The organism is Streptomyces sp. PSU-S4-23, from assembly GCF_055632315.1.
In genome coordinates this window covers 1-57,671 of record NZ_JBVMUU010000003.1, presented here as the reverse complement: position 1 = coordinate 57,671, position 57,671 = coordinate 1, and the positions used below count along the sequence as shown (strand labels likewise).

General features: G+C 71.4%; 45 protein-coding genes (1 of these 45 running past the window's edge). 15 read left to right on the top strand and 30 right to left on the bottom strand.

Translation table 11 applies throughout. The features are described from left to right. On the bottom strand, positions 1-1,318 hold the 5' portion of the coding sequence (locus ACZ79I_RS39525; RefSeq protein ID WP_471498703.1) for an ISL3 family transposase. Its footprint begins 197 nt before the window's first position; the window shows 1,318 of its 1,515 coding nt (coding positions 1-1,318); the start codon lies at positions 1,316-1,318; its stop codon lies beyond the left edge, outside the window. A gap of 116 nt (positions 1,319-1,434) precedes the next feature. On the opposite strand from ACZ79I_RS39525, the gene ACZ79I_RS39520 reads away from it, so the two are divergent. Beyond that, a complete protein-coding gene (locus tag ACZ79I_RS39520) occupies positions 1,435-2,616 on the top strand; it encodes an IS256 family transposase (protein ID WP_471505691.1) in 1,182 nt (393 codons plus the stop codon). A gap of 325 nt (positions 2,617-2,941) precedes the next feature. On the opposite strand, the gene ACZ79I_RS39515 is transcribed toward ACZ79I_RS39520, so the two are convergent. From ACZ79I_RS39515 to tap, 22 genes are all read right to left on the bottom strand, one after another. Beyond that, a complete protein-coding gene (locus ACZ79I_RS39515; protein WP_471505681.1) occupies positions 2,942-3,352 on the bottom strand; it encodes a hypothetical protein in 411 nt (136 codons plus the stop codon). After that, on the bottom strand, positions 3,349-4,035 hold the full coding sequence (locus ACZ79I_RS39510) for a hypothetical protein (protein WP_471505679.1): 687 nt from the start codon (positions 4,033-4,035) through the stop codon (positions 3,349-3,351). The genes ACZ79I_RS39515 and ACZ79I_RS39510 overlap by 4 nt, the downstream gene beginning before the upstream one ends. 74 nt (positions 4,036-4,109) lie before the next feature. Further along, entirely contained in the window at positions 4,110-6,140 is a 2,031-nt protein-coding gene (locus ACZ79I_RS39505) for a hypothetical protein (RefSeq protein WP_471505677.1), read from the bottom strand. Next, entirely contained in the window at positions 6,137-7,009 is an 873-nt protein-coding gene (locus ACZ79I_RS39500) for a hypothetical protein (protein WP_471505675.1), read from the bottom strand. The genes ACZ79I_RS39505 and ACZ79I_RS39500 overlap by 4 nt, the downstream gene beginning before the upstream one ends. Positions 7,010-7,074: 65 nt before the next feature. Further along, the gene (locus ACZ79I_RS39495) at positions 7,075-7,728 is read right to left on the bottom strand and encodes a Crp/Fnr family transcriptional regulator (protein WP_471505673.1); all 654 of its coding nucleotides are present in this window, start codon (positions 7,726-7,728) and stop codon (positions 7,075-7,077) included. A 39-nt stretch (positions 7,729-7,767) separates the two neighbouring features. Further along, a complete protein-coding gene (locus ACZ79I_RS39490; RefSeq protein WP_471505671.1) occupies positions 7,768-8,211 on the bottom strand; it encodes a Pycsar system effector family protein in 444 nt (147 codons plus the stop codon). A gap of 67 nt (positions 8,212-8,278) precedes the next feature. After that, positions 8,279-8,677 (bottom strand): hypothetical protein, encoded by a 399-nt coding sequence (locus tag ACZ79I_RS39485; protein WP_471505669.1) that lies wholly within the window; start codon positions 8,675-8,677, stop codon positions 8,279-8,281. A gap of 104 nt (positions 8,678-8,781) precedes the next feature. Further along, positions 8,782-9,825, bottom strand: coding sequence for a hypothetical protein (locus ACZ79I_RS39480; RefSeq protein ID WP_471505667.1), 1,044 nt, complete (start codon positions 9,823-9,825; stop codon positions 8,782-8,784). Positions 9,826-9,952: 127 nt separating this feature from the next. Continuing rightward, entirely contained in the window at positions 9,953-10,726 is a 774-nt protein-coding gene (locus ACZ79I_RS39475; RefSeq protein ID WP_471505665.1) for an AAA family ATPase, read from the bottom strand. Continuing rightward, positions 10,723-12,243, bottom strand: coding sequence for a transposase (locus ACZ79I_RS39470; RefSeq protein ID WP_471505689.1), 1,521 nt, complete (start codon positions 12,241-12,243; stop codon positions 10,723-10,725). The genes ACZ79I_RS39475 and ACZ79I_RS39470 overlap by 4 nt, the downstream gene beginning before the upstream one ends. Positions 12,244-12,769: 526 nt before the next feature. Then, positions 12,770-15,982: an AAA family ATPase gene (locus tag ACZ79I_RS39465; RefSeq protein WP_471505663.1), complete on the bottom strand. Its 3,213-nt coding sequence runs from the start codon at positions 15,980-15,982 to the stop codon at positions 12,770-12,772. Then, entirely contained in the window at positions 15,979-17,223 is a 1,245-nt protein-coding gene (locus ACZ79I_RS39460; protein WP_471505661.1) for a metallophosphoesterase family protein, read from the bottom strand. The genes ACZ79I_RS39465 and ACZ79I_RS39460 overlap by 4 nt, the downstream gene beginning before the upstream one ends. A gap of 312 nt (positions 17,224-17,535) precedes the next feature. Continuing rightward, complete coding sequence (locus tag ACZ79I_RS39455) at positions 17,536-18,405, bottom strand: TniQ family protein (RefSeq protein WP_471505660.1); 870 nt, start codon at positions 18,403-18,405, stop codon at positions 17,536-17,538. 41 nt (positions 18,406-18,446) lie between these two features. Continuing rightward, on the bottom strand, positions 18,447-19,427 hold the full coding sequence (locus ACZ79I_RS39450; RefSeq protein WP_471505687.1) for a TniB family NTP-binding protein: 981 nt from the start codon (positions 19,425-19,427) through the stop codon (positions 18,447-18,449). Between the two features lie 50 nt (positions 19,428-19,477). Next, positions 19,478-21,607: a transposase family protein gene (locus ACZ79I_RS39445; RefSeq protein ID WP_471505658.1), complete on the bottom strand. Its 2,130-nt coding sequence runs from the start codon at positions 21,605-21,607 to the stop codon at positions 19,478-19,480. Further along, positions 21,583-23,535, bottom strand: a complete 1,953-nt coding sequence (locus ACZ79I_RS39440) for a transposase (protein ID WP_471505656.1) — start codon at positions 23,533-23,535, stop codon at positions 21,583-21,585. The genes ACZ79I_RS39445 and ACZ79I_RS39440 overlap by 25 nt, the downstream gene beginning before the upstream one ends. A 41-nt stretch (positions 23,536-23,576) precedes the next feature. Beyond that, complete coding sequence (locus ACZ79I_RS39435) at positions 23,577-24,410, bottom strand: TnsA-like heteromeric transposase endonuclease subunit (protein ID WP_471505654.1); 834 nt, start codon at positions 24,408-24,410, stop codon at positions 23,577-23,579. A 193-nt stretch (positions 24,411-24,603) separates the two neighbouring features. Further along, positions 24,604-24,888: a hypothetical protein gene (locus ACZ79I_RS39430; protein WP_471505652.1), complete on the bottom strand. Its 285-nt coding sequence runs from the start codon at positions 24,886-24,888 to the stop codon at positions 24,604-24,606. A 192-nt stretch (positions 24,889-25,080) separates the two neighbouring features. After that, positions 25,081-26,301 carry a hypothetical protein gene (locus ACZ79I_RS39425; RefSeq protein WP_471505650.1) on the bottom strand — a complete coding sequence of 407 codons (1,221 nt, stop codon included), beginning with the start codon at positions 26,299-26,301 and terminating at the stop codon, positions 25,081-25,083. Positions 26,302-26,490: 189 nt separating this feature from the next. After that, positions 26,491-27,825 (bottom strand): DNA-binding protein, encoded by a 1,335-nt coding sequence (locus ACZ79I_RS39420; protein ID WP_471505648.1) that lies wholly within the window; start codon positions 27,823-27,825, stop codon positions 26,491-26,493. 52 nt (positions 27,826-27,877) lie between these two features. Beyond that, positions 27,878-28,435, bottom strand: coding sequence for a telomere-protecting terminal protein Tpg (gene tpg, locus ACZ79I_RS39415; RefSeq protein ID WP_471505647.1), 558 nt, complete (start codon positions 28,433-28,435; stop codon positions 27,878-27,880). Positions 28,436-28,449: 14 nt separating this feature from the next. Then, positions 28,450-30,687, bottom strand: coding sequence for a telomere-associated protein Tap (gene tap / locus ACZ79I_RS39410; protein ID WP_471505645.1), 2,238 nt, complete (start codon positions 30,685-30,687; stop codon positions 28,450-28,452). A gap of 194 nt (positions 30,688-30,881) precedes the next feature. Between tap and ACZ79I_RS39405 the strand changes: the two genes are divergently transcribed. Together ACZ79I_RS39405 and ACZ79I_RS39400 are read left to right on the top strand one after the other, a co-directional pair. Next, positions 30,882-33,317 (top strand): helicase associated domain-containing protein, encoded by a 2,436-nt coding sequence (locus ACZ79I_RS39405; RefSeq protein ID WP_471505643.1) that lies wholly within the window; start codon positions 30,882-30,884, stop codon positions 33,315-33,317. A gap of 85 nt (positions 33,318-33,402) precedes the next feature. Beyond that, entirely contained in the window at positions 33,403-33,588 is a 186-nt protein-coding gene (locus ACZ79I_RS39400; protein ID WP_471505641.1) for a hypothetical protein, read from the top strand. A gap of 862 nt (positions 33,589-34,450) precedes the next feature. Here ACZ79I_RS39400 and ACZ79I_RS39395 read toward each other — a convergent pair. Further along, complete coding sequence (locus tag ACZ79I_RS39395) at positions 34,451-35,695, bottom strand: DUF4132 domain-containing protein (protein WP_471505639.1); 1,245 nt, start codon at positions 35,693-35,695, stop codon at positions 34,451-34,453. Between the two features lie 544 nt (positions 35,696-36,239). Between ACZ79I_RS39395 and ACZ79I_RS39390 the strand changes: the two genes are divergently transcribed. Then, the gene (locus tag ACZ79I_RS39390) at positions 36,240-38,363 is read left to right on the top strand and encodes a HEAT repeat domain-containing protein (RefSeq protein WP_471505637.1); all 2,124 of its coding nucleotides are present in this window, start codon (positions 36,240-36,242) and stop codon (positions 38,361-38,363) included. Positions 38,364-38,512: 149 nt separating this feature from the next. Here the strand turns inward: ACZ79I_RS39390 and ACZ79I_RS39385 are convergent, their stop codons facing one another. Then, a complete protein-coding gene (locus ACZ79I_RS39385) occupies positions 38,513-38,983 on the bottom strand; it encodes a GNAT family N-acetyltransferase (protein ID WP_471505635.1) in 471 nt (156 codons plus the stop codon). A 225-nt stretch (positions 38,984-39,208) separates the two neighbouring features. Between ACZ79I_RS39385 and ACZ79I_RS39380 the strand changes: the two genes are divergently transcribed. The 3 genes from ACZ79I_RS39380 (at position 39,209) to ACZ79I_RS39370 (ending at position 40,800) form a co-directional block, all read left to right on the top strand. Beyond that, complete coding sequence (locus ACZ79I_RS39380; RefSeq protein WP_471505634.1) at positions 39,209-39,691, top strand: hypothetical protein; 483 nt, start codon at positions 39,209-39,211, stop codon at positions 39,689-39,691. A 59-nt stretch (positions 39,692-39,750) separates the two neighbouring features. Further along, positions 39,751-39,975 (top strand): hypothetical protein, encoded by a 225-nt coding sequence (locus ACZ79I_RS39375; RefSeq protein ID WP_471505632.1) that lies wholly within the window; start codon positions 39,751-39,753, stop codon positions 39,973-39,975. Positions 39,976-40,452: 477 nt separating this feature from the next. Further along, positions 40,453-40,800, top strand: a complete 348-nt coding sequence (locus ACZ79I_RS39370; RefSeq protein ID WP_471505630.1) for a hypothetical protein — start codon at positions 40,453-40,455, stop codon at positions 40,798-40,800. 152 nt (positions 40,801-40,952) lie between these two features. Here the strand turns inward: ACZ79I_RS39370 and ACZ79I_RS39365 are convergent, their stop codons facing one another. Continuing rightward, positions 40,953-41,186, bottom strand: coding sequence for a hypothetical protein (locus ACZ79I_RS39365; RefSeq protein ID WP_471505628.1), 234 nt, complete (start codon positions 41,184-41,186; stop codon positions 40,953-40,955). Here ACZ79I_RS39365 and ACZ79I_RS39360 point away from each other — a divergent pair. Together ACZ79I_RS39360 and ACZ79I_RS39355 are read left to right on the top strand one after the other, a co-directional pair. Beyond that, the gene (locus ACZ79I_RS39360; protein WP_471505626.1) at positions 41,185-42,048 is read left to right on the top strand and encodes a hypothetical protein; all 864 of its coding nucleotides are present in this window, start codon (positions 41,185-41,187) and stop codon (positions 42,046-42,048) included. The genes ACZ79I_RS39365 and ACZ79I_RS39360 overlap by 2 nt on opposite strands. A gap of 202 nt (positions 42,049-42,250) precedes the next feature. Then, positions 42,251-42,982 carry a DsbA family protein gene (locus ACZ79I_RS39355; RefSeq protein ID WP_471505624.1) on the top strand — a complete coding sequence of 244 codons (732 nt, stop codon included), beginning with the start codon at positions 42,251-42,253 and terminating at the stop codon, positions 42,980-42,982. Positions 42,983-43,166: 184 nt separating this feature from the next. Here the strand turns inward: ACZ79I_RS39355 and ACZ79I_RS39350 are convergent, their stop codons facing one another. After that, positions 43,167-44,519: a YVTN family beta-propeller repeat protein gene (locus tag ACZ79I_RS39350; RefSeq protein WP_471505622.1), complete on the bottom strand. Its 1,353-nt coding sequence runs from the start codon at positions 44,517-44,519 to the stop codon at positions 43,167-43,169. A gap of 136 nt (positions 44,520-44,655) precedes the next feature. Further along, a protein-coding gene (locus tag ACZ79I_RS39345) for an IS5 family transposase (protein WP_471504694.1) occupies positions 44,656-45,446 on the bottom strand; the annotation gives its coding sequence in 2 pieces (ribosomal slippage) (positions 44,656-45,125 and positions 45,125-45,446; 792 coding nt in all). 880 nt (positions 45,447-46,326) lie between these two features. On the opposite strand from ACZ79I_RS39345, the gene ACZ79I_RS39340 reads away from it, so the two are divergent. The 4 genes from ACZ79I_RS39340 to ACZ79I_RS39325 all read left to right on the top strand — a co-directional run bounded on the left by ACZ79I_RS39340 (position 46,327) and on the right by ACZ79I_RS39325 (position 54,059). After that, positions 46,327-47,571, top strand: a complete 1,245-nt coding sequence (locus tag ACZ79I_RS39340; RefSeq protein WP_471496683.1) for an IS256 family transposase — start codon at positions 46,327-46,329, stop codon at positions 47,569-47,571. 461 nt (positions 47,572-48,032) lie between these two features. After that, positions 48,033-51,803: a hypothetical protein gene (locus tag ACZ79I_RS39335; protein WP_471505620.1), complete on the top strand. Its 3,771-nt coding sequence runs from the start codon at positions 48,033-48,035 to the stop codon at positions 51,801-51,803. A 68-nt stretch (positions 51,804-51,871) separates the two neighbouring features. Next, positions 51,872-52,081 (top strand): helix-turn-helix domain-containing protein, encoded by a 210-nt coding sequence (locus ACZ79I_RS39330; protein ID WP_471505618.1) that lies wholly within the window; start codon positions 51,872-51,874, stop codon positions 52,079-52,081. A 619-nt stretch (positions 52,082-52,700) separates the two neighbouring features. Then, a complete protein-coding gene (locus ACZ79I_RS39325; RefSeq protein WP_471505616.1) occupies positions 52,701-54,059 on the top strand; it encodes a hypothetical protein in 1,359 nt (452 codons plus the stop codon). Between the two features lie 594 nt (positions 54,060-54,653). On the opposite strand, the gene ACZ79I_RS39320 is transcribed toward ACZ79I_RS39325, so the two are convergent. Both ACZ79I_RS39320 and ACZ79I_RS39315 read right to left on the bottom strand, forming a co-directional pair. Further along, positions 54,654-55,052: a PIN domain-containing protein gene (locus ACZ79I_RS39320; RefSeq protein WP_471505614.1), complete on the bottom strand. Its 399-nt coding sequence runs from the start codon at positions 55,050-55,052 to the stop codon at positions 54,654-54,656. Beyond that, a complete protein-coding gene (locus ACZ79I_RS39315; RefSeq protein WP_471505612.1) occupies positions 55,052-55,327 on the bottom strand; it encodes a hypothetical protein in 276 nt (91 codons plus the stop codon). Before ACZ79I_RS39315 ends, ACZ79I_RS39320 begins: the two co-directional genes overlap by 1 nt. 592 nt (positions 55,328-55,919) lie before the next feature. Between ACZ79I_RS39315 and ACZ79I_RS39310 the strand changes: the two genes are divergently transcribed. Further along, on the top strand, positions 55,920-56,090 hold the full coding sequence (locus ACZ79I_RS39310) for a hypothetical protein (protein ID WP_471505610.1): 171 nt from the start codon (positions 55,920-55,922) through the stop codon (positions 56,088-56,090). After that, positions 56,087-57,454: a hypothetical protein gene (locus ACZ79I_RS39305; RefSeq protein ID WP_471505608.1), complete on the top strand. Its 1,368-nt coding sequence runs from the start codon at positions 56,087-56,089 to the stop codon at positions 57,452-57,454. Before ACZ79I_RS39310 ends, ACZ79I_RS39305 begins: the two co-directional genes overlap by 4 nt. Positions 57,455-57,671 lie beyond the last annotated feature (217 nt).

The following is a 57,671-nucleotide window of genomic DNA, read 5'->3' as shown; positions in this document are numbered from 1 at the left end:
CCAAGGCTGGGAGGCGGGAAGTTGCGAGTTGCTCGAGCCAGTCCGGTAGCGGTGAGGCGTCGCGGGCTTCGAGCATGGCGGCGAACCGACGCACCAGGTCGTGGGTTCGGTCCAGCTCCGGGCAGTGTTCGAGCAGCCGTCTGAGTGCCTCGGCTGCGTGCAGGCTGCGCCGCGATGGCGCGGTGGTGATCCAACGGGCGACTTCGCGGGGCGAGGGCGGCCGCTCGCGTGGGGTGTCGATCGGCAGGCCGCGGCGGAGCGGCGCAATGGCCATCTTGACCCGCTGGTAGTGGCCGCGGTAGCCCTTGGCGACGATCTCCTGGTGCAGCACGGTCGCGGTGTGCTCGCCCTCCTCCCACCGCTGCCGCAAGTACTCCAGGTAGGGATCGAGGCTGGTGGGCCGGCGGGGCCGGGTGCGGCGTACGCACTCCTGCCAGGTGGCGGCTCGCGCGTATTTGCGCACGGTGCGCCGGTTCAGGCCCAGCTGATTGGCTGCGGCGTTGAGCGAGCGGCCGGTGTCGATCACCGCGTGCACCGCCTCGAAGAGGTTCTTCGCGTGGCGGCGGGCGGGGGTGTCGGCCTGGTCGGACGGTGCCGCTGGGCTCGGTGGCAGGGCCGGTTCGGGTTCGGGCACCGCGGCGGGCAGGCAGCCGCGGTGGGCGGCTGCAATATCCCCGACACGCTTCGACAGGCCCTGCCACAGATGGAAGCGGTCACTGACCTGCACCGCTTCCGGGGCGCCGTCGGTGATGCCCTGCCGATAGATGAGCGAGCCGTCCCGGCACACCACCTCAACGCCGGGGTGTGCCCGCAACCAGGCGGCCAGCTGCTCGGCGTCGCGCCCGGCCCACAGCTCGATCGGCAGCCGGGTGTCGGCATCCACCAGCAGGGTGCCGTAGACATCTGCGTACAGCGCGAAGTCGTCCACGCCCAGCACCCGCGGGGCGGCTGCTGGCGGAAGCGGCATGCGCATCAGGTGAAACAGCACGCTGGTCCGCGACAGGGGCACCTTCAGGATGCGCAGGAGCCGGGCTCCGCCTCGGCCGGCGAGCACCACCCCGGCCGTCTCCACCAGATGCTGCAGCAGAGGACTGCGGCGCTGATAGCGAACCGTGAGCCCATCAACTTGCTCGGCGAACGTCCGCCGTCGGCAGCGCGGGCTGTCACAGAACAACCGCCGTACCGACAGTCCGATCAGCACCGGTCGACCGCCGACGGCGACATCGGCCAGCGTACGCGTATAGCGGCTGTGCACCCGCACCGAACCGCGACCGCAGTCCGGACAGGACACCTGCAACTCATGGGTACGGGCAGCCACATGCACTGTGCCGGCCTCTGCCCACACCCGTTCCACCCGCACCGCATCAAGGTGCGGAGACACAATCCGTACGAGGTCGTCACACTCGCTGACAATGCCGCGTGCTGTGACGGAGCATCACCAGCGCACGGGGGCACACCCCAACTTCACGGAAATCTTGCCAGGGCCACTCAGACGAGTACGCGGACACCGCGCCGCGCGAGCACTCCGAGACGCGCACGACCTGGCGCAACGGACACCGGGAGAGGCTGCTGACCACGCAGGCCGGCGACCTGGACCTGAAGATTCCGAAGGTGCGCAGCGGGTCGTTCTTCCCGTCGCTGCTGGAACGCCGGCGGCGGATCGACCGGGCGTTGTTCGCCGTGGTGATGGAGGCATATGTGCACGGTGTCTCGACCCGCTCGGTCGATGACCTGGTCAAAGCCCTGGGGGCGGACAGCGGGATCTCCAAGTCCGAGGTCTCCCGCATCTGCGGCGAGCTGGACGCCGAGCTGACCGCGTTCAAGGAGCGGCCGCTGGACCACACCGTCTTCCCGTACGTCTTCCTGGACGCGACCTACTGCAAGGCGCGGGTGAATCACCGGATCGCATCGCAGGCCGTGGTGATCGCGACCGGGATCTCCGCCACCGGGCACCGCGAGATCCTCGGGCTGATGGTCGGCGACAGTGAGTCGAAGCCGTTCTGGACGAAGTTCCTGCGGTCGCTGCGGGCCCGTGGCCTGGAGAACGTCCAGCTGGTGATCTCCGACAGCCACAGCGGGCTGGTGGCCGCGATCCGCACAGTCTTCCTCGGCGCGGCCTGGCAAAGGTGCCGGGTTCACTTCGTCCGGGACGTGTTTTCGGTGATCGAGCGGGGCTCCGGGGAGATGGTCGCCGCCACCATCCGCACCATCTTCGCGCAGACCACCGGCGAGCAGGTGCGCACCCAGCTGAACGTGGTCGCCGACATGCTCGGACGGCAGTTCCCGCAGGTCAAGACGATGCTGCTGGATGCGGCGGTGGACATCACCGCATTCGCCGACTTCCCGCCGGCGCACTGGAAGAAGATATGGTCGACCAACCCGCTGGAGCGGCTGAACCGGGAGATCAAACGGCGGGCCGATGTTGTCCAGGTCTTCCCCAATCCCACCGCCCTGGACCGGCTGGCCGCCGCGGTGCTGGCCGAACTCCACGACGAGTGGCAGGTCTTCGACCGCCGCTACCTCTCCGAAGCCTCCATGGCCGAGCTCTTCACCACCAAGCCGACCGAACCCGAACCGCAGATCACCCCACAACCGGAACCGAAACAGCTGCCCTGACTACACCACCCCGTGGGACATGACCGTCGTCCGGCCCCAGGAGCTTTGCTGCACGACCTGGGCGAGGGCAGGGGTATCGGGCAGCGCCTCGATCCCGCCGTCCGCGAAGCGGTGGAAAGCGGCGCGGACCGTGACCGGACGACACTCAAGCAGGTCGGCGACCTCGGAAACAGACCTGCCGCGGTCCAGGAAACCAGATCGCGGCGAGCCAGCAACGCGTGCAGCTCACGTCACTGCCCGTCGGCCAGCTCGACACGCAGGCTCCTCGGCATGACGTCTTTCCCAAGGGACGCCTACCCGACGCAACCAACTTCACGGGATCTGCTTAGGGCTGTTCGCGGGTTTGTGACGGGGGAGGTGGTGTCGCATGGTGCTGGTCGGCAGGGATCGGTGGGCGGCCCCAGTCCAGGACGTGGATGCCTGTGCTGTGTATGAGGCCGGCGTCGAGTTGGAGGAGCTGGATGGGGGAGTGCCCGTGTCTGCGCAGCCACCTGAGGCGGCGTTGCTGTTCGGCTTGGCTCAGTGTGTGCCAGTGGTCGTAGTGGATGCCGGGGGCAGCGCCGGGGTTCTCGCGGGCCCAGGCGCGCACGAGGGTGGTTTCGTCTGGTGCGCTGTGCAGGGTGATCAGGACCCAGGCGGTGTCGTACGCCAGCGTCGGCCCGTGTCGGGCCATGAGCCGGCGGGTGCGCAGCTGGCGCACAGGGGCCAGGAGCCAGCGTGCGGTGTGGAGGTTCATGCCGGTGTGCTCCCGGGATCGTGAGGGCGGTGCTGGAGGGCGGCGGCGGTGGTCAGATGGTGGTGGCCGAGGACCGTGAGGGTCTGGACGAGGGCCTGGACGAAGACCTCGCGCTGCTGCGGGGTCTGCAGGGTGGTGACGAGGTCGTCGGTGAAGCGCCGGACGTCACCACGCAGGTCGTCGTCCTGCGCCTCCTGCGGCGCAGGCAGCCCCTGCAGCGCCTGGGCAAGGTCTCCGAGGTCGTTGAAGCGGTCGGGGAACTGGGCCATCCACCACACGCGGCGTAGGTCCGGGTCGGCGAGCACCCGCTGCAGCTGGGCCAGGCGGTGCAGCTCCTCGCCGTGTTCGAGGTCTGCTGCCTGCTGCCGGCGGGCATGTTCCTCGGCCAGGGCGCGGTCCGCTGCCGCGACGCTCAGCTCGGCCATGCCGCTGACCTCCAGCCCGGGCATGGGGCAACCGCGTTGTGTCATGGATGAGTTGATGGCGTCGTGGGCCGCTGCAAGATCCAGAACGGAGTGTCGGCACAGGATTCCCGCGGCCTGCCGACGCAGGTGCTCACGCGCCGGCAGCGCCAGGTCGCCCTGACCCGTGTCACCGGGATGCGTCCACTGCCAGCTCCCGGTGATGCGGACGGTGAAGCGCACACTGCTGATGCGGCTGGCCATCCGCTCGTCGCTCAGCACGAGCGGATGAGCCGTACCCCCGCTTGCCGCATCTGCTGCGAGCTGGGCCGGTCTGCCACGCCGGCGCAGCAGACTCACGCCGTCACGGCGGCGCCGTCACCGCCGGACCGCGCTATGGCGCTGGGGCTGGCAGGGGAGGCCACCTCGGAGATCAGCTGGGCGAACAGCTGTGCGCGCCGGGCCCGTCCCAGGTCGGAGCTGTCGGGCGAGCCCACTAGCAGGCCGGAGGGGCCTTCCTGGCCCAGATAGCCGCGCAGCACCTGCGCCGCCAGGGGCAGGACCTGGTCGTCCTGGAGCTTGGGCGAGTCCAGCCAGGCCGCCAGATGCCGGTACGCCGCCTGCGCTGCCGTGGGCTCCTGCAGGGCCGCGCGCCAGCCGCGGACGAACAGCTGACCGGCCAGCACATCGGGAGCGTCGACGGCCTCGCCGGTGCTCTCCTGGTTCGCGGGCAGCGGCAAGAGGATGTCGCTGGTGATGTCGGTCAGGGCCAGGAACGTGCCCGCTCCGGCCTTACGAATGGTGCTGTCGCTGGATTCGGCCCATTCCACGATCTCCGACAGCACCAGGACGCGTTGCTCGGGAGTGCTCACCAGGGTGCGCACCGCGTCGGCGACGGCGTCTCGGGCCTGGTCGTCATCGCGGGATGCCAGCAGCCGCAGCCGGGTCAGGGCGACCCGGGGATACCGCTGGCCCAGCTCGCCCGCGCAGACCGCAGCGACCGCGGCGATCAGCTTTTCGCTGGTTGTCTTCTGTTGGGCCCAGTCGTACAACTGCTTACGTACGGCGACGCCGGCGACCGGATGGAGCGCCATGACCTCCAGGATGTGGATGGCAAGCTGACGGTGCGCCGCACGATCGGTCTCGATCCACCGCCTGGCCACGGACAGCACGGTCGAGCCGCCGGGCAGCAACGCCAGCGGCACCAGACAGTCGGCGATGCGCTGCAGATGACGAACGGCGACCTTATTGGGGGCGCTGATCTGGGAGGCCCACTCCAGCAGCACGGGCCGCAGCTGAGGCCGCTGCCGCCACACATACTTCAGCGCAGCCCCGGACAGCCCACGTTGCTTCTCCTCCAGGGAGATGCCCTCGTCATCCGTGTACGAGGCGTCGATCGCGTCCAGCCGCTTGTCCAGGTCACGGCCGGACAGCGCACCGCCACGCGGCAGCTCACCACCGACTAGCGTGAACAGCTGGTCCGCGGCCCTCAGTACGACGGCGGCCGGAGCTCCGTCCAGCAGGGCGGCCGCGATCAGCAGCGCGCGCTCCTGCAGGTCTCCCGGCGCCGAGTGCCGCTCGAACCAGGTTTCCAGATGCTTCTGCCAGTCAGTGAACTGCTTTCCGACTGCGGACTGGTCGTCGTCCTTGGCCTCGGCGATGAGCCGGGCCAGCCGGGCGCCGTCGGATGCCGGCGCCTCGGGGGCGAGCAGGTCGTTGAGCGGATCGTGCGTCAGCCAGTCCACCCGGCCGGCAGCGAGGTGGCGCAGATGGGCCTCGGCGACCTTTACGGCCGAGGGGCGCGCGAGGTGCACGGTCGGCACGGTCGCGAGGGCCTTGGGATTCCAGCCGTTCGGATCGGCCAGGATGACCAGAACGGCGTCGGCGGCCTGGGCCTGCTTCTGGTAGTCGGCAAGTCCGGTGTAGAAGTCCTCCGACAGATCGCGGTAGTCCGTCAGGTCCAGGATGCAGGCGCTCCCCTCGGCGTGCGGGATCTGCTCGGTGCGCGGCTGGTCCCAGTCCAGGACCAGCCAGCCGATTTGCTTCCTGGGCACCCCCGCTCTGCGTAGCGCATGCAGCGCGGCCGTGCGCCGTCCCGTGCCGGCCTCCCCGCACAGCACCAGGGCGTGGCTCTTGCCGTAGGGGCGGCTGAGCATACTGACGGCCTGCGCCACTTGGCCGGATCCCTGCGGCCCGGGGGGATCAACGAACGCGTGTTCCGCGAGGTCCAGTTCGCCGTCATCGACACTGGCACTGCGCAGGTACTGCCAGCCCCGGACGTACTGGTGGTGGTGCTCTTCGTAGTCGCCGGCGACCTGCGTCACCTGTGCCTGGCCGGACGCTTCGATCTGCTGCTGCACCGCGGCGGTGCCCTCGGCATCGGTCATGACTGCTCCTGGCTGGGGATGTAGTCGCGGCCGACCTGGATCAGCCGGGCCTTGCCGCTGGCCTTGCCCTTCTGGCGTACGGCGCCACTGCTCTCGTTCGCGGTGATGGCCTTTGTGCTGCGCTGAGTGGCCTGGCTGGGGCGGCCGTCGGGTACGGCGCCGCTGTCCTGTGCGAGGTAGGGGGCAAGTACCGAGGGGACCAGCCCGGGGACGAAGAGCCAGCAGATCTGCTCAAAGCCCGGCTTGTCCTCGACACGCGCGGTTGCCCGGTGGAAGTGCTGCTCCTTGAGAGCCGGCGTGCGGCCCGCGGCGACCGTGCGGCCAAAGACGGTGTCCGACACCACGGCAGCCAGCAGCACTCCGTGGTCCACCGCGGCGGTCATGGCCCGGCGTGCCGCGTCGCTGTCGACCAGCCGGCAGGCGTCGTTGACCGCATCCCCCCGGTGCTCCGGCGGCGCCAGGGGACCGACGTGCACGCTGGCCCGCAGTCGGATCGTCGGCGCGCTGGCCAGCCGGGTCAGCTCGCGCCGCTCGAGTGCCTGACCAAGGTGGACGAGGAGAGGGTCGATCAACCGTGCCGCGTGCCGTGCCGGCAGCACGAAGATGGCACCGTCTCCACGGTCCTTGACGGCACCGAGCAGCGTCACGTCGCCGATCCCGCACTGAGCGAACACCGTCGACAGCATGCTGTCCAGATCGGCCCGCGCAGGCGCCATCTTCGCCTCGGGGAGCTTGCTGTAGTCCTTCATGTCGACGGTCAACAGAGCATGCTCCGGAGGCACATCGGTGACGTCGGACGGGACGAGAGAGGGCATGGGCAGCAGCCTTTCCATCGTGTCGGGGAAATCCGAGTGGGTGTGCTGCCTCATGCTGGACGCGCCCGGGCGACGGCGGTGCCCAGTGCTGGGCACCGCGCCAATGCCGTCGGTCACGTCTACGCGTGAGCGTGTGACTGGATCGATGTGATGTCGCGGATGATGAGTCCGCCAGCCGCCTCCGTGGCGAGCCATCCCTGCTCGCGCCACGGTTTCAAGGCCGTTCCCACGGCGTTGCGGGACGCGCCGATCAGCTGTGACAGCTCCAGCTGCGTCAGCCGCACGAGGCATTCGGCGCCGCCCGCCGACGCGGCCCGGAGCAGCCGTTCGAGCGCCGAGGCCAGGCGCACGGGCACGGCCGAAGTGGCCATCTCGAGACGTACGGTCTCCGCTTCGCGCACCCGCGCGATGGCGTGACGCAGCAACGCGGCCTGCAGATCGTGGCGGTCAACGAAGGCCAGAAAGTCAGGGGCAGGGATGATGTGCACCCGGCAGTCCTCCGCGGCGATGACCGACGCGGTGCGCGGCTGGTTGTCCAACACCGCCAGCTCGCCCAGCAGTTCACCTGCGCCGCGTACCGCCAGCAGCGTCCGTTCGCCATGCGATCCGGTGAGCGTGATCAAGGTTGATCCGGAGACCAGCAGGATGACGTGGGTGCCCGGATCCCCCTGCCGTAACAGCACGCTCCTGGCCGGGCGCACACGGACCGGAGCCAGCTGACACAACTGCGACCAAAGATCATCACCGATGACCGAGACATGCGGCTGATACATACACCCCCCGAGTGTGGTACCCGTCACGCCACGATGTTCTCAAGCAGTGATGTATCCGCTCAACAATCCAATTCCGGCCATGCCTATGGCAGTTGCCGTTAAATCGACCGCCCACTTCACCGCACGGAACTTCCGCTGCGCCAAGCCGGCGAACAACACCAGCCGCTCCGCCTCCGCCCGCGCAGGCTGGCCAGAGACCATCGCCGAGAACGTCGACACGAGTTCCTCGGCTCCGCTCTGTTCTGGGAGAGGACCTACGAACACCCTGAATCCACCGTGCCGTGGCAGCACAGGGCGGATCGCGGACAGGGCAACGACGAGCGCCCCACCAAGAAGAGCCGCAGCACACGCCAGCGCAGCCACCGACAGCCAACTGGACCCCGGCACAGTCGACAGCGTCGCAGCGTCCACGGCCAGCAGGCCGCCAGTCACGCCGCACAACGTCGTCGCCTTTGTGTCCGCCCGCTGCATCTCAACGAACATCTCCGCTGCCGCATCCCCAAGCCGCCGGCAACCCGTGCAGTCAGCTGGAGTGAACCCCCCGCCCATATCAGCCACGTCGTTCCTCCATCGGGGCTTCGGTTCTGCATCGCTCGGTTTTGCTCCACACCGTGCAGGAATCACGTCGGAGCCTGGGCACACTGCAGTGCATCACGCATGCCGAATCCGTCACAGTCCGGCTGCGCCCATGCGTCAGGGGCACCGAGCCGGGCTCCTCGGCGTGGGCGCCTGCCCGGCCCTGGCAGATGATCTCCACGCGGGGATGCGCGGTGAGCGATCCCGCTTCATGTCCGGACAGGACATCGGTCGGACGATGGCATTTACCGTCCGTGATCGCAGTGGCGTACGACTGTCCGTGCCAGGTGGCGAAATCATCCATACCCAGCACCCGTGAGGTGCTGGGCTGCGGATCTGGCAGCGACATGACCCGGCGCAGCAAGGTCAGCATCTGCCCCATCCCCCGTCGCCCTCCGGCCGTGGGCGGCGGTGCCTGACGCGAACGGTGGCCTTAGCTGTGCCGTGTCTGTGGCGCGCAGCGGGCGGCACCCCAGCTCAAGGGACGAGGGCGCCGGCGGGCAGGGACAGGTCGAGCCGGGGCAGACGTCCGGCGTGCGCGCGCAGATGCCGGGCTTCGGCGAGCATGACGGGGGCGAACACGCTGTCCCCGGGCGGGCGGCCCGTCAGCCGGTGGTGGGCGCGGGTGCCGGCCAGTAGCGGGCGGGCCCGGGCAGGGACGGCGTGCAGAGGGCAGTGCCGATGGCCTACCCCGTGGAGCTTGATGGCGGAGACGTCGCCGGTGATGTCCAGGTCGCGGGTGAAGCGCAGGCTGCCCAGGCCAGCCCGGGTGAAGGCCAGCACGCTCAGCGCTCCGGCGATGAGCGGGTGCGCGAGAGCGGCCAGAGCGGCGGCCTCCTCGGACGCGGTCTCGATGGCAGGGGCGGCCTGGATCAGCTGCGCCGTGGCCAACGCACCGGCACAAGGGTGAGCCCGCCGCCCGGGCTTCATCGACGCCGCCCCGGTCCCGCGCGGCTGCGGGGCGGGTGACTGCATCGCAGCCACTGCCATTGCCGCCGGTCCCGTCATCGCCGGGGGAGCGGGAGGGAAGGACGGGCGCGCGGGTATCGGTCCCGGTTCGGCGAGGAGCGCCTTGAACTGGTCCCGGCCGCTGATGCGGTGCTCCACGCGGGCCAGCGCCGGCGGCAGTCCGCGCGGCGGCTTTTGCCACAGCAGCGTCAGCTGAGCTCCCGTCATCTCACGCCAGGCGAGCAGCTGGTCGATCCGGCGGATGGTCAGTAGATGAGCGCGGGGGACCACAACGTGCCGCACTCCGGTCGCGACACCCCAGGCAGCCGCGGCGAGCCACGCCGTGTTCACCGAGTCCAGCCACACGTCGGGGGAGTTGGGCCCGGGGGCCAGCCGTTTGCCCAGCGCATACAGCATGTCGTGCGCCAGCGTGGCCGGGCTGCCGCTGGCCGGCGTCGGCTGCACGGTGATGCGGCCTTCCCCGGGGCGGTGCGCCTGCAGCGCCGCCCGGGTGTAGAACAGGTCGTCCTGTTCGTCCACCACGATCGTTACGTCGCTGTACGCCACTGCCACCACCCCCCTCCCGCTCGCACGCTGACATAACTCCCCGGACCGGCCAGGCGCCAGGCCGGTCCGTACAGCGCGCAAGGTTGTTGGCGGCGGCCCGGGCTCGCAGGGCCGCCGCGCACCGCGGCCGCCGCTACATGCCGCCCAGCTTGCTGTACACCCAGTTGACGAGATCCTGGCTGACCTCGGTCAGGCCTTTCTTCTTCATGCCGTTGAGCATGTGCTTGGTGATGGTGGCCCAGTTGCGGAAGTTGCCGTGGGCCGCGGCCCGGTCGATGTTGCGGATCATCTGCGGGGCAACCTTGGCCCACAGGGAGTGGAACGCAGGCAGCGTCGCGACGACCTCGGCCTCGGGCATGCGTGTGAACTTCTGCCAGATGAAGATCCGTGACGCCAGCATCGGTTCCCGCTTGAGGACCTTGTAGCAGCCATCGCCGCCGGCGAAGATCACCGCGATGTCGGTGTTGCGGTCGTCCCACAGGTGGCGCCAGTACTCGAACGAGCTGCGGCCCATCCACTGGGCCTCGTCGCACACCAGCACGCGGAACGTCTGCGACAGCGTTTCCTTCAGGAGGGTGTCGAATTCGATCGGCCGGGTCGGCGGTTCCCCGGGCAGGCCCAGGGCGTTAAACAGTCCGTGGCGGATGTCGCGGGGGGTCGGCCCCGAGCGCAGCTCCAGGCGGTAGGTGTTGTCGGGGGCGATTTTGCGCAGCGCCGAGTTCACCGACATCGTCTTGCCGTATCCGGCCGATCCGTAGGCGACCATCATGGCCTTGGCGTCGATCGTCGCCTGGACGTCGTCCAGGGTCGTCATGAGCGTGTCGGTGGCCACCAGATGCGCATCGAGGTGGTGGAAGTGGTCCTGGTCCTCTGCGGGTAGCCTGCCGTAGTCCATGTCGCCGCTCACGCGTTCTCCTCAGGGGTGTCCTCTTCCGGCTCGTCCGCGGCTGGGGGGATCGGGCAGGCCCAGCCATCCGGGACGGGCTGGTGCGGGATGTAGCCGGGATCGGCCCGCCGCAGGTCTGTGGCGGCCGATTCGGCAAGTTCTGCTTCGGCCTCCGCCTCGGTCAGCGCACCCAGGCGCTCGGGCGGGGTGGCGGTGGTGACGGCCTCGAAGCGTTCGCGGCGCAGCCGTGCCGCGGCCTTCATGTCCGCGCGAAGACGCCGCGCCTTGGCGGTGCGGGCGTTGCGGACCTTGTTGACCTGCTCCTCGCTGGCCGCCTCGGCCAGGACGGCGCTGCCCAGGTGTACGCCGTCCAGGCCGAAGACCTCGATGGTCGTGTCGTGGTGGGGCAGGTGGCGCACCGCGACGCGGACGCCGGCCTGGCCGACCATCCAGGGGGCGATGTAGTGGCGGTTGCGCCACTGCACGCCCTGCGTGGTGATGGTGCGGGTGCGTCCGTCGTCCTCGAGCCCGAAATGGGCTAGCTGCTCGGCGGCAACGTCGTGCAGGGGAGTGGGGTCGCAGCGCCACGCCTCCATCGGGGTGCGGCCGCCCAGCCCCCTGGGCTGGTGCTCGGCGTTCCACCAGTGCACCCACTTCAGCAGCAGTTCCACGAACGCCTCGAAGGAGAGTGCGGGCTCGTCCGGATCCGCGGTGTGTCCGCCGGTGAGCGTCTGCCGGTGCACGTAGCGCGGCATGGAGACGAACAGCATGTCCTCGACCGCACCGTTGAGCGCCTCGATGGTGCCCTTCAGATGCGGGCTGTAGGCCGGGAGATCGATGACGGGCACGGCGAAGGCGCCAAGGGCCGAGGCCACGGTGGCACACAGGAACTCTTTGCCGCGGTCCACCCGGATCAGGCCCGGCAGGCCGCCGGCCGGGCCGAAGGGCTCGACACGGTCCAGGGCCATCCGCAGAGCCGCCAGCACCGCATCTGCGCTGGGTGCGTGGGGCGTCACGGCCACCCCCGTGATGACTTTGGTGTGGCAGTCGATGAACCAGGTCACCCAGGGCTGCACGAGTTGGTCCTCGAGCAACACCCGCACGGGCACACACTTGTGGTCGCCCTCCCAGGCGGCGTTGCGGTGCGCGGGAGGGCGCTGTGCGAACACATCGAAGGCCCGCCGGGCGGCCTCCCCCTTGGCGAGCCCGGCCCGCTCCCCGGGCGTCAGGTCCCGGCGCAGCGCCCGGTGGATCGTCGACAGCGACGGGGCCGCAGGCAGCCGGGGATCGGCCAGGGCCCGCTGCTTAAGCTCGCGGTGCACGGCGGAGGCGTTGCCTCCCCACAGCACCAGAAGCCGCCGGATCTCCGGGGTGATGCTGAACCGTGTCCGGGACGCCGCGTCGACGTGGCCGGTGGCGCGCGCCGTGGCGACCCACCGCCACACCGCCCGCTCCGACCGGCCCACAGCCGTGGCGACCAGCCGCACGTGCGCGCTGGTCAACTCGCCGCTCTGGTCCAGCGACAGCAACCGCGGCAGCGCGGCCAGCCGCCCCGAGCGGGCGGTGAAAACCGGTTTGCCAGCACCCTGCGTGCTGGCAGAAGAGTCACTCATGCGGTCTGCTCCTTACATGGATACGAATCGTGGAAAGGCTCAGAAGTGCCGTGCTTGCCCGGGGGTTGGCGTGCCCGGAAGCACGGCGCGGGCGATCCCCGGCCGTTTCAGGGCCGTGACCGGGCGTCATGCCAGGGGAGGTGGGCACGGCGGAGCCGTAAGCCCGCGTCGAGTGCGAGCGTCGGCAATTTCGCTGGAAAGGGGGCGTGCTCCTCGACGGCCCGGCTGCTCGCAGGAGCACTGCTGCGGCGCCGTCGGGTGGAAGGCTGCAGTCGACGCTGAGCCGAGTGCTTGTCAGCGCTGGCCACAGGCATGCAGGGGCGACCTGATGCGCCGGGAAGGAAGTACCGGGCCCGCCGGTCACCGGAAGAGGAGCCACCGGTGCCCGATGAGGCTGCCCGGGACCGGAAGATGGGCTCCTTGGTGACTTTGGTGGCCGGCCCGGTACTGCTCAGGTATGTTCCAGCAGGCGCTGGATCCCGTCGTGGATGAGTGCGGTGCGTTCTTGCGGTGTGAGCCAGGTGGCCGTTGAACCCTGGGCGGTCTTGTCGACGAGCAGGACGTCGTCGACGGCCTCGGCCACCGGGAACAGGTGGCTGATGACGGTGACCATCTTGTCCCGGGTCATGCTGCTGCGCAGGACGGCGAGGGTGTCGTCCAGGCGGTTGTTGTCCAGCGAGCCGAAGCCTTCGTCCAGGAACAGGCTTTCCAGCTTGCTGTGGCTGCGGTTGTGGCGTTCGACGAGCGCCAGTGCCAGCGCGAGGGAGGTCTGGAAGGTTTCGCCGCCGGAGAGGGTTTGCGGGTCGCGCGCGTGATTGGTGGCGAGGTCAACGATCTGGAAGTCCTTGGTGAATGCGTAGTTGCCCGTGGAGATCTGCTGGAGGATCCTGCTGCCGTGGCTGAGCAGTGAATGGGTGCGCTGATCGGTGAGATAGGTGAGGAACCTCCCGTCGGTGAGCTGGTCGCTCACGCTCTTCCACTCCGCGGCCTGCCGGCGGGCAGCTTCGAGGGCGGTCTCCAGCGCGTCGGCGTAGGGGATTTGGGACCGTGCGGTGCGCAGGTCCGTCTTGGCCTTGTCGTGAGCGGCTTCCGCTTGGATTGTCTTGCGGCTGAGCGGGTCGAGAACGGCGGGGGCGAGCAGGTCGCTCTTCTCAGGCACCGAGAAGCCGGGGTCCTGGTCCGTCTCATCAGCGGTGGCGCCGGCTTGGCTGATCAGCTCCTTCTCGAATGCTCGGACCTCGTCGGCGGCGTGCTGCGCGGCCTGCCCGAGCGCGCCGGTCACACGCTGATGCAGCGAGGCGAGGGCCATGCAGTAGGTGTCGACGGCGGCCAGGTCGCCTGCGTCCGGAACGGGAGGCAGGTCGGGGGGCTCCTCGTCCTCGAGAAGGCATGCGGCATCGGTGGTCGTGTCCGCCCAGCGCTCCAGCTGCTTGATGAGATTGCGTGTGGGGGTCTCGACCGTGCGCCGGCGGCGCGCGTCCAGGGCCTGCAGGCTTTCGCTGTGCAGCGTGAGGGCCTGCCTGGCGTCGTCACGCTCCTGTGTCCTCTGCTCGAGCCGTTCGAGCCGCTGGCCGGCTGCCTCTTTAGCGGAAGCGATGTCCTGCAGGGAGGGCAGTTCTGACGGGGAGGACTGGGCGGGGCGGATAGAGGGCGGCAGTTCGCCGACCTCCTTCAGCAGACCCGCCAGCTCGGTCTCGTACTGCAGCTGGTTCTTGTCCAGCCGTTTGCGTTCACGCTGCAAGCGGCCGCGCTGGCGTTTGAGTTCGGTCCGGGCTGCCTCATGCTCGGCCTGCGCCGCCCCCAGCTCCGCCTGGGCGCTCGTGTGTGCCGCGAGCGTCTCACCTTCCACCTCGCGCAGCGGCTGGACAAGTGCTTTGACCACACGGGTGATCTGCGCCCGGCCTACTGGGTCACCCTCGGCAAGGGCACGCGCCTGAGCCCTCGCCTGAGCGCCCAGCGTGTCCACGGCGGTGGCGGTGGCAGGAGCCCCGGCCGGGTGCATCGCATCCACCAGCTCCTGCACCTGGAGCAGCGCCGCGTCCATGCGCTCGCGCGCGGCCAGGTGTCCGCGGCGGTGCTTGTCGACCTTCCGCTCGGCCCCCTTCAGCTGGGCGGCCGCCTCCGCCTTGGCCTCCACCGCCGCTTCGACGGCCTTCGAGCGCGTGGTGACCTTGCCTTTGGCCTGAGTAAGCGCCTTGCGGTCCAACAGCGGCGGGGGAGTGAAGTCGCTGGGGACGGGCCGGGTGCACACCGTGCAGGCGTCCCCGGGCGCCAGACCGGAACCTGCCGCGTGAGCCGCCTCCCCGCGCTGCAGCGCAGCGAGGACGTCCTGGGCTGTCTCCAGAGTGCCGCGCCGCTCCTTCAGCTCGCTCTCCAGGCCGGCGCAGTGGCCGCGCTGTTCCTCCACCGTCTCCAGCGCCGTGCGTTGTGCCCGCAGATGCCCGGCCGCGGCGTTGGCCTCCTGCAGTGCCGCCCGGACGGCCTCCTGGACCTGGTCGGTGTGCGTGCGTGCCTCGCTCACCGTGCGCTCGGCCCGGCCGGCGGCCTCGACGAGGGCCGCCTTGCGCTGCTCGTGCCCTTCCAGTTCCTGCCGTGCCTGCGTGTGCTCCTGTTCGTGCTCGCTGTGCTGAAGCTGTTCCTGCTTCAGCCGCTGTTCGACGGCGTCCAGGCCGGCTGTACGCTCGGGCAGGCGGGACAGGACGGCGGATGCGCTGGACAGGGATCGGAGCGTGTCACCGGCCTGTGCGGCCGTATCCAGGGCGCCCTGCGCCGCATCCAGCTTCGCGTTCAGCTCGCGCCCGGCTTTCTCCTGTTCTGCTGCCTCGGCATCGAGTTCCCTCTTCTTCCGGGCCAGCGCAGCCATCGTGATGCTCGCATCCGCAACAGCACGCTCACGCAGCAGCTGTGCCGCTTTTTCCAGGCCCGTCTTGCGGTGCTTGTGCTCGATGGCCCGGCTCTGGGCCGCGCGCAGCGCATCCAGTCGCTCGCGGCGGCGGGTCGCGATGCCCCGGGTGCGTTCCAGGTCCAGCGTCGCCTGGGAAGCGGCAGCATGAGGATCCGGCAGGAGACGCAGTCGGGCCCTGGTGGCCTCGGTGATCTGCGTATTGAGGCGCTCCAGTCGTGCGCCGGTCAGTTTGCGTACACGTTCGAGCTCGTTGATGCCGAAGATGTGCCGCAAGATGTCGGCACGGATGGCCCCGGGGGCCTTGAGGAGGGTGTCGAACTTCCCCTGGCGCAGCAGGACCGTGCTGACAAAGCCCTCCCAGTTCAGCCCGATGATCCGGGTCACCGCCTGCGTCACCGCACGCATGTCGTTGACCCGCATGTCGGCGGCATCTTCGGCCAGGGGCTCGAGCACGGCCTGCGGCCTCTTCTTGTTGTCCGCATGCAGGGTGCGGCGCACACTCCACTCGCGGCCGTTCGCCGAGAACTCGAACGCCACATGCATGCTGGGGCATCCCTTGCCGATCAGCTTGTAGGCGACCTTGGGGTCCTTGGACCACGAGCACGCCCCATACAGGACGAAGATGATCGATTCGAGGATGGTGGACTTGCCCACGCCGGTGTTGCCCAGGATGGCGAGCAGACGCTTGTCGGTGAAGTCGATGCTGCAGGTGCCGGCGTAGCTGCGCACTCCCGTAAGGGTGAGCCGCAAGGGCCTCACGATGCCTCCGTCCAGGGGTTTTCCAGCGCGGCGCGCAGCAGTTCCTCGGCCGGGACCGGGGTCAGTGTCTCGTCGTCGAGTTCGTTGAGCAGGTGGAGGAAGGCGGTGACAGTGGACTCCGCGGCATCTGCGTCCAGTCCCTCACGCGCCAGGTAGGCCCGGAACGCGTCGGGGAGTTCCGGCTCATCACCCAGGTCGCTGTCCAGGACGGCGCCGGCGGCTGCCTCCCGTGCCGGGGTGGGGTTGACGAGGATCGCGTTCGGGACGATCTCGGCGATCTTCTGGCTGAGGAGCCCGTCGGGCTCTTCGCCGGCGATCTCCGCTTTGAGGAAGGTCCCGTCGTACTGGGCGGCCGCGGCCTTCAACTCCTCCAAGGTCCCGGGGAAGTGGGCCAGCCGCCGGCCGCTGGAGAGCCGGCGGGGCAGCGCCCTTACCGGTCGTCCTGGGTCGGCGTCGACGATCACGACGCTCTTGGTTTCGTCGGCTTCACCGAAGTCCATGGGGAGCGGACTGCCCGCGTAGCGGGCGGTGGACTTCAGGCCCTCTACCGTCTGCGGGCGGTGGATGTGTCCGAGGGCGGCGTACGACACCACCGGAAGGTCCTCGGGAGGGGTCTCGAAGGACTCGTCCACGGCCCGTTCGCTTTTGGAGGTCCTGGCGCCGGCGACGAGCACATGGGCCGTGAACACCAGGATGTCCCGCTCGGGGTCGTATCCCTCGTGCAAGGCATCCAGGAGCTCCCTCTGCAGGCCGCGCATCGCCTCGGCGTAGTCGGCATACGACGGGCCGGAGGTGGAAGAGCGCTGCCAGAACCGGTTCGGGTGCACGAACGGCAGGACAGCCAGCCGGATTCGCTGCTCACCGCCGCACGCCTCGAAGGTCATCACGCCCCCGTCATGTGCCGGGCGGAGCTGGTCGACGAAGAACAGGCCCTGGCCGCAGGAGGGACCGCTCATGAAGTTGAGGAACTCTAAGTAGTGGGGGGAGTCGTGGTTGCCGGCCACGACCACGGTGGGGGCGATGGCGGCGAGTTCGCGCAGGGTGCGCATGGCGCGGAACAGGTCCCGGACGGCGGGACGGGAGGAGTGGAACAGATCGCCGCTGTGGACGATCAGGTCCGGCTGGCTCTCCTGGGCGATTGCCACGATCTCGGCCAAGACGGCGTCGAAGTCCTCTTCACGTGGATGCCCGTACAGGAGGTGGCCCAAATGCCAGTCGGAGGTGTGGAGCAGTCTGCTCATGCCTTCATGCGCCCTTCTGGAAGCGAGGCGTAGGAGGGCACCTGTGGCGTAGCTGACGTGTTTGCTTATTGATCTTGGTTGTGGCCTGGCATTGCTCAGCTGTACTGAGCGGTAGATCTGTTCCGTCGGCGGGGTTTACGCGGAGTCGCGTGTCCGGTGCCGGAGGATATGTGGGCTGAGCTGGGTGTTTGGTGCTGCGCAGTGAGCTGGGTGAGGCAGCGGTTCTTGCTCAGTGTGGTTGGCGCGCCTATAGGTACGGGGACTTGTCGGCCGGTCTGCTGAGGTCAGGGCGGCAAGGGCACGCGGGTCGGTTCAGCGGGTGGTCAGGCGTTGCCAGAGCAGGTCGTGGACGGCGGGTGCGAGGCAGGGCAGTTGTAGGCGGCTGGCCAGGTCGTGGAGGAAGGCGGTCTGCTGGGTGCGTGCCAGGGGGCGTGGGGGCAGGCGGTCGAGGGTGGTGGCGAGGGTGAGGGTCTCGGGGTAGGTGATCAGGTTCCGGCAGGTCAGTGTGGGGGATGCCGGGCCTGGGGCGATGTGGGGGTTGGCGGTGGTGAGTTGGCGTAGGCGGGTGTGCCAGCGGCTGTGGAGGTGCTGGTGGTGGTCGTACCAGCGCGTGGTGATCGTCGATGCCCAGCTGAGAGAGGCCGCCGTGGGCGGGCGGCGGGCGGTGAGGCGGGCATGGGTGAGTTCGGGCAGGGAGCGGATATCGAGGGGGGTGCGCTGTCTGGGGTCGCTGGCGGCCTGCTGGTGGCGGGTGCAGATCACGGCCCGGGGCAGGTCCGGTGCCGGGTGGATCCATGCGGGGATGGCCTTGTATGGGCTGCGTTGAGTGGTGCAGGCGGTGCACGCCGGAAGCGGCTGCATTGCGGGCTGGGCGGGCTGCCAGCGGGCGATGGCGGCGCGGGCGGTGCCGATGGTGGCGGGCGGGGGCTGGCGGGCCAGTGCGCGGGAGAGGTGTGCGGGCGGGATGCGGGTGAAGCCGGACAGGCGGCGGGTGGCTTCGTTGCTGAGGTGGATTTCGGTGGTGGGCGGGCCCGTTGGGGTGCCGGTGGTGGTGATGTGCAGGCCGTCCAGGAGTTGGGCGGCACTGAGGTGGTAGGCGGCTGCGAGGCGGGTGAGGTAGGAGGCGGTGGCTTCGCGGGGCAGCGGCCTCACACGTAGTGCGCCGGGCGGGGTGGGCCACATGGTGCTGGCTGATACCGCGGGGCGGCTCGCGGGGTGCGTGGTCACCGGCTGCTGGGACGGGTGCGGCGGGCGGGGGTGCGGGGCCGGTAGTGCTCCTCGGCGAGGTGGTCCAGTGCGATGGAATCCAGCAACGGTCTGGTGATGCGTTCGCTGCGGTTGAGGATGGCTTCGATGGCGGCCTGGCGGATCAGGCGGGAGAGGCTGCCGATGCGTCCGGCGGTCCGTTCGTGCAGGTATGACGCCAGCCTGGGCAGGCTGCCGGTGCGGTGGGCGTGCAGGTCGAGGGCTGCTTCCAGGGCGGCGATCAGCTCGCGGAACGGTTCGCGTTCGCCGGCGCGGGCGGGCAGTGCCCCGCAGTCGATCAGAGAGGCGCGCCCGGCCAGTTGCGCGCCGCGTACCCCGGTGAACACCGCGCTGGCGGTGACGTCGATGCCTGCGTAGACGAACGTGGCGCCGACGCGTTCGGTGAGGTCCTTGAGCCAGTCGGCGGCCTCCGCGCCGGATGTGGTGCGCGGGTTGAGGCGGTGGATCTCGTCGATCAGCACGAGCTTGACGCCGGCCGCGGTGTAGGTGTGGCAGACAGCCGTGGTGATCTGCGCGGTGGTCATGCGCGCGGTGACGGGGATGCCGAGGTAGCGGGCGAACTCCCCGGCCAGGGTCTTGGCGGTGGCGCCGGGCGGTACCAGCACATACGCCACCGGCACACTGTCGTCGCCCGGGGCGGCGCGGCGGGTGTGGGCGAGGTGGCAGGTCCGGCCGACCTGAAGCAGCGCGGTGGTCTTGCCGGTGGTGGCCGGCCCGGTGACGATCAGCGACGGCCGGGCGGTGACGTGCTGGTGCCGTCCCAGGATCATCAGCGTGCGTACCTGGCGTGCCAGGGCCTCGATGGCCGGGGTGCGCACGGTGACGAACTGCGAGTGGTAGGCCAGGCGTTCCTCCACCGGCCGTGGCGCCTGGCCCGGCTTTGGTGGCGTCGGGGGCGCGGCGTGGGCGAAGCGGGCGAAGGCGTCGAACGTCGTCACCGTCCCCGCGGCTGCCTGCCCGGAACCGGGGGCGGGGGGATCGGTACGGGTCACCACAGTTCTGCCTCCTGCTCGGCGGCATACAGCGTGAGCGTGCCGGGCTCGTAGGCGCCGACGTCGTCACTGGCCTCAGCCCGGGCTCGGGCTTCCAGCGCGTCGAGGCTGTCCTCAGCCTCGCAGCGGCTCACCGCTGGTTGACCGCCCGCTGCCTGGAGGGCTGCCTGAGCGGTGTGCGTGCCCGGCGTCGTCCTGGGCGGTGCTGGTTGCTCCGCAGTGGTGGGCCGGGCGCGGCGCAGGACCTGGTCGGCGGCCTCTGCGAGGGCGGCCTCGTGCTTCTCGCGGTCTCCGCGCTGGTTCATGGCGGTGCGGATGTGGCGCCAGGTGGTCTCGCTCATCGGGGCGTGGACGTGGTCGCGGTGGATCCACGGGACCTCGTGCAGGTGTCCGTCGGGCAGCCGGATGTAGATCTGCCGTACGTCGTGCGGGTTGAGGTGAATCTCCCACCTGCCGCCGGGCCCGGCGGGGCACGGCCGTCCGCGGTGCTCGTTGAGCACGGCGTGGTCGTAGGTGCGGTGGTTGATGCGGATGCCGCGGCCGGTGACGGGGTGGAAGCGCACGGGCAGTAGTTCCAGGTAGTCGGCGCCGGTCAGGGGCCACGGCACGTATCCGGATGCGCCCAGCAGCGCGCCCCACATCTCGCCCGGGGCCAGCGCCTTCTTCGGCAGCAGGGGGTGGCGCAGCCCGTCGTGGGGGCGGTGCTGCCAGCACGCGGTGATCCATTCGTCCAGCAGCTCCTGCAACTGCGCCACCGTGAAACGGGCTTCGTCCTGGACAGCCTCGCCGCGCTGAAGGGCGTGGGGGCCGGTGTAGCCGGCGACGTGCTGCGCGAACAACGAGTTGATGCTTCCGAACGTCCTCTCCACCGCGCCCTTGGCGGCCGGGGACCGCGGCGGCGCCGGCTGCACGCTCACCCCCAGGGTCTCGCACGCGGCCAGGAACGCGGCGGAGACGAAGATGGCCCCGCGGTCGATGACGATCGTCTCCGGCACCACCACCGGCCGCGCCGCCGCTTGCTCCAGCCGTGCGTCCAGGGCGAGGAGCCGGTCGTAGGGGACAGCGGCGTGCGCCAGGCGCAGATGCTCGCCCCAGCCGGGCCGCACCGGGTGGGGGGCGGCCATCTCCGCCAGCAGCAGGGCGGCGTCCACGGCCTTGGTGCCCTCCTCGCGGAGCACGGCCGCCACCACCGACCGGGTCGCCACGTCGAGAGCGATCGTGAGTTCCGGGCGCACCGCACGGCCGTCCTCGCCGATGGCCATCACATCCAGGCGGGTGGTGTCGATCTGCACCAGCTCGCCCGGCCGCAGCGCCACCGTCGGCGTGAAGGGCCGCACCGGCGCGGCCGTTGCGGTGCGGGCCGGACGGCCCGGATGCTCCAGCGGGTCGGCCAGCACCCGCGCCAGCCGGTTGAACGTCGACGGCGCAGGCAGTGCCACCGTGCCAGGCCCGTGGGTGTCGGCCAGGATGTGCCCGGTCAGCTCCCGCAGCCCCCTCAGCGTGCCCTTCGAGCGGCCGCGCTGGCGGCGCAGTGCCTCCAGCACCGCGGCCACCACCCGCTCATCAGCCTGCCCGGTCGCACTCGATGGCTTGCGCCGCGGGATCAGACCCATGAGGCCGCCCGCGTGGTAGCGGGCGCGCATGCGGCGCACGGTGGCCCGGCTGACCCGCGGCCAGCCCAGTTGTGCGAGTTCGTCGGCCTTGGCCTGCTCCCGCTCGGCCATCGATGTGCGCTGCGGGTCGTACTCGGGCCGCGGCATCCCCACGCTGCCCGGGCCGTCGGGCAGTCCGGTCTCGATCTCGCGGATGTGCCGCTGCCAGGCCAGAGCCCGCTCCCGCTCCCGGGCGGGCACCGACTCCAGCAGCCCCCACTGCCGCACTCCCGCACTGGGGGAGCCCACCACGGTGAAACCCGGGTCGGCGAACAGGAACGAGGACAGCACCGAGGCCGTCTGCCCGTCCTCGCCGGCCAGCGTCACTGACGCACCGGCCACGGCGGCCACCTGCCAGGTACGGCCCTGGAACGTCACATACGCGCCCAGCTTCACCTGCCGGCCGCTCGCAGCGGCAGCCACGGGGCGGTCCGGACGGCCGGATGTGCTCACCACTGCTCGGCCTCCGCCCATGCGTCCCACAAAGTGCCCGCCTGCCCGGGGCCGTCCGGCACCAAAGGGACGCCGCCGCCCGGTGCCGGATCAGCCATCAGGCCCTGTTCGCCCGTCTCGGGTACGGGCGCACCGGCCTCCCGCCCCGGCCCGTTGCTCGATGGCGCCGGATGCCCGGGCGGGCCACTGCGCGCGGCGTGGATCTGCCCGGTGCGGCGCCGCACGGCGTCGTCGAACGGGCGCAGGGCGTGCGCGTGCTCGGTCCAGGGGATCTGGTGCAGGAGCCCGTCGGGCAGCCGGATGTAGATCTGCCGTGTGTCGTAGGGGTGGTGGTGCACTTCCCACCGGCCGTCGTCCGTGGTGGGCCTGGCCCGGCCGCGGTGCACATCCAGGCACTCATGGTCGTAGCGGCGCCTGCCCAGGCGGATCCCGGATTCGGTGACCGCCTGGTGCTGCACCGGCAGCAGCTCGGCGAAGTCCTGCCCGGTCAACGGCACCGGTACCGACCCGGCGACCCCCAGCAGCACCCGCCACATCTCCTGCGGACTCAGGGCGGCCTTGGGCAGCAGCGGGTGCCGTAGAGCCTGTTGGGGGCGGGTGTGCCAGCGGGCGGTGATCCACTCGTCCAGCACATCCCGCAGGTGCGGCAGACTGAAGAACGCCTCCGCCTGCCGTCGCGCGCTGTCCGGCGGGTGCGCAGCACCCAGCGTGGCGGCCAGGTCTGCGGCGTGCCGGGTGAACAGCCCTGCGAGCGTTTTCACCGTGTCCCCGGCGACACTGTGCAGGCCGCGGCGCCGTGCGGGGGCGGCTTCCAGGCTCACGCCGAGGCTCTGGCACACGGTCAGGAACCAGGGCGTGACGGCGGCCGCCGCCGGGTCGAAGACCAGCGTCTGGGGCAGGGCCGTAGGACGCGACACGGTCGCCTCGATGCGCGCGTCCAGGGGCATCAGCCGCTGCGGCAGTGCCTCGTGGGCTGCCCGCAGCATCTCCCGCCACCCGGGCCGCGCCGTGCGGGGGACGGCCATCTCGGCCAGCAGCACGGACAGTTCGACCGGCGCGGCCTGCTGCGGGTGCAGCACGGCGGCCAGCACGCAGCCGGTGGCCCCGTCCAGTGCGCAGGTGACCGACACCGCCACCGCACGGCCGTCCTCGCCCACCGCCTCGATGCCCAGTCGGGCGGTGGCGACATGGACCCGCTCGGCGGGCCGCAGCGCAGGCGGACCGCCGCTTGCCCCGTCCGGGCCGGTGGCGGTGCGCGCCGGGCTGCCAGGCGGCTCGGCCGGATCCGCCAGCGCCTTCACCAGCCGGTACAGCGACGACCTGGCGGGCAGCGTCACCCGGCCCTTCCCATGGGTCTGCCCCACGATCTGCTCGGCCAGCTCGATGACCTGCAAGGTGCTGGTCTTCGACCGGCCGCGGCGCCGGCGCAAGGCCTCCAGCACGGCGGCCACCACCCGCTCGTCCGTCCGCCCCGTGGGGGAGGAGGCGCGCAGGGACCGCTTGTCCACCAGCCCCAGCAGCCCCTGGCGCTGGTAGGCCAGCCGCATCCGCTGCACCGTGGGCCGGCTGACCTTCGTCCAGCCCAGCCCCGCAAGCTCCTTCGCCTTGGTGTGCTCCCGCTCGGCGAGCGTGAAGGCCTGCGGGTCGTACTCAGGCCTCGGCACCCCGCCGCCGCTGCCGGGGCCGCCGGGCAGCCCGGTCTCGACCTCACGGATGTGCCGCAGCCAGGCCATCGCCCGCTCCCGGGCAGGCAACGGCACATCCGCCCACACGGCGGCGGCCGGAATCTGCGGGCCAGCCCGGCCCACGACCTCGAAGCCGTCTGCGGCCACCAGGCTGGCGGCCAGCACGCACCCGGTGGCCCCGTCCTCGGCGGCCAGATACACCCGCCCGTCGACCAGACCGGTCACCTGCCAGGTGCGGTCCTCGAACCGGACCTGAGCGCCCACCCCAACACACCGCCCGCCGAGGGCGGTTACCTCGTGCCTGCTCACCTGCCGTGCTGCTCCTGCTCCCCGTCGCCTGCGGCCGGGCCGGGCGACACGAGCGTGTGCTCGCCCAGCGGCCGCGTCAGATCCGCGGCCAGCCGCCCGCCCCACAGCGCGTGGTAGAGCACCGGCAGCGCCGAGAGGGTCTCGCCCGCCGCCGCGGCCCTGGCCATCAGCGGCCGCGGGGTGGTGAACGGCTGAAGCACCGCCTGCTCAAGCCCGCCGGCGTCGCGGTGGCGCGGGTGGCGGTAGCCGGCCAGCCACCGCACGTTCGCCGCCGCCACCGCATCCGGCGGCACCAGGCGCCGGTAGGTGAACCCCGCCGCCGCACACGCCGCTTCCAGCACCGCGGCCGCCCGCGCGGCACGGCCTGCGGCGGGCTCCGCCGTGGCGGGGCAGTCGGCGAGCAGCGCGCGGCCGTCGGCGTAGCGGGCGAACAGCTGCGGCACCCACGTCAGCGTCCGCCGGCTGTCCGGATCCCGCCAGATCAGCCGCACCGGCCGCGCCGACAGCGACACCACTTGCGGATCGCGGTCCAAGAGCATCAGCTGCACGCACATCGCCTGCGAACCGTGCATCACATGCCGCCCGGTCGTGGCCGACCACCACCAGCCCGGCCCCCACCGCCGCCCCGGCACCACCGGGAACGCCGCCACCGGCGCCAGCTCCTCGAACTTGACCGCCACGGCCGCCTCCACCCAGCGGCGCTGCACCAGCGTGCCGTCCGCCCCGGCGAACTCCGCCTCCACCGCGCCCGGCTCCGGCACTCGCCAGGCGCCGCCCACGACGGCGGACAAGCCGGCCGGTGCGCTGCCCTGGCTGCTGTCGACGATCACGAACTCCACATAACGCCATGCCCGTCCTGCCGCGCAGGCGAACCGGCCGGTGACCCCAACTGCGCTGCGCCGTAAGCCTGTTGGGGTTCGCGTGCGGGGCCAGGATGACACCCGGACGCGCCGCTGTCAGTGCACACCCCTGCACTTTCCCGTCCTCGGGCCGCTGGGGTGGGCAGCCGGGATCTCGTCGCCGCTATCCCAGAGACGACAGCACCCATCCCGAGCCGTCCCCGTCCTCGTCCGTGCCGAGCCGGATCAGGGCGCCGGACGGCATCGCCGCACCGCGCGCGAGCGTGCCGACGAAGGCATCCGCGAGCGTGTTGACCTGCTCGCGCCCCGCGCCCCGGTCGTCGTCGCGGACACCGGAGTCGAGCCACAGGTGGTCGCGGTGCCCCGTGACCTTCAGCATGAGCTTGAACGTCTCGTGGTGGTAGTGCGGATCGCTCACGGTGACGCCCACGACGGTGTCACCGCGCACCAGGTCGTCCCCGACGCGTACCCACACATCGCGTTTGGCCGCTGCTCCCCACTTCCCCCGCCCGGCCGCATCAGCAGCCTGAGCGTAGCCGTCTCGGGCCCGCCTCTGGCTGAGAGTCGGCCCGCCACGGAAAGACTCAGTCTGCGGCTTTCATGCTGACCCTTTGCAGCCCGGGCCTGGCGGCGGTCGGGGTCAGGAGCGGCGGAAGCCGCGGTCGGGATCGCGGGCCTGACTGGGGCGGAAGGGAACGAACCAGTCCGCAGCGGCCAGGTTGGCAAGTCCGAGGGCCTGGTTGATCTCGTTGCCGCTGTCCTCGATCCCGTCCAGGGAGGCGTCGAACAGCATCAGCACGTCGTGGTCCTCGAACAGGACGGTCGAGCACCAGTCCCAGTCGAAGTCGCGGCGGTCTTCACCCAGACCCTCCACTGTTTCCGCGACCAGGCGCGGCCGGTTCCGCGTCAGCGACTTGGCCCGGTCGATACCCAGGTGCAGGGCCATCTCCTCGCCGGTGCACAGCGGGCGCACGGCGTGCGTCTCGGCGAGGTCGGCGGCCAGGTCATCGAAGCATCGGGCCATCTGCCGCCGCCACTGCTGGTCCTGGTGAAAGGTGATCGGCGGCAGCGAGCCAAGGACACGGCCCTCGCCGCGCCCAACAGGCGAGTCCCCCACGTCGGCGACGTCCTGCCAGATCTGCTCGGACAGCTCCTCGAGCGCCACCCGCAGCACCGCAGCCGTCCGCGCGGTGAGCTCGCCCTCCTCGCCGTCCTCGTCCCAGCCGTCGGCCTCGTCGTCTTCGTCCCACGCCGCCGGCTGGCCGTGGCGGGCGAGGGAGCGCAGACGGCTGCGCACGCGCTGCGCGGCCTCTTCGGGAGCGGCCAGGGCGTTGTCGATGATCTGCAGTTCGTCGGAGAACTCCTGGGCGCTCAGCAGCGTGCCGGCCTCGGCGAGCAGGGCGGAACCCGCGTCCGTGCAGGCGTTCTTGGTGGGCAGGACCACGGCGAAGTAGTTGTCCGTCAGCCGGTCGATGACAGAAGCCACCACCCCCGCGACCACCACAGGGTCAGCGAAGGCCTCCTCCACGTGCAGCCGGTCGACGACGAGAACGCTGGAGGCCGACTCGATGAACTCCTCGAACTCGTAGGTGAACCGGCCGTCCTCGTCCAGGAGTTGGGCGGCCACCAGGGCAGGGAAGGACTGCTCGTCGGCCATCCGCTCGCGCAGATTGTCAGACTTCCAGTACAGGCCCCTTACGGCCGTCAGGCTTCCCACCGGTGTGCCGGCCGCGGTGATGCGCACCTGCCACTCCTGCACTCCCTGCGCGGCAGGGTCCAGCAACTGGTGGGTGTGGTGGAAGTCGAGCGCCAGCTGGGCAAGGTCCGCCCCCGCTGCCGCCGGACCTGTTTGAGTGCTCAACGTGCTCCCTCGGCGCCGGTCCCCAGGCCGCCGCCTACCCGAGGCCCCACCCCAGCGTAGTGGCCGCACGCCTTCGCTTTTCGCGAAGCGGGCACCGCGCACCCCCAGGGGGGAACCCGGCCGGATCCGCCCTGCGACCGGGCTGCGGCGTGCAGCGGCTGAGAGACGGCACACCGGCCGCTGCGTGCGTCAGTCCTGATCCGGGCCCTCTGACACGAGCTCCGCCAGCTCCTGGACGGGCAGGCGTGACCACGCCGACACGTCCTCCACCGCCACCCCCGCGGCGACGGCTGCGGCGGCGGTGTCCACGAGGGCCCGGTCGATCAGGGCGGCACTGTGGCTGAGGTGCTCCAGCAGTGTGCGGGCCACCTCGGCGGTGGTGCCGCTGTGTACGCCCCGCAGCTGCACCAGCTGCTCCTGGGCTTCGCCGATCATCTGCTCGATCTGGAAACGGTGTTCGGCGCTCACTGTGGCTCGCCACCGGGTGCGCGAGCCGCCTGCCTGCTGTTCGGCCGCCATGACGCGCAGCTGGCCGGCCATCGTGGCGGGCTGCTGTTCCCGCTTCAGCCGCCATGGATCGTCCCTCCACCCGGGCGGCCCGCCGTAGTCCACCGCCGACAGCGGGCCCAGCCAGCCCCGTCCCACCCGCTCACCCAGCCGGCGGCAGAACGCCCCGTCGGCGGGCAGCGGCCGCGGCCGCCCGGCGCCGCTGTCCCTCCACACCAGCTCGGTCATGGCCGGGTCCAGCAGCGCGTCGGCCACGGCCACCACCTCCGGGAAGATGACCGGATCCCGGCCCACGATCCGCCACCACCCAAGTCGCGCTCCCGCGTTACCGCCCGCCACCCGGTGCAGCCTGTGCGGCCAGATCTCCTCCTGCTCCCAGTGCAGAGCCTCATCCCACCAGCGGGCCACCACCGCATACGCCACCGTGAACGCCTGCTCCGGGACCACCCCGGCCCGCACCGCACGCCGCGCCACCCCCGCCCACCGCCGCTGTGCCGCAGCCACCTCCGGGACGCCGCGCAGGTCGAGGTGTTCCAGCGGCTGGTCGGCGTCCGCGTCCAGCAGCCACCGCCCGTGCCGCACACACACCCGCTCCCAGCGCGGCAGATACCGCACCGCCCGCTGTGCCTGCCCGGTGCGCCGTGCGGTGCACGACCGGCAGGCGAACGCCGCTTCTTCCGCCACCGCGCTCGCCGCCCGCCACCGGGCCTGCGGGAGGGCGGCCTCCCGGCCGGTGCCGATCTTGGGATCATCCACGGTGAAAGCGGGCAGAGCGCGCGCCAGCACCGCCGGTTCGACTCTGCACAGTTCGGCGAGCACATCCCGCCCGGCTTCGTTGAGCACGATCTCCGCGTCGGCTCGCACGCCGCCTCCGTCCAGCCGGGCGGGGGAGTTGCGGCACGTCCACAGCCGCAGCACGCCGGCGGTCGGCAGGCCGTAGCGGTCCGCGGCCCGGTTGATCAGTGACGCAGTCAGCTCCCCGGCCAGCGGCACGGTCCGTAACACCCCTGCTGCCACAGCTCTCCCCGGCATCTGTTCCTGGTCTCCTGTCCCGCCGCTCCTGACCGGGTTACAGCTCGAACTCGAGGGCGACGAGGTCTTTGAGTTCGACTTCGAGGCCGTGGGCGCGGCGGCCGTTGTCGCGGAAGTAGACCTCGCCCAACGCCTCGGCCGCGAGTTCGCGGAGGTCGTCCTCGTCGACCCCGGCTTCCTGGGCTTGAAGGAGGCGGGCGGCGTGCCGGGGTGGCAGGGCGAGGGTGAGGTGGCGCACGCGGGCCTGGTCGGTGCTGCCGGGGGCGGCGGTGTAGCCGAACCTCGCCTGGACATCGATCATGATGCCGCTCGTGGTGGCCGCGGCCTGTTTCGCCTTCGCCCTGATCTGCGGCTGCCAGCGTGCGCGGACCTCACGCTCCAGCCGGTCGGCGAGCTCCGGCCGGGGCTTCTTGATCTGGTTCTTCACATACCGTTCGACGGTGCGCTGGCTGATGCCGAGCAGCTCGGCGACGCGCCGGGTGCTGCGCTGGTGCTGCCGGACCAGGTACCGCATCTGCGCCCCGGCGGACTTGGGAACGGGACGCGTGAACGCCCCCTGTACCGCCTTGTCGAGTTCTTCCCCGACCGTGACCATCGCCCCGTATCCCCCTATTCTCCGGTGTCCTTGGCACTGACCTCGCCGGTCTTGATGTACCGGGCGAGATTGGCGACATGGCCGTCGCCTGCGAGCTGCTCGAGCACGTCCGCGCCCCACAGCACGCTCTGGGTGCCCTCGTGCTTGACCATCCCGGGCGAGACGCCGAGCCGGAAGCTGCCGGGCACCGTCTTGCCGTCCGAGCCGTAGGGCAGGACGTCGAGCGGGCTGGGTCCGTCGGCCGCGTACACGGCGCAGTCCGACAGGACCGCGACCGGATACCGCCCGGTGGCCGCGGAAAGAGCGACCATCTTGCGGTGCATGTTGATCCGGGCCCGGGAGATCACGGCGGCGCGGATGTCGGGCCGCCAGGTGGGCCGGGCGAGGGCGGGCCAGGCCTGTCCCGGCTTCCAGCCGCCGCCGCGCGCCTTCTCCCGCAGCTTGCCGATGCCGCCCTTCACGGTCATCTTGACCGCGTCCACGACGATGCCCAGCTCCGGATCACGCTGCTTGTAGCCGTCCATCGCCTCCAAGAACTCCTGCGGGGACAGCTTCTCGCCCACCCCGAGATCCGACATGGTCGCGACGTAGGCATTGCGCAGCCGCTTGTACCAGCCGTCCAGGAACCGGCCGCTCTCGCGGCGCACCCAGGCCTCGAGCGGGGCGACGTCGTAGCCGAGCTCGACGGCGTAGGCGACCGTCGGGGTGGCGTACCAGGCCGGACCCGTCGGGCGCCGGCCGGTCGGCGTGAACGGGCTGGGCAGCAGGTCCCCATCGAGGTCCCGCCACTGCTTGCCCACCTTCACCCGGGACGGATCGACGTGGGAGAGGTCGACCAGCCACGAGCCGGGCAGCGCCGCATCGAACGCGGGCCGGGTGACATGCACCGGCGGCGTGGCCAGACCGACGACGGCACCATTGGCGCCTGCGGCGAACGACAGGTTCACGTCGAGGCCCACCAGGTAGCGCTTCATGCACTCGGTGTCGGTGAGATCCCGTGCCCAGTCGTAGGCCTCCTCGAACAGCTTCTCGTCGAGGCCGCGTACGTGGAAGCGGGGGAGATGAGCCAGGACGGGGTGTCCGTCGCTCGCCTCGCACGGCGCCGGGTCCATCGGCTCGGTGCCCAGCGACCCGGGCCGGTGCTCGCGGTGCCGTCGGCCGTCGGCATCCGGCTCGCTGGCGCGGGTCGGCGGGTTGAGCGCGGTCATCAGATGCAGCCCCGTCACCGCGGTGGAACCCACCGGCGTCATCACCCGCTGCGCGTACACCCCCATGACCCGGGCCAGCTCCGCGGGCTCGAGCCGGGCGGCATGCCCCCAGGCGCGGTCGTCGAGAGCGTGCCAGGAGGGCAGGCACAGCTGGACACACTGCCGTCGGCTGCCCTGGGCGGGGCGGTAGATCCGCGCCCACGGCCCCAGCCCCCGCTTGGTGAGCTGCCAGTCGGCGCGCTCAAGCTGCTTGACGGCCTTGTGCCCCTCCGGAAGCCGCCCGGCGAGCCGCTCGGACTCCGACAGCGCGGCGGGCAGGCCGTAGCGCTCGCACGCCGCCTCGGTGAGCACCAGCAGCGGGTCAGCATCCTGGCCCGAACCGTGCAGCCTCTCGGCCCCCAGCTGCGCCTCCTGAAGCGTCCATTCCACCAGCGCGGGCAGCGACTTGGCGGGCACGTCCAAGATCAGGCCGCCGACACCGTAGCCGGTCACATTCCGGTCGGCGTCTGCGTCGAGGACGAGCAGCGGACCGTGCGCATACGCACCCCCCAGCGCGAGAGGGCCCGCCGGGGCGGCCTTCCCCACGCCCGGGCGGCGCGAGGTCCGCGACGGCCCGGCGGCACGCCGCGGCGCGGCGGCCGGCGCGCCCGCAGCGGTGGCGGAAGCAGACGGGGCCGCCTCGGGCGTGATCCCGGCCGCAGCCTCGCGCACCCCGCTCGTGGGCACGGCCTGTGCCTGGGGAGCCGGGCCGCTGGACGCATCCGCTGCCGGGGTGTCCGCCTGCGGCGCGACGGTGCTCTCAGGGGCGGGATACAGCTGCGCGAGCTGCTTCAGTAGGCGCGCGTACGCCTCGCGTTCCGGCGGCCGCGGCTCGCTCTTGCCCGACTCCCAGCCGCCGACGGTCGCCCGTCGCACGCCCAGGGCGGCGGCCACCTCGTCCAGGGTGAGCGCGTGAGCCTGGCGCAGCCGCCTGCGCTCCCCGGGCGGCGGCAGCGGCGACCGGGACGCGACCAGCGCGTCCACCGCATCGAACAGTTCGGACATGAGACACCTCCACCCCAACCCTACCATCCTTCGTACGCATCGCGTACGGGTAGCGTACTTTTCACGTACGCCTCGCGTACGGATGGGATTCTCGGGTGGTAGGGTCTCGGCCGAAGGGCGCCTTTTTGGCGGCTCACCGCCCCAGGTCCGCCCGGTGCCCGGATGCCGCCCGCTGCGGATCGAGGAAGAGCTGTATGACTGTGGTCGAACTGCCGCGTCCCGGCCGTCACGAAAGGCCGCGGCTCTTCCCCGACCAGGCCCAGGCCGTCTCCCGGTTGGTACGGCACCTGCGCCGCCCGGGGACGCGGGGACTGTTCGTGTCGGCGACGGGGACCGGGAAGACGCTGGTGTCCATCCGCGTCGCGGACGGGCTCGGCGCGCGGCTGGTGCTGTTCGTGGTGCCCACGCTCGATCTGGCAGCGCAGACCGCGCTGGCCTGGCGCCGGGACGGCCACGGCGAGCACATGGTGATCGTCTCCTCCCTGGACGTGGCCGGCCGCGACGATCTGGTGGCCGCCCGCGTCATGTCGACCACCGACCCGCACGCACTGGGCGGGCTGATGTCGGTGGTGGGGGAGGCGGAGGATCAGATCCCGGCCTTGACGGTGATCTGCACCTACGACTCCCTCAACAAGATCGAGGAAACCCAGAACACGGGGTACGCAGTCCCGCCGTTCGACCTGGCCGTCATGGACGAAGCGCACCGGATCGCCGGCCGGGCCGACAAGAAGTGGGCCATCGTCAACGACGCCAAGCGCATCCACGCCGACCGCCGCCTCTACATGACCGCCACCCCCCGCATCTTCGCCGCCCCCGAGCTGGCGGAGTCCGCCGACACCACCCGCCCACGCCGCCGCCGCCCGGCCGGGCAGCCGGACGCGGAGGCGTTCGCCAACTCCATGGAAAACGAGCAGGTGTACGGCAAGAAGGTCGTCGAATACCCCCTCGCACAGGCAGTCGCCGACGGCCGCGCGGCGGACTACCGCATCGTGGTGCCCACCCTCACCGACGCCGACCTGCGCCGCCGCCTCAACCTGCCCGCCCCCGGCACCACCCCTGGCGACGGCAGCGGCGAGGAGACGGACAGCGCGCTGCGCACCACCGCCCTGCACCTGGCCGTCCTGCGCGCCATGACCGAGCACTGCTTGAAGAAGGTCCTGGTCTACTTCAACCTGGTCTCCGACGCGCGCCGCTTCGCCCGCGAACTCCCGCACACCGTGCGCCTGCTGGCCCGGACTGACCCCGGCCTCGTCCCGGACATCATCCCCAAGCTGTTCTTCGCCCACGGCGAGCACACCCCCGCCCAACGGGGCGACATCTTCTCCGCCTTCGCCGCCGCCGACTGCGCCGTTCTCGCCAACTCCCGCCTGATCGCCGAAGGCGTCGACATCCCCAGCGTCGACGCCATCGTCTTCGCCGACCCCACACGCAGCGTCATCCGCTGCGTCCAAGCCCTCGGCCGCGCCCTGCGCCTGGACGTCTCCGGTAAAACCGCCTCCCTGATCGTCCCCGTCTACATCCCGCCCAGCACGGACGGCGAGAACATCCTGGGCACCGCGTACGAGCCGGTGTGGGCGATCGCCTGCGCGCTGGCCAGCCACGACCACCGCATCCTCGAGCGCCTGCCCGACAAGGCCAACCGCCTGCCCAAGGAGACCAGCGACGTCATCCAGCGCCGCTGGCACTTCGACTTCACCGTCCACCCCGAACGCATCGCCAAGGCGATGGACCTGATCTCCTTCGACCCCCGAGACCCGGCCGTCTCCCGCTCCCGCCGCCTCGGATTGGCCGCCGCCCGCTCCTACCGCGACCAGTACGGCCACCTCGACGTCCCCGCCGACTACACCGACCCCACCGGCTATCGTCTCGGCACCTTCATCACCACCATGCGCGACGCCGCGAAAGCCGGCCGCCTCGAGCCTGACTGGGTCGCCGAACTCGACGCCCTGGGCATGATCTGGGACAAGCACGACGCCGCCTGGCGCGCCCGACTGGCCGCCGCCGCCGACTACCTGCGCGCCCACGGTCACCTCGCCGCCCCCGCCACCACCCCCGTCGGCGCATGGCTCGCCGAACAACGCCACCTCGCCACCAAGAACGAACTCGACACCGCCCGCGCCGACGTCCTCACCGCCCTCGCCCCCGACTGGCGCCTCCCGCACGGCGCGGACTGGCACCGCAAATACCACCTGCTCCGCACCCACCTCGCCGATGGCGCCGACCCCGCCGCGCTCACCCGCGACACCCTCCTGGCCGGGGTGAAGATCGGCTCCTGGCTCCACCGCCAGCTCACCACCTGGCCGGTCCTCGCCCCCGGCCAGCAGCAGCTGATGACCGCCCTGGGCCTCACCCCCGACAGCAACCCGCCCACCCCGGCCCGCCGCACCCGCCGCACCTTCGAACAGACCGTCCAGCTCCTGGAACTCTTCCTCCACCGCGAAGGCCGCGCCCCCACAGCCCGCGAGACCATCCGCGTCGACGGCGACACCGTCAACCTCGGCGCCTGGCTCGCCAAAGCCCGCACCAAGCACCGCACCGGCCAGCTCCCCGAAGCTCACGCACACCTGATCGCCACGCTCTTCGACGGCGACTGGACCACCGAAGCCGCCCTCCCCGCCGTCCTGACCTGACCACCCGCCTCCCACGCGCCGTGACCCGGGCCCGTATGCTGCGCCGGTCCGGCGTAGTGCCGCGCTGAAGGGAAACCGCCCCACCGTGTTCCAGCCGACCCCCGTCTACGACCGCCTCGTCGCCGAACGCGGCGACGTCCCCGTCCAGGTCCGCGGGGAAGCCGACCGGATCCACCGCGACCTGGCCCAGGTCCTGCGCCAGACGTCCGCTCCCCGGCCGAGCGCCCCGCCCAGCGTCTTCGAACCGAAGCAGCCTCCTCGCGCCCTGTAGGCATGTAGTCGTTGCCCCCCTGGGGAGCTGCGGACAGGCACCTGACCGTTCCCCTCTCCCGCCATGCTGTCCGGAGCTGTGAGGCCAGGCAGGTCCGGGTGGTCATCCAGCCCGCCGCGTAGGGCGAGACCGGCAGCTTCCCGGCGGCGGCCTGCCGCGCCAGGGTGGCGAAGGTGCGCCATCCCTTCGCCGTGCGCAACCAGCCGCGCAGCCGCGTCAGTTTCAGCGGCTCGGCTGCCCGGCGGCTCACCCGCGACCGCCGCCGGTCGCGGCGGCGAGCTCGGCAGGGTCAGCACCAGGGGGATCGGGCGCTGCAGGGCGGCGAGTACGGTCACCGCGGCGACCACGGTGATGACAACGGCCGCCTCGGCCGGGGCCACCGGCCGGGCGCCAGCGGGTTCGGCGGTGGACGGGAGTGGGCAGACGGAGCCTCCAGACGATGCGGCGGGAGGTCCGCGGTCCGGGGCGTGCCCGGCGCGGTGAGCCGATGGTGGCACCGCCCGCCCCGCTTCCGTGTGCAGACGCTGTCCACGGCTTCTTCCGGTCCGCCCTGCCCCGATCGCAGACGGCCTGTCTGGGTGAAGTGTGTCGCGAAGTGCCCGTAGCCGCGTGCCGGTTCGGCCGGCACGCGCTGCGGTCGGCTCGCCGTAGGTCATCGCCGGCGCAGGTCGACGCCGCGCTCAGCGGCCAGGGCCAGCACAGCCGTGACCGTCGTGCCCTCGCGCAGCCGGCGCCGAACCTGCCTGCCGTCCAAGACGACATCGAGGGCGGCAGCGCCCGCGTTTTGATCAAACCAGCAGGTCACAGCTATGCGCCGTCGGACGTCCGACGGCACGTTGTCCGCGTCGACGGTGGACTGGCGTCAGGTGGCGTGACTGGTCTGGTCGTAGGGCTGATGGACTTCGTGTGCGCCGAGGAAGGAGCGAACCTCCGCCACCTGAGCAGGTGTTGCTCTCGCGGGGTTCCACAGCCGTACGCGGGCGGCGCCGGTGAGGGCGTGGGTGCGGCCGGCGAGCGTGAGGCAGCCGGCCGGGTGGGGCAGCCCAGCGGTCCAGATGCCTGGGCCGGTCTCGTACTCCCAGATCAGGGCGCGGGCGACGACGCCGGTGAGGGGGTGGTCACGGTAGTAGCGGGCCCACTCGGCGTACGGCCACAGACGGTTCTCCTCCCGCAGGGCGTACAGGCGCCGGCGCTCGGCGCTCAGGGTGTCTTCGATCGTGCGGGCCAGCCGTCGGGTCACGTCGACGTTGTGCGGCAGGTACTTGGTCTTGAAGCCGGTGGGGGAGCGGAAGGGCGTGGTGGTGCGGGTGACGGTTCCTCCTTCGTCGACGTCGGTCCAGTCGACCGTGACGCGGCCGGCGTCGGAGATGGTGATGAGGGCTTCGTAGGGAATGTTGAGCCAGACGGCTCCGCGGCCGATCCATCCCAGCCGCAGGGTGCCGTCCGCGTGGACGCCGTGGGTGAGGACCGTGCGTTCCTGGAGCTGGTGGGGCGGGACGCCGAGGCGGGTGGCGGTCTTCTTGACCATCTTGGCCAGGTGCCGGTGGGAGTGGGCGCCGGGCTGGACTTCGCGGTGCAGTGTCCAGAGGGCTTCCATGGCCGACAGGTCGGCGAGTGCGGTGAAGACGGCTCCGGAGAGGTCGTCGTCGCGCTTGTAGTAGCCGTCGAGGACGTGCGCGTTCTTGCGTGCCACCGTCAGCAGGGCGGCGACCAGGTCCTCGAGCTCGGCCGGTGACGCCCCGCGGGTCAGGTATCCGGCGGCCAGGGCGAAGCCGTTGGCCAGGTCGCGGGTGGGGGTTCGGTCGGACTTGGCCCGCAGGTCCTGCCAGGTGACGTTGGGGTCGGTGCAGTCGTACAGAGATCCGTCGGCCGCCAGGGCCCGTATCGCCTCCGCCACCAGCTTTCGGGCGCCGTCCGTCTTCAGCAACGCCTTCGTCTGCCGCTTCCAGGCGGCGTCGACCTTGTAGTGCCAGTCCCAGAAGGTTCCGGCCTGTCCGAGGTGGAGTACCAACGCGGCCAGCTCCGGCGGCAGATGGGTCACCCGGTCCCTGATCCGCTCCGCCCAGCCGTTGCCGCGTTCCAGCAGATCATGCACACGTTCAGCCATACCGTGATCTTGGCAGGCAGCACTGACAGGCCCGGGGCGTCGGTGGCCAACGCCGCTCGCTGGCTGGCGCGTTGAGCGGCGCGGTGGCCGTGTCCTCCTGGCATCGCTGTCACGCCGGGCCGCTACGGGTCGGCCATGACCGCGCATGCCCACGGCCGCTCGGGAGACCGGTGTGGGTTCTCACCTTGGCCCAGGTGTGTGAGGCCGGGTGCTGCTGGCTCGGCTGGAATCCCTGCCCGTGTACGAGACTGATCTTGATTCCGGCGGCGGCTGATGCCGTGCCCGTATGACGGCCTGCACAACCGTGGTCCTACGCGGTGCAGGGCTTGACCTGCGGCACCTCCGTTTCTGTGAGATTCCCTGACGTCGCTGAGAACTCTTAGGTCTGGGAACGGCGTTGAGTAGTCCATGCTCGCGGCAGTTGCCGTCCGTACGCCCCTCCACGCAGGCCCCGCCCCCGTTCGTCCTGGCCGTGCCGATGGTGTTGTACGGCCCCGTCCCGGAACGGTCCCTGTTGTCAGTGCTGTCTGGCATGGTTTGGATCATGTTCGACGGACTGCATGACATCGACTGGGCGTCGATGGAGCACGCGTACGGCTCGGCTGAGGAGGTACCGGCTCTGCTGTGGGCGCTGCGTTCCCCGGAGGCCGAGGAACGCCGCAAGGCTCTCGACCGCTTCTACAGCGCGGTCCACCACCAGGGCAGCGTGTACCCGGCCACGGCGGCCAGCCTTCCCTTCCTGTTCGAGCTGGCCGCCGACGGCGCCACGCCCGAGCGGGCCGACATCGTGGTGCTGCTGGTCAGCATCGGCCGGGAGTCCCTGGAGCGGGGCTTCGAGGACGACGGCACCGAGATCGAGTACTACCCCCCGATGGGCTGCGCGCAGGCCGTCGCCTTCCTGCGCGAGCGGGGCGCGCAGTTCGCCGAACTCGCCCGCGACCCCGACCCGGACGTGCGCCTGGCCGCGATCCTTGGGCTCGGGCTCTTCCTCGACGACGCCGACCAGGCCGCCGCCGTGCTGCGCGAGCGGCTGGCCGCCGAGCACGGTATCGCGGCGCGGCTGCGGATCGTGGCGGCGGCGGCCACCCTGGCACTGCGCCTGCCGGCGGCCTCGCAACAGGTGAGGGACTGGCTCACCATGCTCGCCGCCGACCCGGCCCAAGGCCCGGCGACCCGGCTCGCGGCTGTGGTCCAGCGGGCCCGCTGCGCCCCGGATGAGATCGGCGAGGACGTCGTACCGGCCGCCGTCGGCCTGCTGCGCGAGACCGCCCGCGCCATACCCGCGCGGCCCATCGCACCGACCCCGAGCCGCCCGACGGCACCCACGGACACAGTGGCGCCCCAGATCGTCGCCGCCTTCGAGGATCTCGACCACCGCACGCGCGTGTACGCACCGACCACGGCCCTGCTGCGTACGTTCCACGAAGCCCTGGGGGCCCGGGTGCCCGAGCGCACCGCGGTGCTGTCCGAGCAACTGAGCAGCCCCGACCCCGGCTCGCGCCTGGACGCGGTCCGTATGAGCGGGGAGCTGATGCGGACCTGGCGCGGGGACCACACCCGGCTCCTGATGCTGGTCACCGACCAGCTCACCACGGCCGATGAGGAGGTCGCCGCCGAGGCCGCGGCCGTCCTGGCCTCCTGCCACCCGATCGCCGCCCCGGCCCGGGATGCACTCGCCGCGCACACCGCCGCTCAACGCGCGACGCACGGCCCGGGCGTATGGGCAGCCCCCGACGTGCTGCTGCGCAGAAGCCATCAGGAGGCCGTCCGGGCCCTGGCGCGCCTGGGCGACGCACGCGCCCTGCCGAGTGTGCTGGCCGCGCTGGACAGCGACGTCGACGCCTGGCGCGCAATCCAGGTCGCAGGGCATCTGCCGCAGGCGGCAGCCCAGTTGGTGCCCCGGCTTGGCGACCACCTCCGCCGACTCGACCTCTCCCAGCAGTGGACCGAGATGAGCGCCAACGCGATCCTGGCCGCGCTGGCAGCGCTGGGCGACCCGGCCGCGGTGCCTGTGCTGGTGGACACGCTCGGCGCCGCGGTGCGCCATGAGCAGCACGGCGTCACACGATCAGCCCTGAAGGCACTGGGGACGTTCGGCCCGGAGGCAGCCGGCGCACGGGAGACGATCCGGTCGCTGACCTGCGCCACCGACGCACACGTACGTCCTGCCGCCGTCGCCGCGCTGTGGGCCGTCGGCGGTGACCTGGCCGAAGTCATGCCGCTCCTGCTCCACCTCCTGGACGACCACATCACCTTCCGCATCAGTGACGCGGCTGATGTGCTCGGCGAGATAGGCCCGCCCGCCTTCGTCGCCCTGCCGCGCCTGCGAGGCCTCCTGACGCACGACTACGAATGGGTCCGGGTGCCTTGCGCGGCCGCGCTCTGGGAGATCGGCGGCCAGGCCGAGGCACCGGCCGTCCTTCACACCCTGCTGCAGGCCATGGCCAAGAACCCCGCGACGGCCAACCACGTCGTGGCCTGCCTGGATCGCATGGGCCCCCTCGCGGTACCGGCCCTGCCCCTGCTCCGCGGGCAACTGGCCCTGCCCCGACGCGGCGGCAGATTCCAGAGCATCGACCACGACGAGGAACTCCAGCGCATCGGCCACACCCTCATCGCCAGGCTCGATCCTCCAGCACCGGCAGCCCCCGCCCCGCAAACCGCCTGAGACTGCGCCACCCCTCCGCCATCGCCATCCCCCCGCCCCCCAGCGTGCCGTTCTGCCAGGGCGGCCATCTGCGCGCCGTCGCTAGGCGTACGGGGCGTCTGGTAGCAGCGTTGTCCACGTACGACTAAAAGTCACGGTCCTGTCTGCCTTCAAACGCCGCGCTCCAGCACGGGCCGCGGGCGGCGGCCCGGCGGGGGAGGCCGGTAGCCGGTGGGCGAGGCGAGGTGCTCGCAGACCCCGCCGAACTCGGGCAGTGCGACCCCCCACTCCTCCTCCAGAGCGGGAAAGAACTTCTTGGCCTGGGGGGATTGGTGGGTGGTCTGCCAGGCGTAGCCGGGGCCGTCGGCCAGGGCCCGGCGGATCAGACGCCGCCCGAGACCCTGGCGGTGGCGGTCGGGGTCGATAGAAATCTTGTTGATGCTGCCGATCCGGCAGGCGTCGCACACCACCCACACCAGACGGCCGATGTTGGAGCCGTCCCGGTCGAACATGCGCAGATTGCGGTATCCGGCCGGGTGCTGCGGCGGCCAGTACACGAACCGCACCGTGCGGTGCCGGGTGCTCAGCAGGATCCAGCGCCACCGCAGCGGCGAGAGGGATTCGGGAATGGGCGCTGTCACCGGCTGCTCCTCCAACCTCGACTCGGGAGACAGGTGCCGGGCTCGCGGTGTGCCCGGCCTTGCCCCCGTCCTGCTCGGTGCTTGTCCACGGCACGGCCCCGGCATGCCCTCCGACAAAACCAGCTCGGCAGCCGACACCCACACTCCTCGTCGGCGCATCCCGGCCGGGGCAGCCGCCCAAAACCGCTACCTCTTCCGGCTCCTTGCGTTCTACCGCGGCCGGTCATGAGCACGCAGGCTTTCAACGGTGCCTACCTTCTGCCTCTCTTCCACGAGATCGAGCAGGCCCGCGCGGCCGGCGCCTACCGGCAGTTGCCCGCGCCCGCCCAGGCCAGCAGCCTGGCCGCCGACGACACCCCGCTGGGCCCGTACGCCGCCGCGCACCTGATCCGCAACTCCTACACCGCAGGCCTGGCCCACGCCGACGCCCTGCGCCGCCTGACCGCGGCCGGTGAGGTCGACCCCACCAGCCCCTGGACTCTGCTGCGCGGCGCCCTGGAGAACGTCGCCACCGGCCTGTGGCTCCTGGACGGCTCCGGCCGCGCCGAACGCCGGCGCCGCACGCTGTCGCCGTGGGACGAGGACATGCGCAACCGCCACCAGCACGAACAGGACACCGGCCACCTCCCCACCGGCGGCGGCATGACCGGCGCACAGCGCCGGGCCGAGTCCGCGCCATCGCCGATCACCTCGCACTCGGCCCCCTGACCGCGCCGAAGACCCACCAGATCCTGCTCGCCACCGCGCCCGCCGCCGGCCTCACCGCGGTGAAGGTGTGTGCCGCCTGGCGTGCGGCCTCCGGGTTCGCGCACGGCCGCTACTGGCCCAACCTCCGCGCCTCGCAGCCCCGCGCGGCCCTTGCGGGAGCCGACGGCATCCACACCGTCGCCCTGGTCATCGACGAGGACCAGCACCGGCCGCTGGCCGAGTACTGCCGCATCATGCTGCGCCGGCTGCAGGAGTACTACGACGCGCGCGCCCAGGCCCGTTGACCGGAGGACAGGGAAAGCGCCTGCCCGTCCGTCACGGTGCTTGCACGATCGGCCGATCCCCACAGGGCGGCCTCGGCTTTCGGCGAACAGGCCAGGATCGGCCCAAGGCCCCGGATGCCGCAACCGAATTGACCCCGAGCTTGACATCCACACCAGCCGATCCCTCCGCGAAGGGCTGCGCGAGCGCTCAGCCGTGGTGGCGCGCCAGTACCCAACCTCGACGCCCACGACCCGGCCGCCGCCTCCACCCAGCTGCGCCTCGTCGAACCCGTCGCGCCCCACGAGGCCCGCCGTCCTTCCGCCCGGGCCCTGACGGACCGCATCGCCGAGCAGCGGCCCCGTCTGCCCGGCCTCGCCGCCTACCGCGCCCGCACAGCACCGTGAACCGCCCGCCCGCTCGCGCCTTCGCCCCGTACTGGACGAGCACGCCGCCAGCGAGGTCATGGTGCACGACGCGCCCCTTGTCCAGGCGTGTGCATGGTGCTGGAGCCGGCCGCCGCGGAAGAGGCATCAGCGAGCGGGGAGTCGCTGCGCGCGGCCGCGGATGTCCTTAACCGGCCCGTCGGCGCCAGCCACATCGGCAATTCCGCGATCTCCGGGGTGCGGGCGGGCGGATGGCTCACCGAGCCGAGGACGTTCGAGCGGATCTACACCACGACCGCTCCGGTCGCGGTCGTCGCGGCGGCGGCCCTGCGCACGATGCGGGAGGCCGCCCGCACCCCCGACGAGGACGAGCTGACCGACGCCGACTGCATGTTCACCCTGCAGGAGGCCGTCCGCTTCGCGCGTACCGCCGTCGACCTCGCCGCCCGCCCGGCTGCCTGACGCACGCCGCAGGACCGCCACCCCGGCCCCGTGCCTTCCCGACCGGCCCCCACTCACCGGTGCCGGCGAGCACGCCCAGCCACACCCGGGGGGAGCACGCCTGCGCCCCCAGGCCGTCCCGGCCCAGGACCCCTCGTGCTTCCGGGCGTTGATCAGGCGCGCACGGGCTCGGAGTAAGTGGTCAACAACCGATCGCCGGTCAGCTTGTGGTGCGCGAGCTGATCGCGGACGGCCCGTTCGTCCGCCCAGCGGTCCGGGCTGCTGGCGAGCGCGGCCGCGTAACTCGTCACGGCTCCCTTCAGCCTCTCGAACAGGGTCGGTGTGACGACGCGCACGCCCGGCACCGCGGTAGCTTCAGCGTCGCTGACGCGGCTGGGATGCAGCATGACCGGCAAGGCCTCCACCTCCGCATTGTGGTCGTTGAGCCAGCGGACGATTGCCGCCGAGCTGGTCCATATCCTTCTTCGCGATCGTGTCGGTGGTGCACCCCGTCTTCAGCTCGCACACCGCCTGCCGTGTCACCGAGAGCGCCCACAGGTTGTCGGGGCCGTGCCGTACTGCTTCTCCGGGCGCGCCCCGGAGCTGTTCTTCGCCCACGGTGAGCACACCCCCGTCCAGCGCGCCGACACCTTCGTGGCCGCCGACTGCGCGGTCCTGGCCAACTCCCGTCCGATCTCCGAAGGCGTCGACTCCCCAGCGTGGATGCCATCGTCTTCGCCGACCCCACCCGCAGCGTCATCCGCTGCCTCCAGGCTCTTGGCCGCAGCCTTACGCCTGGACGTCTTCGGCAAGACCGCCTCACTGATCGTCCCCGGTCACGTCCCGCCCGGCGCCGACGGCGAGAACATCCTTGGCACCGCCTACGAACCGGTGCGAGCGATCGCCTGCGCGCTGGCCAGCCACGACCACCGCATCGAACGCCGCTGGCACTTCGACGTCACCGTCCGCCCCGAACGCATCGCCCGCGCCATGGACCTGGCCTGGTTCGACCCTCGCGACCCGGCCATCTCCCGCTCCCGCCGCCTCGGGCTCCACCACGTCCCGCACGGTATCCAGCAGTTCGGCCCGCCTGCAGACCGTCAGCGCTTTGCTGTTGCCCAGCTCGGTGATGATCCGTACGAACCGGGCCCGCGCGGTCGGCGATTGGCGGTACGTGGGCTGAGCTGGCTGTTTGTGCTGCGCAGCGAGCTGAGCGTGGTGCCGGATTTTGCGCAGTGTGGTTGGCGCGCCACTACGGCCAGCTCCTGAGCGGGCAGACGAGACCACTAGGCCACCCCCTCCAGCGCCCAGCCGACCAGGGCAGCCCGCTGAACAACTGGACGGGCACGATGTGCGCGCCCGCCGCGAGCACTCACGGAGAACCTGCGGTCGGGCCTGGTGAACAGGTTTTGCTGGTGCGGTTGTCGTACGGATGATCTAGTGTCGCGCTGTTCTCAAGGGAGGGGAGTGCATGGTGCGTGGGGGCCGATGGGCTGTGGTGTGCGCGGTCGCGATGCTGATGCTGGCAGGGTGCGGGCAGCGAGCGACGGAGCCCGGGCCCGCGTTCGCGAGCGCAGAGGAACTGCCGGAGGAGCTTGCTGCGGACGGCATCACCATTACGGTCGGCGATCCCGACGCGCAGGTGAAGGTGCACCTGTATGAGGATCCCCGCTGCCCGTACTGCGAGGAGTTCGAGACCACCGGCGGCGGCCCGCAACTGCGGGAGGCAGTGCTCGGCCGCCGGGCCAGAGCCGAGTACACCCTGGCCTCGTTCCTGGACGACCGGGTCGGCGGCACCGGGTCGAAGAAGGCGGTCAACGCCCTGCGCGCCGCGCTGCAGGAGGGCAAGTTCGTGGAGTACCACGAGGTGCTCTACGCCAACCAGCCCGAGGAGAGCGTCGATGGCTACACCGACGCCTACCTGCTTCAACTGGCCGGCAAGGTGGAGGGCCTGCGCAGCCCGGAGTTCGACGCGGCCGTGAGATCCATGAAGTACCGCGCCTTCGTGACCGCCTCCCAGAAGGCATACGAGAAGGCCGGGGGAGCAAAGGACCCCGAAGGCCCCGGTACACCCACCGTGGTGATCAACGACAAGCGGATCCCGCTGCGCTACAACGCCCTCGTCTTGGAGAGCGATACCTTCGCCGATCTGCTGCAGCAGATCTATGACGATCCCGGGGAGTGGGAGGACACCACTTTGTGAACCACCGTGCCAGACACCGCAAGTTCAAGCGGCTCGGAAAGGGAGTGCGGTGCCGCCGCGGACCAGACCGACACGGACACCTCGATGTCCCCACCAACCGCACCGGCTACACGCTCGGCACGATGACGTCAAAGAGGGGTCTGCGGTTCATTCGCGGGCTCTCCCCTCCTGGCGGCGAGTGCCGTCATCTGCGGTGATGTGGGGGCTGGTGGTGACGGCAGTGCTTGTTGCGGTTGATGGCGGTGGGGTCGGTGGCGGTGTGGGTGGTGGTGTCGCCGCCTCCGGTGACGGTGGCTGTGTCGGTGCCGCCGGCCGGGGCGTCGCAGGAGACGTTCACCGTCAGGATGATGGACGGATAACTGCTCGCGGGGGCAAGGACGTCACTGCGGGTACAGGTGAGGGTGGCCAGGGCGCAGTCCCATCCGGAACCGCTGATGCCGGCAGCGGTGAGTCCTGCCGGCAGGGTGTCGTGCACCGTCACCGTGGTCCCGTCAGTCGCCCCGGCCCCACCGGCGTTGCCCACCGTGATCGTGTACGTGCCCTGCTTCCCCTGGGTGAAGTTTCCCGCGTGACTCTTCCCGATCGTCAAGAACGGCAGGGCGGGCTGGCCAGCCGCGCCAGCGGTGACGCCCGTCGGGGCGCTGCCGACTGGAATAGTGGCGGTCACGGCGTTCGTGGCGGCATCAACCACTGACACTGTGTTCCCGGTGGCGTCGGCAACGTAGACCTGCTGGCCGTCAGGAGCGGCCGCCACATCGAATGGGTTGATGCCGACCGGGATGATGGCGGTGACCTTGTTGGTTGCGGTGTCCGCCGCCCACACCGTGTTCGAAGCAGCGTTGGCGACGTAGGCGTGTTTGCCGTCGGGGGTGATGGCGATCGCGTAGGGGAGGCGCCCGACGGGGATGGTGGCGGTGACCGTGTTGGTAGCGGTATCGATCACCGACACGGTATCCGATCCGGCGTTGGCGACGTAGACGTGCTTGCTGTCCGGCGTCACCGCGACATCTCTCGGGTCGTTCCCGACGGGGATGGTGGCGGTGACCGTGTTGGTCGTGGTGTCGATCACCGACACGCTGCCCGGGTAGCCGGAGTTGACGCCGTAGGCGTGCAAGCCGTCGGGGGCGACGGCGATGCCGGCATAGCCCCCAGCGGGAATGGTGGCAGTGACCGTGTTGGTCGTCGTGTCGATCACCGACACACCACTCCCGGTGGTGACATAGGCGTGCCCGCCGTCTGGGGTGATGGCAAGATCAATCGACGTGTGGCCGATGGGGATGGCGGCGGCGACCGTGTTGGCGGTGGTATCGATCACCGATACATCGTTCGAGTCCTGGTTGGTGACATAGACGTGCCCACCGTCCGGCATGACCGCGACATGGCTCGGTCGGCCACCGATGGGAATGGTGGCGATGGCCGTGTCGGTCGTCGTGTCGATCACCGACACATCGCTTGATTCTCGGTTGGCGACATAAGCGTGCTTGGGTGGGACAGCCCATGCGGGGGACGAGGCCGGCACGGTCAGTCCGGTCACCATGACCAGCCCCATCACACATGCCCGCACCCACGCCCACGGCCGGTACCCGTGCTTCTGAAACCCCACGTGGCCGGACGGCCTGGTCTGCCGCCTCCCGTATCTGCAGGTGAGCACTGACGCCTCGGTCTTAGAGGTCCTAACAAAGGCGTTGGACGTGTCGGTGGGTGATGAGGCAGGTGGCGAGGCCGAGGAAGGCTTCGTGGATGTCGTCTCGCCGTTCCCAGCGGATGCGCAGGCGGCGGAAGCCGTGGAGCCAGGAGATCGTTCGCTCGACGACCCAGCGGAAGATGCCCAGGCCGGAGCCGTGGGGCTGGCCGCGTTCGGCGATCGCTGGTCGGATGCCTCGCTGCCGCAGCAGTCGCCGGTACTTGTCGTGGTCGTAGCCGCGGTCGGCGAAGAGCATGGCCGGTCGGCGCCGTGGCCGCCCGACCGTGCCGGCCACGGGTGGGACCTTGTCCAGCAGCGGGATCAGCTGGGTGACGTCGTTGCGGTTGCCGCCGGTCAGCGATACCGCGAGCGGGATGCCCTGCCCGTCGACAAGGACGTGGTGCTTGCTGCCCGGCCGCGCTCGGTCGACCGGGCTGGGACCGCTTTTTGGCCCCGCCGGGCCGCCCGCACGTGGGAGGAGTCGATCACCGCCCGCGACCAGTCCAGTTGCTTCGCCGACCGCAGCTTCTTCAGCAGTACCAGGTGCAGCTTCTCCCACACGCCGGCCTCGTTCCAGGCGGCCAGGCGCCGCCAGCAGGTCATGCCCGAACCGAACCCCAGCTCCTGCGGCAGGTACTCCCACTGGATGCCGGTATGCAGCACGAACAGGATCCCGCACAAGGCCTGCCGGTCCGGAACTCGCGGCCGACCCGCCACCAGCTTCGGACCCGGCTCGGGCAGCAACGGCTCGATCAGCGACCACAGTTCGTCCGACACGATCCACGGCCGAGACTGACGCTTCCCCACGACCCGACCAACGAGCAGACAAGCCGACGGTCACTTGATCAAAAACTTCTGTTAGGACCTCTTACTGGGACGGTCACCGTCATACGATGCCGCGACTACCAACCCGGCCACCAGGCCGGCCCGAGCACCCCGGCGCCGCATCGGGAGCCTCATCCGCCACCTCCACGCGAGCAACCCGCCATGATGATCGAGGCGACGGTAGGACGCTTCGTCCGCATCAGCCCTGACGGCACACCACCCTGCCGCGCGGACAACCCGTTCGGTCCTTCACCCGCCTCCGCGGTGCCTCCACGGAGGCGGGTGGGACCGCATTTGCTGCGAAGACCCCGCTCAGAACCGGCCGTGCGGGCTTTCCCTGCAAGTCTTCCTGCCGCTACAGGTACGGGATGCTGCAGCCGCACGCGAGCCGCTGCTACGTGGGGAAGCAAAACGAGAAAGGACCCGGCCCCCGCCCCACCTCGTATGCGGCAGGGTGCACGCCCCCACCGCCGGCCAGCGGCCGCCCCGCCCGGTCGAAGTGCTGCTCCCGTCCGCCCCCGCCCCGGGCTGCGCCCTCGGGCGGCCCGCCGGGGGGCGACTGTCCTGTCGAAGCGGGATGTTGACCGGCTGCTTCGGGGGGCCGCCCATCGTACGGCCTTGTGCTCCCCTGAGCGGGGGAGAGGCGGGTCACGGACGCGTGGAACAGGCCCGCTGCGATCGCGTCCCGTGAAGTGGTGTAGTCGGGCAGGGTTCCGGAACGCGCGGGTGTCTGCCCGGGGGCGTGCATCCGTTGGCGGTGCATGCTCCCTGAACAAGGGCAGGCCATCGCGCAAGTCTCTCTGGTGAACGGGCAGTTCGACCGGAGGAGCACGCGATGGCCTTGTCCCAGTCTGAGCTGATGCGGCTGCTGGAGTCACTACGTCGGGCCGAGGGAGTTGAAGCAATCAGGGTGGTGTGCGAGCGCATCCTGCAGGAGCTGATCGAGGCCGAGGCCACCGAGGTGATCGGTGCCGCGCCGCGCGAGCACTCCGAGACGCGCACGACCTGGCGCAACGGACACCGGGAGAGGCTGCTGACCACGCAGGCCGGCGACCTGGACCTGAAGATTCCGAAGGTGCGCAGCGGGTCGTTCTTCCCGTCGCTGCTGGAACGCCGGCGGCGGATAGACCGGGCGTTGTTCGCCGTGGTGATGGAGGCATATGTGCACGGTGTCTCGACCCGCTCGGTCGATGACCTGGTCAAAGCCCTGGGGGCGGACAGCGGGATCTCCAAGTCCGAGGTCTCCCGCATCTGCGGCGAGCTGGACGCCGAGCTGACCGCGTTCAAGGAGCGGCCGCTGGATCACACCGTCTTCCCGTACGTCTTCCTGGACGCGACCTACTGCAAGGCGCGGGTGAATCACCGGATCGCATCGCAGGCCGTGGTGATCGCGACCGGGATCTCCGCCACGGGGCACCGGGAGATCCTCGGGCTGATGGTCGGCGACAGTGAGTCGAAGCCGTTCTGGACGAAGTTCCTGCGGTCGCTGCGGGCCCGTGGCCTGGAGAACGTCCAGCTGGTGATCTCCGACAGCCACAGCGGGCTGGTGGCCGCGATCCGCACCGTCTTCCTCGGCGCGGCCTGGCAACGGTGCCGGGTGCACTTCGTCCGGGACGTGTTCTCGGTGATCGAGAGGGGTTCTGGGGAGATGGTTGCCGCCACCATCCGCACCATCTTCGCGCAGACCACCGGCGAGCAGGTGCGCAGCCAGCTGAACGTGGTCGCCGACATGCTCGGGCGGCAGTTCCCACAGGTCAAGACGATGCTGCTGGATGCGGCGGTGGACATCACCGCATTCGCCGACTTCCCGCCGGCGCACTGGAAGAAGATATGGTCGACCAACCCGCTGGAGCGGCTGAACCGGGAGATCAAACGGCGGGCCGATGTTGTCCAGGTCTTCCCCAATCCCACCGCCCTGGACCGGCTGGCCGCCGCGGTGCTGGCCGAACTCCACGACGAGTGGCAGGTCTTCGACCGCCGCTACCTCTCCGAAGCCTCCATGGCCGAGCTCTTCACCACCAAGCCGACCGAACCCGAACCGCAGATCACCCCACAACCGGAACCGAAACAGCTGCCCTGACTACACCACCCCGTGGGACATGACCCCCGCTGCCAGGCGGCCGTTTCGGGGCGTGTGGCCGGGCTGCTGCTCGTCACCCGCCGCCCGCCTCGGCGAGGCCGTACGACGGCGTTGTCCGCCGTGTCCAGAGCTGTAGCGCCGCCCGCCCAGCGGATTTCACAAATGCACACACTTCCATGTATGTGCTCATGCGGCAGAGAGCGGCCGTACGATGCCGCCCGCCGGGCCTCGGCCGTGTCTCTGTCCGGCGGCCGTCGTGCGACGTCCGGTGTCGCGCTTCCGCTCCCTGTGGCCGTGGTGGCGAGCAGCAGCCAGCCGCGTCGTATGACCGCCTCGCCTCGCGGTGAGGACGGTGTCGGCGGCCGGCGCGTGGGGGAGTACCGGTAGGCCAGGGCCCGTTGGATATCGCAGTTCCGCGATACCGGTGCGGGGGCGGTGGACGGCGGGTCTACGGTGCGGGGGTGAGTGACGAGGTTGTGTCGCCGGCCGGCGTGAGCGTGCCCGAGGTCGACGAGATTCTTGCCGGGGCGCTGGCGGCTCAGGGCGAGCCGGGCATACGGGCGTTGGGGCTGCTGAGAGACGCGCGGCGGGTGATGGCCGGGGCGGGGATGGACCGGCCCTGGGAGGTCGCCGAGGCGTGTCTGCGGTCCGTGATGGACGCGCTGCTGAGCCTGCCCGGCGCCCCCGTCACGGTGGGACTGAAGTCGGCGGCGGAGGGCCTGTTGGCCGCCGTGGACGCCGTCCCGGCACCGCCTGGGGCCGCCGTCGCACGGACGTCCTTCGGCGCTGAGACCGCTGCGCCCGACGCACCGGCGGTCGCCGACGCCTCGGCCGGGGAGGTACTTGCGGCGTGGGAGCGGGTGGCGGCGGCGGCCGAGGTGCTGCGCACCGAGTTGGTGAAGCCGGGCCGCTACCACCAGGGCCGGGCCCGAGCGGTGATCGAGCGGCTGATGGGCGTCACGCTCGGCGCCGCGCAGGAGACGGCGCTGGAGGTGTGGGGCGCCGCGTACAGCGCGACGTCGGGCACGCTGCACGGCCGGCCCGCGGTGGAGGGGCGCGCGGTCGTCCTGTACGGCGAAGTCCTCGCGGCGGCCCGTGAGTTGCTGGTGCCGCTTCCGGACCGTGCGGCCCGCGTCCTCGAACTCGCCGCTCTCCAGAGCCCGGGCGCCGTCGAGGCCGCCGAGCTTGCGGGGTGGGCGGACCCGCGCGCCACCGACTACTTCTTCCGCTCCGCCCCGGCGACGGCGTGGCTGGGTGTCCTGCAGGAGCACGCGCCGCACCTGCTGATGCCGGACGGGGCGGTGGGCGGTCGGTGGCCGGCCGCCCCGTACCTCGAGCACGTCGCACAGGCGGACCCGGACGCCACCCGGGCGTGGCTGGCCGCGCCGGCCGACGAAGACCCCGCGGTCAGCCGGGCGCAGCGGGCCGCCGCGGCCGGCCGCCACGCCTTGGACGCGCTGCTGGGCCTCGCCGTACGCCACCAGGACGTCCTCGGCGCCGCCCAGGTGCGCGCCGTCCTTACCGACACCGGGGCGGTGCGCGCCGGCGGGGGCCCGGAGGCGGGGGCGACGCTGCGCTTGGCCGCGAGGTGGGCGCGGACGGTCCCGCGTACCGGGCGGGCGCGCGAGTGGATCCTCGTGGTGGAGGCGCTGCTGGCCGGCGCGGTCGAGGACGAGCACGCCGGCCATCTGGCGCTGCGGGCCGTCGTCGAGCGCGCGGCCGCCGCCGAGGCGCGGGCTGCCGGTGTCGAGGACGATACCGAGGGGCCGACCGTGTCCGAGGATGCCGCCGCGGCCGCGGTGGTGGACGAGGAGGAGCTGCGGGAGCTGATCGCCGAGGAAACGGCGGCGCGGCTGCCCGGTCACGAGGTGGCGGTGCTGCTGCGGGAGCTGGTGTCGACGGCGTACCCGGTCGGCCGCGGCGGGCCCGCGCACCCGAACGTGGCGATGATCCGGGCCGTGCTGGCCGGCCTGCTCTCCCGCGACGTCGCGCTGCTGCCCGCGGCCTCCCGTCCGCTCGTCTTCGGCGCCGACGTCGACCGGGTGCACGCCGGCGATTCGGCCGCGTACGGCGGGCCCCGGCTCGCGCGCACCCTGCTCGACCTCGCCGCGGCGGACGCGGACGCCGGCGTGGGCTTGGCCGCGCGCACCCGCGCCTTCGCCCGGCTGGCCGCCGTCGACGGTCGGCTGCACGACCGCCTGGTCGCCGCTCACCTCGCCGCCCGGCCGCCCGCCGGGGCCGCGGTGCTGCTGGGCGGGCTGGCCGGGCAGGAGTGGTGGGAGCAGGCCGTCACGCTCGTGGCGCGCCTGGTGGCCGCCGAGCCCGCCCCGGAATCGGCCCGCCTCGTCGCCCTCATGTTCGGCGCCTGCCCACCCGAGCGCGCCAGGCAACTGGAGACACAGGTGCGTACGGCGCTCGGCGCCCCACCACCGACCGCCCTGCTGGAGAAGGTCCTTCCCGCCGACGCCGACCAGGCCGACGGCCGCGCCGAGCCGCTCGCCTCCTGGCTGCGGGTGTGGGACTGGTCGCCGGTGCTGCCCGCGGCGGTCCTGGCCGGCTGGGAGCCGGTGCTGGACGCGGTGCGCCGCCTTCAGCCCGCCGACCCGCCCGATCCGCGCACCGCGCCCGCCCTGGAGCCGGTCAAGGTAACCACGTCCCTTAGCGCCGAAGACCTGGTGCAGATGGCCGCCGAGCACGGGCCGGTGGCGGTCTCCGCCGCGCTGGCCGCAGCACCGGACGCCGGCGACGACGGCTACGCGGTGGTTCTGCACCACCTCGTCGCCGCCGACCCGGCCGCCTGGACGGCCGACGTGCCCGCCGTTCTGGCCGCCCTTCAGCAGCCGGAGCTCGGCGCGTTCTACCTCGCCGCGGCCGCCGTCCTCGCCGACCGCCCCGGCGCCTTCCCGGGTGGCGCGCTCACGGACGCCGTCACCGCGGTGCTCGCCCTGCGCCGCGTTCTCGGCCAACCGGCCCCCGCCGCCAGCCGGACTGCGGCCGCAGGCCAGAGCGCCGGGGCGTTCTTCGCCGACCAGGCCCTGTTCGACCTGCTCACCACCATGTGGCGCACCGGCACCGACCTCGACGGCGACCAGGAGAAGGCCGTCCTGGCACACCTGCACGCTCTGGCCACCGGGCTCACCCGGCCCGCCGAGGACACGGCCCCCACCGAGGAGGCCGAGGACTGCTCCGCTTTCGCCGGCGATGCCGCCACCGAGGCCCCGGACGCTCCCGCGGACTGCGACGCCCCGGCAGAGGCTGGGGAAGAGGAGCCGGAGCTGCTGGGGTCGGATCCGGGGGTGCGGGCGCTGGGGTGCCTGCTCGAGTACGCCGTCCACCGGGCCCGCACCGCAGGCCAGATGCCCGCCGAGGTACTTCAGGCGGTGGCGGGCGCGCTCGCCGCGCGTGGAGAGGAGGAGGCGGTGGCCACTGCGATCGGGGTGCGCTTGCCGGCCCTGCACCGCTACGCCCCCGCTTTCGCCGCCGAGCACCGCGCCGCCCTGTACCGGCTCGCCCCCGGCCGGTTCTCGCCGGCCGCGTGCTGGCTGCGCTGGGGGCCGCCCAGTCCGCCGCTGCTCGCCGCCCTGGACCACGCCGACCTCCTCGGCGCCCTGCGCGACACCCCCGGCCTGGCGCCCGATGCCGCCGCCCACACGGCGGCCGCGCTCCTGGCCGACCCCGCTCTCCTGGGCGAACCCACCGCCTGGTGGACCGAGGTGGCGGACGACACCGGCGAGGGTGCCGCCGCGGTCTCCCGCCTGCTGGAGGCGATCGCCGCCCGCACACCGCACGCCAGCGCCGACGGCCCGCTCCCGTCGGCCGAGCAGGCGCGGGTGAGGGCGGCTGTGGAGCTGTGGCGGGCCGCGCTCGCGGCCCCTGGTCTGCCAGCGGGAGCGCTCGCCGGTGCGGGCGCCTTCGCGGACGCGGCCGTGGAGGAGACGGTGTGGCTTGAGCTGATGCGGGCGAGCGCCGAGCACTCCCCGGCCCTGGCCGACGCCGATCTCGTCGCCGAACGCGCCGCCGCCCACCCCGACCATGCCGACGCCCTGCTGCTGGCCGCGGCGCTGGTCACCCACGCGCCCGGGACATGGCGGGAGACGGCCGTACGACGGCACGCCCGCGCCCTGCTGGACGCCGCAACGGCCCTGCCCCCGGACGAACGCTCCTTTGGGGTGCAGGAGCTGAGGACAGCGCTGGTCAACACCGGCGACATCGACGCCGCCGCCCGCAGGTGAGCCGCCCGACACCGCGCCCGACCCGCAACGGCGTCGGCTGCGGCCGTTCACGCCTGGAGGAAGCCGACATGCTGGGAATCCGCGTCCACATAAAAGGACCGGCCAGACAGAAGATCGGCGCCGATCTGAAGAAGGCGTACGACAAGGGAGTCTCGATCCGGACCATCGCCCAGGGCTGCGGCAGGTCCTACGGCTTCGTCCACCGCCTGCTCACCGAGACTGGTACGGCCATGCGGTCGCGCGGCGGCCCGAACAGCCGTGGCCGGACAGCACGCTGACGTGTGCCAGCCGGATACGCCCCAGGCCGGCCAACGGCCGACCCTGTGTGCTGCTCATGGCCGGAACCTGATCGGGCGTGAAGCGCCCGAGGTGTACGAGCAAGCCGTTGAGGAGAACAATCTGAGCTGCCTGCACTGTCATCTCACCGCTGATCCCCAGCTGGCGCCTCGGCTCCTGGCCTGGGCTCAGACCGCCTCTCCAGAGGCAGCAGTCAGCGCCCACAAGGTTCTCGCCGACCCCGTGGCCCCTCCACCAGCGGACTCCTGGTGCCAGTCAGCGTCGATGACCTTGCGCCGCCCGATTCAGCAACTGTCTCCGAGCGGGGCGCTGTGGCTCCTGGCTGCCCGTGACAGGTTCGACGGCGGCGAAGGCTAGTACGGCCCGGCCGCGGCCGGGCCGTGCCGGACCGCGTACGCCGGCTGACGGCCTTCTCCGGCTCCGGAACCGCTCGACGCTCGCCCCGTGGACCCACGCGGTCGGCCCACGCGGTGGGCCGTGGGGTGGAAAGGTGTGGCTGGGGCGTCGTACCCGGCGGATACGGTGCCGTACATGGCTGCACACTCCCAAGGTCCGAACGGGCTGGTTCCTGTCCACGTTGCTGTGCATAACCCGGCGGAGATGGCGGAGCCGGATCCGCAGGCGGCCAGCGATGCGCACCGCCTGTTCGCGGCCTCAGCCATGTACGCGGACATCTCCTGGAGCGAGTCGGGAGCTGAGCCGCGCTGGCTCTGTATGGACACCAGCACCTGTGCCGCGGCCATCAACCCGAGCCACTTCGCCGGCCGGGGCGCGGACGAGTTCGAGCGGTTCCTGTCCGGGGCGGCCTCGCGCGGCGAGCCCGCCCTGATCATCGCCACGATGGGCAACGCGGACGATGACGGCCCCTGGAACGTCTTCAGTCGCTACAACGCCAGTGTGCACTTCCCCCAGTTCACCGGCTCGATCGCCGGGAAGCGCCTGCCCGCAGGGGCGGACATCTCTCTGGCTCCTGATCTGGACGCGGCCGACCGGGACCTGGGACTGCGACTGCGGAACCGCCCGGCCGACGCACCATGGTGGGCCATGGCCCTGCAGCCGATCGGTTTCGAAGGCCCTCGGGGGACCAGTGTCCACGAGCCCCAAGGAGAGCTGGTGCCGATCCTGGTGGACCCCCTGGACGAGCCAGTCGTTGCCCGCTGGACACCCAGTGACGGACAACAGATCTGGTACTTGATCCCTGACGCGGTCGACTGGGACACCGTGGTCGACTGGATCGTCCAGCGGGCCCTGCCTGCGCACGTACCGTCCGCGCTGCGCCGCGTCCGCTCCCCGCACAGCATCGACGCCGACCTGGAGACACCCGCAGAGACACAAGCCCGCGTCGCCCTCAAGGAACTGGAGACCCGTTACATCGAGAACAAGGCCCGCTTCCAGGCCGACCTGGAACGGGCGCGGCAGGAAGCCGAACCGGTACGGTCCGGGCTGCTGTACGGCACCGGCGACGAACTGGCCGACGCTGTCGCCGTGGTGCTGCGCGCCGCCGGCTTCACCGTCACCGATCTGGATGCGGAACTGGGCACCAAGTCGGCGGACCTGCTCGCTGTTCTGGACCAGGAGAGGTGCCTGATCGAGGTGAAATCCGCATCCGGCGCGGCATCCCACAAACTGGTCTCCTACCTTCAGAGGCACCTGGAGACCTGGCCGCAGCTACGCCCCGACCAGCCGGTCACCTGCTCCGCCTTGATCGTCAACCATCAGCACCGGCTCGACCCCGCCCAGCGTACCGACGAGGTGTATCAGAGCAAGGAGTTCGTCGACGCGCTCACCTTCCCGGTGCTCACCACCGGCCAGTTCTTCGACTGGTGGAGGAACCAGGACTGGCCGGCCGTGCGGGCCGCCGTGCTTGGGCATCCCCACCCAGGCCATGCGAGCAAGCAATCCACGGCACACGGCGCGCCGGAATCTCGCCAGCTGCGCAGGTTCTGGTTTCGTCGGTGATGCGATTCGTTCCACGGTGCACGCCCGGCCCGCTCCAGCGTGATCACGACCGTTCGCCGTTCAGTCCACGCCGTCACGCTGCTTGATGGTCTGCGGGGGGCGTCGGTGCGGTGACCTGGCCGTCGATGCTGACGGGCGGTGCTCACTCGTTGCTGGGATGAGTGACGAAGGGCCATGTCATTCTCACGCCGACCACCAGCCCTGGGGTCGCGGCCCAGATGCGGCTGAATGGCTGCACCCCGGACATGCTCGACCGCGTCATCAACGGCAGACCGCCGACCATCTGCTCCGCGAAGGATGTTCCGCCCAGATCGTCATCAATGCCCTTCGCGAAGTCGACGACTGACTCTGTGGCCCCTGGGGAAGTGGCGACACGGTCACAGGCAGAAAGCGCTCGATCGAAGCGCCTCTGCCTGGCGGCGCTGCGCGCCTGCGCCGCCAGGGCACATCCGCGCCGCCGGTACGGAGGAGCGTGCGGCTGCCGCGGTGCTGCTTCCGGCGAAAGGACGTCGCCGGGCCTTGCGGGTGTCAGGTGGGCCAGGTTCGTGACGGCGCGGGCGGGCTTGATGCAGCGAGCGTCCAGGCGCCCGGCGGTCACTGGCCGGGGTGAACGGCCTGGACGCCGGTGCCCGCGTACGCCTTCGGTGTCAGGGTGAGCAGGAACCGGCCGCTGGGGTGGGTGGCGGACGGCCTGGCGGCGTGGATGGCGTGGACGGCGGCCCAGGAGTGCCCGAAGCGCAGCAGTTCTGTGGCGGTGACCGCGGCGTCGGTGTCGAACGCCTCGATCCGGATGAACCGCAGTCCCTTGATGTAGCTGAGCAGGCCCGGCCGTTCGGCGTCACCGGCCGTCAGCGACAGCACCGGCGCATACAGATCACCGAGCCCGCCGGAGGCCTGGACGTAGAACGCGGCGACCGCCTCATTGAACGAATCCTTCGGGTCGTACAACGCCGCGGCGATCGTGTGGTCCAGGACGACCGCGATCGCCGCCACTACGCCGCCGCCCGCGGACCGGGCGAGGCGGCGCCCAAGCGCTCCAGCAGAGCCCGGGCCTTCGCCTCGGCCTCCGGGCTCGGCGCGTGACCGAGGGCGGAGGCGAGTTCGGCGCGGGCCAGCTCGGCACGCTCGGCGTACTCGGCCTGCGTCGGCGTGCTCTGCGCCAGCTCCTCGACCAGGCTGCGGATCGTCGTGCCGTGCTCGGCCGCCAGTCGCGCCAGCCGGTCCCGCGCGGCCGCGCTCACCTTGATGCTCGTCTCGTCTGCTGCCATGTCCCGACTCTACCGCGTTCCTCTACTGGTGGTAGAGGAACATATCCGGTGCACTGGTGCACCAGCGCCGCTACCTCCGGGCCGCCCCCGCGGCATGTCGTCCTGGTGCTCCTCGCGGGCCCCGCCGACAGCTCCAGCCGGCCGCGGTGCGCACCTGCAGCCCCGGCTGCGGCCACCGGTACAAGCGGGTGCACGGTCGTGCCCCCGTGCCCGTCTACGAGAACTTGCAGGCGCCGACCAGTCCGGCCACACCTGCTTCGCCAGCGCTGCCCGCCCGCCTCTGCCGGCCGACCACCCCTACCCACAGCGTCTGACGCCGGAGGATAGGCCGACCCCGGGGTTCGGGCCGCCGTGCAGCAACTCCTCACCGAGTGCCAGCACCTCGGCGTGCTGGCCAGCCACGACCACCACATGCGAGACGGCAGCAGGCCATGCCCCACTCGCCGATCCACTCCCGCAGCACGGCGAACTCCGGCGCAGCCCCGGCCGACACCCGGGGCCCCGCGAAGTTCTTCCCGCCCCCGCCCGGCCGGTGTGACCAGATAGAAGCGCCGCCCCCGCCCCGGGGAGCCGGCACGAAAGGAGTCCGACCGTGAACGGAACGCGACGGCCCGGGCCGGATGCCGCCCGCCGGGTCCTGCTGTGGCTGCTGGTGACTGCCGCCGCCGTGCTGGCCGCCCAGAACCCGCAGTGGACCAGCGCCGTCACCACGGCGACCGCCCTCTACGCCATCGCCGGCCCGGACCGCAGGAGCCGACCGTGACCCGCACCCCGCCCACCGCCGCACAGCTCGCCCTGGCCGCCGAGGTCAACCGGTTGGGACTGACCGTCACCCCCCACCAGCTCGAACGCTGGCGCGCCAAGCGCTGGCTGGCCCCCACCGACCAGTGGATGGACCCCGCAACCAGCGCGCTGCGCCCCGACATCGTCCACCGGACCGCATGGCTCGCCGCCCTCTCCAGGCCAGGCCGCGGCATCAGCTGGATCGGCTGGACGTTCTGGGCGATCGACGGCACCGAACAGACCGCCGCACTGCTGCGCCAGGCTCTGATCCGGACCATCCAACTGCCCCTGCGCCAGGCGGGTATCACCCTGACCCAGGTCCCGCAGGGCGACAGCGACACCGCCTTCGAAGCCCGCCAGGACCTCGCCGCACGTCTTCTGCAGGGGCGCCGCGCCATCGGACGGGACCTGGACGGCCTCCTGCGCGACCACGCCGCCACTGCAGGCATCGCCCTGCCCGAACCCCACACGGTGTCCAACCCCTTCAACACCATGCTGATTCGCGTCGGCGCCCGGCTGCTGACCGGCGGCATGGCCGACGTCAGCCCCGAAGAGCTCACCGATGCATGGCGCAGCGTGTGGACCGGCCCACCCGGGCAGCTCGACCGGATCACCGCCGCCCACCTCGCCGCCGACGAAGCCGGAACCGACCTGCGCGCCCTCTCCCCACTGGCGCACGGACTGCCCGGGCTGGTCCGCGCCATCGAACAAGCAGACGCACACCTGTTGTGCGAGGCGGTCCGCGCATGCGCCAAGGCATCCTCCACGCTGATGAAGCTGCTCCTGGAACACACCGACGCCGAGATGCTGACCGTGCTGATGAGCGATGTGATGTGGGACCAATGGGCCCGCGCCGCAGGCATCGCCCCCGCCAGCCGACTGGGGGGAGGCCGCGATCACCCTGAGCACCGTGCAGTACCTCCTCCTCCCCGGCTGGTCCGAAGACCTCCACCGCTACCAGGACCGCATGGACCGCCTGCTGGCCGCACCCACCACGCCGACACCGGACGGCCGCCCGGTGTCGGCGTCCTGCGCCCTCACCTCCCGGCCGCCGGCGGGCAGGGCCCGCAGCCGACCAGCAGGATGCGCCAACAACACTGCCGCCGAGGAAAGCTGGCTCGGGCACGTGGCACACGGCTTCGGCTAAGAAGAGCAACCTGGATGTCTGCGCAACGAAGGGGAACTGACATCACCACACCCGCCCGGACACCCCGCGGCACAACATTCCCAGATCTCCAGCCCGGGAGGGCACCACCCCCGAATCCGGATTCCCGGAAAGTTCTCCACGAAGGAAACACCCACCCCGACCCCCTCATGCAGCCAGCCGCCCGCGAAGCGGGCTAGGTCCGGGAGCGCAGCGGACGGACCCCCAAGGCCCTGGGAACCAGGGCCGCGTGAGCCTGCGTCAGCAGGCTCACAAGTCCCTGAAGCGCAGCGAAAGGGACCCGCGACTCGGAAGCGCAGCGCCCGAGTCGGACCTCCTCGCGCAGCGAGGAGGTGTCACTTCGTCAACCCCCGCGCAACGCGCGGGGGTTCCTTGAACCCTGCGCAGCAGGGTTAT

Coding starts and splice junctions, on each gene's coding strand:
- ACZ79I_RS39515 (WP_471505681.1), bottom strand. CDS start 3,352: ATGAACCTCCACACCGCACGCTGGCTCCTGGCCCCTGTGCGCCAGCTG.
- ACZ79I_RS39505 (WP_471505677.1), bottom strand. CDS start 6,140: ATGACCGATGCCGAGGGCACCGCCGCGGTGCAGCAGCAGATCGAAGCG.
- ACZ79I_RS39500 (WP_471505675.1), bottom strand. CDS start 7,009: ATGAGGCAGCACACCCACTCGGATTTCCCCGACACGATGGAAAGGCTG.
- ACZ79I_RS39495 (WP_471505673.1), bottom strand. CDS start 7,728: ATGTATCAGCCGCATGTCTCGGTCATCGGTGATGATCTTTGGTCGCAG.
- ACZ79I_RS39490 (WP_471505671.1), bottom strand. CDS start 8,211: ATGTTCGTTGAGATGCAGCGGGCGGACACAAAGGCGACGACGTTGTGC.
- ACZ79I_RS39485 (WP_471505669.1), bottom strand. CDS start 8,677: ATGCTGACCTTGCTGCGCCGGGTCATGTCGCTGCCAGATCCGCAGCCC.
- ACZ79I_RS39460 (WP_471505661.1), bottom strand. CDS start 17,223: ATGAGCAGACTGCTCCACACCTCCGACTGGCATTTGGGCCACCTCCTG.
- ACZ79I_RS39455 (WP_471505660.1), bottom strand. CDS start 18,405: ATGTGGCCCACCCCGCCCGGCGCACTACGTGTGAGGCCGCTGCCCCGC.
- ACZ79I_RS39445 (WP_471505658.1), bottom strand. CDS start 21,607: ATGGGCGGAGGCCGAGCAGTGGTGAGCACATCCGGCCGTCCGGACCGC.
- tpg (WP_471505647.1), bottom strand. CDS start 28,435: ATGGTCACGGTCGGGGAAGAACTCGACAAGGCGGTACAGGGGGCGTTC.
- tap (WP_471505645.1), bottom strand. CDS start 30,687: ATGTCCGAACTGTTCGATGCGGTGGACGCGCTGGTCGCGTCCCGGTCG.
- ACZ79I_RS39405 (WP_471505643.1), top strand. CDS start 30,882: ATGACTGTGGTCGAACTGCCGCGTCCCGGCCGTCACGAAAGGCCGCGG.
- ACZ79I_RS39395 (WP_471505639.1), bottom strand. CDS start 35,695: ATGGCTGAACGTGTGCATGATCTGCTGGAACGCGGCAACGGCTGGGCG.
- ACZ79I_RS39390 (WP_471505637.1), top strand. CDS start 36,240: ATGTTCGACGGACTGCATGACATCGACTGGGCGTCGATGGAGCACGCG.
- ACZ79I_RS39380 (WP_471505634.1), top strand. CDS start 39,209: ATGAGCACGCAGGCTTTCAACGGTGCCTACCTTCTGCCTCTCTTCCAC.
- ACZ79I_RS39370 (WP_471505630.1), top strand. CDS start 40,453: ATGGTGCTGGAGCCGGCCGCCGCGGAAGAGGCATCAGCGAGCGGGGAG.
- ACZ79I_RS39360 (WP_471505626.1), top strand. CDS start 41,185: ATGACCGGCAAGGCCTCCACCTCCGCATTGTGGTCGTTGAGCCAGCGG.
- ACZ79I_RS39365 (WP_471505628.1), bottom strand. CDS start 41,186: ATGCTGCATCCCAGCCGCGTCAGCGACGCTGAAGCTACCGCGGTGCCG.
- ACZ79I_RS39355 (WP_471505624.1), top strand. CDS start 42,251: ATGGTGCGTGGGGGCCGATGGGCTGTGGTGTGCGCGGTCGCGATGCTG.
- ACZ79I_RS39350 (WP_471505622.1), bottom strand. CDS start 44,519: ATGGTGACCGGACTGACCGTGCCGGCCTCGTCCCCCGCATGGGCTGTC.
- ACZ79I_RS39340 (WP_471496683.1), top strand. CDS start 46,327: ATGGCCTTGTCCCAGTCTGAGCTGATGCGGCTGCTGGAGTCACTACGT.
- ACZ79I_RS39330 (WP_471505618.1), top strand. CDS start 51,872: ATGCTGGGAATCCGCGTCCACATAAAAGGACCGGCCAGACAGAAGATC.
- ACZ79I_RS39325 (WP_471505616.1), top strand. CDS start 52,701: ATGGCGGAGCCGGATCCGCAGGCGGCCAGCGATGCGCACCGCCTGTTC.
- ACZ79I_RS39315 (WP_471505612.1), bottom strand. CDS start 55,327: ATGGCAGCAGACGAGACGAGCATCAAGGTGAGCGCGGCCGCGCGGGAC.